We start from the raw sequence: 57,033 nt of genomic DNA on the forward strand, positions 1-57,033 counted from the left end.
CCATAGGCCAGCCCGCCACCGCTGACATCCTTGCCGCGCTTGCCCTCGGGCCGCAGGTCGGCCCTCCACAGCACCTTGCCATCGGCCGAGACCGCCGCGGCCTGGCTGCGCGCGTCGAGCGTGTAGATCACGCCACCCGCCACCACCGGCGGCGCGGTGATGCGGTAGCGGCGGCTGTTGCCGGCCCCGATCGAGGTCGACCAGATCCGCGCGGGCTGGGCCGACAGCGCGGCATGCGGGGTAAGATGTTCGGGATTGCCGCCGAGCTGAGGCATTTCGGGCACCGCCTGCGGCGCCGGCAGCGAAATCGCGCGCTCGGTTCCGGACGGGTCCGGCTGGGCGGCCTCGAGCCCCAGCGCCTCGCGTACCCCGAGGCGCTCGCCGGGCAGGATTTCCTCATCGCTGCCGCAGCCCGCAACCAGGGCGATCAGCGCGAGAACGCTCGTTACTTGGCCGAATTTCACTGTCGCTGTCCCCTTGATCCTGGGCCCGTCTTTTATGGCTGCCCGCCCCTGCCCGGCCTCAGCCTGCATCCTGCGATCCGCCAAGCGCCACAATCAACTGACTGGCGCGCCGACGCAAGTCCGCGCTGGCCTCGGCATCCTGAAGAAGCCCGCGCAAACGATCGAGCGCGGCTTCGGTCCGGCCTGCCTCGATCTCGGCATAGGCGATCTGTTCGAGCACCAGCGGACGGAACGGACGCCCCGGTCCGGCCAGCGGTTCGAGCGCCGCGATCCGCCCCTCGGGCGGCATCTCGCGACCGCGCAGCAGAACGAGCTTCAGCGCTGCGAGGTCTGACATGTAGGGCGGCAGGCCATTGTCGGAGGCGACGGCCTCGAGCCGCTCGGTGGCCGCGATCCGCGCGGCGGCATCCGGGGCCTCGGAGGCGGCAAGAAGCGCGACCAGCGCGCCCGCCTCGCCATCGGCCTCGATCCCGGCCAGCGCCTGCGCGCGGGCGGCGGCATCCTGGATGTCGAGCGCCTCGAGAATACGGTCGCCCAGCGCCTGGGCATCGGCCTGGCGCTGCGCCAGGTCCCATTCGCGCCAGCCGGCACCGCCGACCAGAATCAGGATCGCGAGCGCCGCGATCCAGCCATAGCGGCGCATCCAGGAAAACAGGCGGTCGCGACGGACCTCTTCGGTCACTTCCTGGATGAAACTGTCGGGATTGGTCATGGGCGTCTCGGCGGTCCGGCTGCTTGGGCTCTGCTGGCGCCTGTCTTAGCGCAGCACCAGGCGCTTTGCAAAGCCCTGCAACTTTGGCTGCGGGCAGGGTCCGGAGCGCTTGTACGTCCCGGCGGTTTGACAGTACGATCAGGCGCGACGGGGACGGCCGCCGGACCGGCCCGCAAAGACCCCGCCAGAGCCGCCGGCCCGAGCGGGAGCGATGATGGCGGCGATGGCCCGGCCCGGGCTCTGCCAGGACGGGCCGTCGTGCATCGGAACGAGAAAGGCAAGCCCGCCCATGCGTTGGATCTCGATGCTCACCGCCCTTCTGGTGACAGTGTCATTCTACATGCTGATGATGGAACGCCCGCATGTGATGGCGTTTGCCAGGGTCGAGCCGGCCAGCGCCGCGCCCGACCCGGCCGCGGACGACGGGGCGGCGCAGGCGGTCTCGGTCGTGGTCATCGACAGCAAGGCGCGGCCGGTGCGGGGCGGCGTAAGGCTTCGGGGCGAGACCGAGGCCGCGCGCAGCGTCGCGATGCTGGCCGAGATCGACGGCCGGGTGATTTCCGAGCCGCTCAGGAAGGGCAGCTCGGTCGCCGCGGGCGAAACGCTTTGCCGGATCGAACCGGGGACGCGGCCGGCGGCGCTGGCCCAGGCCCGCGCGCTTCTGGCTGAGGCCCGCGCCCGCCTGCCCGAGGCACGCGCCACCGTGGCCCAGGCCCGCGCGCAGCTCGACGAGGCCGAGATCAACGACCGGGCCGCGCAGCGGCTGTCGCGCGAAGGCTATGCCTCCGACACCCGGGTGGCGGGGACGGCCGCGGCCGTCTCGACCGCCGAAGCGGCCGTCGCCTCGGCCACCGCCGGGCTTGAAGCGGCCGAAACTGCCCGCCGCACCGCAGAGGCCCAGGTCAGGACCGCCGAGATCGAGATCGAGCGGCTGACCATCACCGCCCCCTTCGCGGGCGTGCTCGACGAGGATACCGCCGAATTGGGAGCCTTGCTGCAGCCCGGCTCGACCTGCGCCACGGTGATCGCGCTCGACCCGATCCGGCTGGTGGGGGCCGTGCCCGAGACCGATGTCGACAAGATCCGGCCCGGTGCGCCCGCGATCGGCCAGCTGGTCTCGGGCCGCGGGATCGAGGGAAAGGTCTCCTTCGTCGCCCGCATCAGCGATCCTGTCACCCGCACCTTCCGGGTCGAGGCCGAGGCCGCCAATGCCGAGGGCACGCTCCGGGCCGGGCAAAGCGTCGATATCCTGATCGCGGGCCCCTCGCGCGACGGCCATCTGGTGCCGCAATCGGCACTGACGCTCGACGATGACGGACGGCTTGGGCTGCGCCTGGTCGACGAGGACAGCCGCGCCCGCTTCGTCCCGGTCGAGGTGATCCGCGACACGCCCGAGGGCATCTGGGTCTCGGGGCTGCCCGACGATGCCCGGGTGATCGTGGTCGGCCAGGAATTCGTCGCCGACGGCACCCCGGTCGAGGTCCATCGCCGCGAGCCGCCGCAATGACCGGTCTCGTCGACTGGGCCGCGGCCCGCGCGCGCATGGTCGTGGCCTTCGTGCTGATGTCGCTGGTCGCGGGCGCATTGGCCTATGTCGAGCTTCCCAAGGAGGGCGAGCCCGATATCGAGATCCCGGCCCTGTTCATCTCGGTCCCCTTCCCCGGCATCTCGGCCGAGGATTCCGAGCGGCTTCTGGTCAAGCCGATGGAAACCGAGCTGTCCGATCTCGACGGGCTCGACAAGATGTGGGCCACCGCAAGCGAGAACTATGCCGGGATAGCGCTCGAATTCGAATTCGGCTGGGACAAGACCAAGATCATCGCCGATGTGCGCGACCGGATGAACAAGGCCGAGGCCGATTTTCCGACCGGCTACGAGACCTACACGATTTCCGAGATCAACTTCTCGAAATTCCCCATCCTCGTCGCCAGCCTCTCGGGCACGCTGCCGGAACGCACGCTGGTGCGCGCGGCCAAGGATCTGCAGGACCGGCTCGAGGCGCTCGATCCGGTGCTCGAGGTGTCGATGGCCGGTCAGCGCGACGAGATGCTCGAGGTGATCCTCGATCCGCTCAAGCTCGAATCCTACAACGTGACGGCGCAGGAACTGGTCAATGTCGTCACCGCCAACAACCGCCTGATCGCGGCCGACGAGATCGAGACCGCGCAGGGCGCCTTCGCGCTCAAGATCCCGGCCTCGTTCGAAAGCCCGCAGGATGTCTACGATCTGCCGGTCAAGGTAAACGGCAACCGGGTGGTGCGGCTTGGCGATCTGGCGGAGATCCGGCTGACCTTCGAGGACCGCAACTCGACCGCGCGTTTCAACGGCGAGCAGACGCTGGCGCTGCAGGTGGTCAAGCGCAAGGGCTTCAACATCATCGACACCTCGCGGCTGGTGCGCGAGGAGATCGAGAAGGCCCGCGCCGAGTGGCCGCCCGAGCTGCGGCAGGCGATCGTCGTCACCACCTCGAACGACCAGTCGAGCAATGTGGAATCGATGGTCAGCCAGCTCGAGGGCTCGGTGCTGACGGCGATCGCGCTGGTGATGGTGGTGGTTCTGGCCTTTCTCGGCACCCGCTCGGCACTGCTGGTGGGCTTCGCGATCCCGACCTCGTTCCTGTTATGCTTCGTGCTGCTGGCGATCCTCGACGTGACGGTGTCGAATATCGTCATGTTCGGGCTGATCCTCGCGGTGGGGATGCTGGTCGACGGCGCCATCGTCGTGGTCGAATATGCCGACCGCCGGATCGCCGAGGGCACCGGGCCGATGCATGCCTTCGCCGAGTCGGCCAAGCGGATGTTCTGGCCCATCGTCAGTTCGACCGCGACCACGCTCTGCGCCTTCCTGCCGATGCTGTTCTGGCCCGGCGTCGCGGGCGAGTTCATGGGGCTGCTGCCGGTCACGCTGATCTTCGTGCTGTCGGCAAGCCTTGTGGTGGCGCTGATCTACCTGCCGGTGCTGGGCGGGGTGGCGGGCCGGTTCTCGCGCGTCCTGTCGCGCATCAGCGCGAAGCTGAGACCGCAGCCCAGGCCGCTCCGGATCGGGCTGATGGTGCTGGCGCTGGCGACGGCCTTTCTCGGCCTGATGCGGATGCTGAACCCGGCCTATCCGGCGCCGGGTCCGGCCAGTTCCGGGGCGCTCGGGATGCTGCCCGGGATGGTGCTTTTCACGCTGGGTCTGATCGGCTGTTCGCTGGCGGCGAACGCGCTTCGCCGCGCGCGGCCCGAGCCGGTCGAGGCGGGCCACCGCCGCACGCTCTTCGGCCGGCTGATCCGCGCCATCGCGGGAAATCCGGTGATGCCGCTGGTGACGGTCGCCGCGGTCGGCGCCTTCGTCGCCGGGGTTTTCGTCTATTACGGCAAGCACAATAACGGGGTCGAGTTCTTCGTGAAGACCGAGCCCGAACAGGCCATCGTCTATGTCCGGGCGCGCGGCAACCTGTCGATCGGCGAGAAGGACGAGATGGTGCGGGCGGTCGAGCGCGTCGTGCTGGCCGAATCCGGGGTCGCGAACGTCTTCTCCTTCGCCGGAGAGGGCGGCCTGAGCCAGAACACGGGCGGGGCGAGCCCGCCGCTCGACACGATCGGCCAGGTCCAGATCGAATTGCAGAAATGGCGGGAGCGGGCCGGGAACCCCGAGCTGAACGGCACCCGGATCCTTGAACGGATCGGTCGCAAGCTGGACCGGATCCCCGGCATCCGCACCGAGATCCTGAACATGGCCGATGGCCCCGCTTCGGCCAAGCCGGTGCATCTGAGCCTGAGGGGCGAGAACTGGGACGATCTCCGGACCGCGACCCGGATTGCGCGCGAGCGCTTCGACCAGACCGAGGGATTGCGCGACATCGAGGATACGCGACCGCTGCCCGGGATCGACTGGAAGATCGATGTCGATACCGAGGAGGCCGGCCGTTTCGGCGCCTCGGCGGCGCTGGCGGGCCAGATGGTGCAGCTGGTCACCCGCGGCGTTCTTCTCGACACGATGCGGGTGCCCTCCTCGGACGAGGAGATCGACATCCGGGTGCGTCTGCCCGAACGCGACCGCCTGCTATCGACGCTCGACAGCCTGAAGGTGCGGACCGAGCTCGGGCTGGTGCCGCTGTCGAATTTCGTGACCATCAGTCCGGTGCGCAAGATCGGGCGGATCGACCGGGTGAACGGCAAGCGCTATTTCGATGTCAAGGCGGCGGTGGCGGACGGGCTGACCACGGCCGATGGCCAGCCGATCAATGCCAATGAGCGGATCGCGACCCTGACCGGCTGGCTCGAGACCGCGCCACTTCCGAAGGGGGTGAGCTGGGAATGGACCGGCGATCAGGAGGATCAGGCGGAAAGCACGGCCTTCCTGTCGAAGGCCTTCACCGCCGCGCTGGGGCTGATGTTCATCATCCTGCTGGCGCAGTTCAACAGTTTCTACAATTCGGTGCTGGTGCTGCTGGCGGTGGTGCTGTCCTCGGCGGGCGTGCTGATCGGGATGCTGGTGATGGGCCAGCCCTTCTCGGTGATCATGACCGGGACCGGCGTGGTGGCGCTGGCGGGGATCGTCGTGAACAACAACATCGTGCTGATCGACACCTATCAGGACTATGCCCGCTACATGCCGCGGATAGAGGCCATCGTGCGCACCTGCGAGGACCGCATCCGCCCGGTCTTCCTGACCACGGTCACGACCATGGCGGGCTTGCTGTCGATGATGCTGGGGGTCAGCTTCGACTTTGCCAATGGCGGCTATACGCAAGGCAGCCCGGCCTCGCTGTGGTGGACCCAGCTCGCGACGGCGGTGGTCTTCGGGCTGGGCGTCGCGACGGTGCTGACGCTGATCTTCACGCCCTCGCTTCTGGCCCTGCGCGAATGGGTGCGGGCGGGCGCCTATGGCTCGCTGCGCCGTCTCGCTGCGCTTAGCGCAGGCCCGGGCAACCGCGCCGCCCGCGACCTCGCGCTGAGCCGGGCAGCCGCGCGGCAGGACCCGCCCGAGATCATCTGGAGCGAGCCCCCCGGACCGACACCGCCCTCCGGGCAGGCCGCCGAGGATGGCAAGGACGGCAAGGATGGCGGCGGGAAGGGATTGCGCGCCGCCGAATAGCCCCCCCCCGGCCGCCCGTTCCTGAGGGCGGCCTCGGATCGCAGGCCGGCGCGTCATGGGTATTTGAACCAGGAAGAAGCGAGGCGCCTCCGGTCCCCGGGGGGAAGGCCGTATCCCGGGCCCGGCGCCCCGGGCTCATTCGGCGGCGATGTCGTCATCCTCGCCCGCCTGCTGGCGCTGCCACATCGCGGCATAGCGGCCGCCCTGGGCCAGAAGCCCGTCATGGGTGCCGCGCTCGACCACATGGCCGTCCTCCAGCACCACGATCTCGTCGGCATCGACGATGGTCGAGAGCCGGTGGGCGATGGCGATCACGGTGCGGCCCTCGCCCATCGCCTTGAGTTCCGACTGAATGCCCGCCTCGGTCTCGGAATCGAGCGCCGAGGTGGCCTCGTCGAGCAGCAGGATCGGCGGGTTCTTCAGAAGCGTCCGGGCGATGCCCACGCGCTGTTTCTCGCCGCCCGAAAGCTTGAGCCCACGTTCGCCGACGAGGGTCTGATAGCCCCTGGGCAGGGTTTCGACGAAGTCGTGGATCTTGGCGGCGCGGGCCGCGGCCTCGATCTCGGCGGGACTCGCCCCGGGGCGGCCATAGGCGATGTTGTAAAGGATGGTGTCGTTGAACAGCACCGTGTCCTGGGGCACCACGCCGATGGCGCGGTGCAGGCTGTCCTGGGTGATCTCGCGCAGATCCTGCCCGTCGATCGCCACCCTGCCCCCGGTCACGTCGTAGAACCGGAAGAGCAGTCGCCCGATGGTCGACTTGCCCGCGCCCGACGGCCCGACGATGGCCACCTTGCGCCCGGCCGGAACCGAGAGCGAGACGCCCTTGAGGATCGGCCGGCCGGGGTCGTAGCCGAAGTGCACGTCGCGGAACTCGACCGCGCCGCCCGTCACCTTCAGCGCGGGCGCGCCGGGCCGGTCGGTCACCTCGGCGGGCTGTTCCAGAAGGGCGAACATGTCGCCCATGTCGATCAGGCTTTGACGGATCTCGCGATAGACCGCGCCGAGGAAATTCAGGGGCGCGGTGATCTGGATCATGTAGGCGTTGACCATCACGAAATCGCCCACCGTCAGCTTGCCCGCCTGCACCCCCAGCGCCGCCATCACCATCACCGCGATCATGCCCGTCGTGATGATCAGCGCCTGGCCGAAATTCAGGAGTGACAGCGAATAGGAGGTCTTGATCGCGGCATCCTCATAGCCCGCCATCGCCCGGTCGTAACGCTCGGCCTCGCGCGCCTCGGCGCCGAAATACTTGACCGTCTCGAAGTTCAGCAGGCTATCGATGGCCTTCTGGTTGGCATCGGTATCCTGGTCGTTCATCCGGCGGCGGATCTTCACCCGCCAGTCGGTGACGACGAAGGTGAACTTGACATAGACCGCGATCACCGCCGCCACGACCGCGAGATACCAGAGATCGAAGGCCAGCGCGAAGACGATGCCGACCATGACCAGCTCGACGATCAGCGGGCCGATGCTGAAGAGCAGGAAGCGCAGCAGGAACTCGACGCCCTTCACGCCGCGCTCCATCACCCGCGACAGCCCCCCGGTCTTGCGCGAGATATGATAGCGCAGCGACAGGCGGTGGATATGGGTGAAGGTTTCCAGCGCCAGCCGCCGGAGCGCGCGTTGCCCGACCCGGGTGAAGATCGCGTCGCGCAGCTGCTGGAAGCCGGTATTCATCAGCCGCGCCATGCCATAGGCGACGGTCAGACCGACCGCGCCCACCGCCAGCAGAAGCGTGTCGTCACGGACCTCGCCGGTCAGGCTGTCGACCGCGGCCTTGTAGAGAAAGGGGGTCCCGACCGAGACCACCTTGGCCAGCAGAAGGGCGGCCATCGCCAGCACGACGCGGCGCTTGACCCAGCCCTGACCCTGCGGCCAGAGATAGGGAGCGACCTTGCGGATCGTGCGCATGCCCTGCTCGCGGTCGAATTGCGACAGGTCTGCGGTTGTGGGACGTCTGCCACGGCGCATCGAAGAACGACCTTCCTAAGGGGAGCGCGGCCGACCCTAGCGCCGAAGGCCGGAAAAGGCCAGAGATGCGGGGGCGGCACTCGGCCTCTACTCGGGGCGCGGAAGGTCGAAGATCTGGCCAGGGTAGATCAGGTCGGGATCGCTGATCTGGCCGCGATTGGCCTCGAAGATCTTCACATATTGCATGCCGCGGCCATAGGTGCGGTCGGCAATGCCCCAGAGCGTATAGCCGGGCTGAACGGTGATCACCCGGGCCCCCACCGCATCCCCGGGGCCTGCAGGCGGCGGCTGGACGGCGGCGATCTCGGCGGCGATCTCTGCGGCGGGCTCGCGCTGGAACGGGGTCTCGATCCGCGCAGCGACGCTGCCATCGGCGGCCAGAAGATCCGCCCTGAGGACATAGCGACCGGCCGCGATGCCGGGCGCGCGGAAGCTCCAGCGGCCGGCCTCGTCGATCCCGGTCTCGGCCAGCGGCGCATTGTCGATATAGAGCCGCAGCGCTGCCCCGGGCCGGCCGCGCCCGGCAAGGCGCACGGCCCCGCGGGCATCATAGGAAATCGCATCAAGCGTCACACCGGAAACCGGCGGGGTCTCCTTTGAATGCGGAGGCTCGAGCAGGCGCACGCCTTCGGCATCCGAGATCAGGATGGCGGCGGCGGGCCCGGCCGGGGGCGGCCCGATCTGCGCAGAGGACGGCGCGGGCCTTTGCGAAGACCCCGGCGCTTCGGGCGGCGCATCCCCGGACCCGGGCGCAGCGACCCGGGCAGGCCCGGCGGCGGGAGCAGAGAGGTCGGGGGCGAGGATGACCGTCGCCTCGGAAGCGGTCCGGCGCCCGTCGGGCCCCAGCATCGCAAGCGAGATCCGTCGCGCCTCGGCGCTATGGTCGAGATCGAACAGGACCGCGAAACCGCCCTCGGCATCGGCCTCGGTGCGGGCGGCCTCGCGTCCCTCGACCAGCACCGCGACGACACTGCCTGCCCCGGCCCGGCCCGAGACCAGCGCCCCGCCCTCGGGCGTGACACGCACGACATCGAAGGCAGGCGGCGCGGGGACGAGCGGCACCTGCGGCGGCACCGCCTCGGAGCGATCACCCGCGCCCGCTGCGGGGGCCTTGGCCCCGGGAATTTCAGCCTCGGGATTTCCGGAGCCGGGAGTGTCGGGCCCGGAAGTGTTTGGCTCGGGGGCATGACCGGCCGCAGCCGGTGACGTCACGGCCGCGTCGTCTTCTGCCTGCGGCCCCTCCTTCTTGCGCTCGTCGTCGCGACCGAGGAACCAGGCGGCGACCATGAGAACCAGCGCCGCCTCGCCGCCGAGGATGACCCAGCTCCAGACCGATCCCCGGCCCGATACACGGCCCGATCCCCGGACAGATTCCCTGGGCATCGCCCCTCCTCCCCCGCATGGGCCGCGCTGTGGCCCGATACCTTGCGGGACCATATCAACCCCGGTATCACGGGTCCAGAAACCCGATCTGCAGGCATGCCATGACCCTTCAAAACCACTCGATCTGTGTCTTCTGCGGCTCACGCGACGGCGGCCGCCCGGCCTATGCGGCCGAGGCCGAGGCGCTGGGCCATGCCATGGCCGAGGCGGGCTGGCGGCTGGTCTATGGCGCGGGCGATGTCGGGCTGATGGGCCGGGTCGCGCGCTCGGCACAGGCCTCGGGCGGGCAGACCTTCGGCGTGATCCCCGTGCACCTGCTTGACCGCGAGGTCGGCAAGCGCGACCTGTCCTCCTTCATCGTGACCGAGAACATGCATGAGCGGAAGAAGGTCATGTACATGAATTCGGACGCAATCGTGGTGCTGCCGGGCGGGGCCGGGTCGCTTGACGAGTTCTTCGAGGTGCTGACCTGGCGACAGCTCGGGCTGCATGCCAAGCCGATCTACCTGCTCAATACCGAAGGCTTCTGGAACCCGCTGAGCGCACTCATCCATCACTTCATCGACGAGGGCTTCGCCGAGCCGTCGCTGGCGGGCTATGTCCGCATGGTGCCCGACGTGCCCGCGCTGATGGAGGATCTGCGCGCCGCCCTGTCCAGCCGCAGGCTTTCGGCCGAGTAAAGCGCAAGCGCCGTCCAGATCAGGGCGAAGGCCAGGATGTGCCAGCCGGTGAAGGGCTCGCGGAAGACCAGCGTCGCCACCAGAACCTGCAAGGTCGGGTTCAGATACATCACGAGCCCCACGGTCGCGAAATTCACGCGCTTGGTGGCATAGCTGAACAGCATCAGCGGCACCGCCGTCAGCGGCCCGGAAAAGACCAGAAGCAGGCTGTCGCCGAGATCCTGGCCGAAGGCGCCCAGCGCCCGGCCGGTCAGCCCGGTCCAGTCCGCGACATGGACGCCCCAGAGCCAGACCAGCGCCAGCGGCAGCAGCAGCACGACCTCGGCGGTGACCGACACGACCGGCCCTGCCGGCACGCCGCGCTTGGCCAGCCCGTAAAGCACGAAGGTGACTGCAAGCGCCAGCGACATCCAGGGCGCGACGCCAAGCCCCCAGGTCAACGCGGCAACGGCCACGGAGGCAAGGCCCACCGCGCCCCATTGCAACGCCGAGGGCCGCTCGCCCAGCACCGCGAAGCCCAGCGCCACCGCAACCAGCGGGAAGATGTAATAGCCAAGGCTCGCCTCGACCGCATGGCCGATCTGGATCGCGTAGATGAAGAAGAACCAGTTGGTCGAGATCATCACCGCGGCCGCCGCCACCAGCCAGAGCGCCCGGGCCTGACCGAAGAGCCGCCACAATTCGCCGAGCCGCCCCTGCAGCATCAGCACCAGCCCGAAGAAGACCAGCGACCAGATCGTCCGGTGGCTCAGCACCTCGAGCGGCGGGACATGGGCCAGAAGCTTGTAGTACATCGACGAGAGGCCCCAGATCACCGAGGCCCCCACCATCGCCAGAACGCCCTTTGCGGCCGGGCGCAGCGGGCTCATCGAGACGCCATGAAGCGGGCGAGCCGGGCAAGGCCCTCCTCGATATCGGCGGTCGAGCGGGCATAGGAAAAGCGCAGCGTAGCCGCGCCGCGCTCGGGATCGAAATCGAGCCCCGGCGTCACCGCGACACCGGCCTTTTCAAGGATCTCGGCGGCGAAGGCGCGGCTGTCGGTCGTCAGATCCGAGACATCGGCATAGACGTAGAAGGCGCCGTCGGGCGGTGCGATCCGGGTGAAGCCTGCCTTGGGCAGCCCCTCCAGCATCAGCGCGCGGTTCTTGCGGTAGACGTCCATGTTGGCCTGAAGCTCGTCGCCGCAATCGAGCGCCGCCAGCGCCGCGACCTGGCTGGCATGGGGGGCGCAGATGAAGAGGTTCTGCACCAGACGCTCGACCCGGCGGATATGATCCTCGGGCACGACCATCCAGCCGACCCGCCAGCCGGTCATCGAGAAATATTTCGAGAAGGAGTTGATGACATAGGTCTCGTCGGTGATCTCGAGCGCACTAACGGCTTTGCGCTCGTATTCGATGCCGTGATAGATCTCGTCCGAGATGAAGGCTGCGCCGCGGGCATGGGCCGCCCCGATCAGCGCGCCCAGCGCGTCGCGGTCGAGCATCGTGCCCGAGGGGTTGGCGGGCGAGGCCACCAGAAGCCCGTCGAGGTCTTCGGGCAGATCGTCGGGCACCGGCTGCAGCCGGTGCTGGGTCTCGGTCCGGATCATCACGGGTTCCAGCCCCAGCGCCTTCAGGATCGCCTTGTATGAGGGATAGCCCGGCGCGCCGATCCCGACCCGGGCACCGACATCGAAGAGCGAGGTGAAGGCCAGCGTGAAGCCGCCCGAGGAGCCCGGTGTCACCACCACCCGCTCGGGGTTCAGATCGACCCCGTACCAGTCGCGGTAAAGCGCCGCGATCCGGGCACGCAGCGCGGGCAGGCCAAGACCAAGGGTATAGCCCAGCGGGCTTTCCTCCATCGCGCGGGCCAGCGCCTTGCGGGCCGCGGCGGGGGCGGGCGTGCCGGGCTGGCCCACCTCCATGTGGATGATTGTCCGCCCCTCTGCCTCGGCACGGGAGGCGGCCTCCATCACATCCATCACAATGAAGGGATCGACCTCGCCCCGGCTTGAAACCTTCATGCCCGCCTCCTTAGGGTGCCTGCCAGTTGCAGGCTTTCTTCCAGCCGAGGGGGACAAGGTCAATGGGAGCCATGACAGGACCGGTGCGCGGCGCGATCGGACTGGCGCTGGCGCTGATCCTGAGCTTTGCCCCGGCAGCCTCGCGGGCGCAGTCGCTGATCCGCGATGCCGAGATCGAATATGCGCTGAAACGCCTGACACAGCCGCTGGCGGTGGCCGCCGGGCTCAGCCCCGAGCGGGTCCGGGTGATGGTGCTGCAGGATTCGAGCCTGAACGCCTTCGTCCTCGACAGCCAGACGGTGATGGTGCATTCGGGCCTGCTGCTGAAACTGGACAGCGCGGCCGAGTTGCAGGCGGTGATCTCGCATGAGCTGGCCCATATCGCCAATGGCCATATCACCCGCAGGCTGGCCAACATGCGCAGCGCGGGTTCAGCGGCGGCGATGGGGATGCTGATGTCGCTGGCGGTCGCGGCGGCGGGCAATGGCAAGGCCGGCGCGGGGCTCGCGATGGGCACCTCCTCCACCGCGCAGCGGCTTTTCTTCGCCCATACGAGGGCCGAGGAGGCCTCGGCCGACCAGGCGGGCGCGCGCTACATGGCGCGGGCCGGGATCTCTCCGCAGGCCATGGTCGAGGTGCTCGAGATCTTCCGCGGGCAGGAGGCGCTGAGCCAGTCCCGGCAGGACCCGTATGTCCTCACCCACCCGCTCAATGCGGACCGGCTGCGCAATGCGCGCGGCTATGCCAGCGCCTATAGCGGGGCGGCGCAATCCGATCCCGAGGCCGATTACTGGTTTGACCGCGCCAAGGGCAAGCTGGGCGCCTTCCTGCAAAACCCGCGCTACACACTGCGCCGCGCCGAGAAGGACAAGACGACCATCGGCATGATGCGCCGCGCCGTCGCCTGGCACCGCACCCCCGATGCCAGGCGCGCGATGGCCGAGATCGCACGGCTCGAGGCGGCGCGGGGCAGCGATCCGTTCGTGCAGGAGCTGAAAGGGCAGATCCTGCTGGAATCGCGCCAGTTCGGCCCGGCCGTGCAGGCCTATGCCCGGGCCGTCCAGATGGCGCCGAAAGAGGCGCTGATCCTTGCGGGCTATGGCCGGGCGCTGCTGGCGCTCGACCGGCCGGCCGAGAACCGCAAGGCACTGGACGCGCTGGAGAAGGCGCGGGCCCGCGACCCGCATGACCCGCGGATGCTGCGCGATCTGGCTGTCGCTTATGCCCGTACCGGCAATAACGGCATGGCCTCGGTCGCGACCGCCGAGCGATATGCGGTCTCGGGCCGGATGAAGACCGCCGCGGTTCATGCCCGCCGCGCCGAAGGGCTGTTGCCGCGCGGCTCGCCGGGCTGGCTGCGGGCCGATGACATCCTGGCCGCGGCCGAAAAGATCAAGCAGCGATGAAGCTGGTGCTGGTTCTTGCCGCTGCGCTGGTGACGGCGGCCCCGGGCCTTGCCCTTCCGCTCGGCGATGCGGAACGTGCCGCCTTCCGGTCCGAACTCCGCGCTTATCTGATGGAGCATCCCGAGGTCATCCGCGAGGCGCTGGACGGCGCCGAGAAACGGCGCATGGCGCGCCATGCCAATGCCGATCTGGCCCTTATAGAGGCCAATTCAAGCGCGCTTTTCGATGCCCCGGATGACTGGACGGGCGGCGCCCCCGACGGCGACGTGACGCTGGTCAGCTTCGTCGACTACCGCGCCGACGGGTCGGACCGGGCGCTTGCAGCGGCCCGCGACGCAGCCGCCCGGGACAGCCGGTTGCGGCTTGTGGTCAAGGAGGCCCCCAGTCCCGGCGATGAGGCGGCCGAACGCGCCGCGCGCTTTGCCATGGCGGTGCTTCGACTTGCCGGCCCTACCGCCTATGAGGCGGCCCAGGCCCGGCTGTTTGCCGCAGGTGCCACGCCCGAGGCCGCCACGCTCGACCGGATATCGGCGGATCTGGGGATGGACCCGGCCGAGGTGAGGGCACGGATGGCGGGTCCGGAGATCACCGCGAAGCTATCGGAAACCCGCGCCCTGGCCGAGGCGCTGGATCTGGGTCCGGCCCCCGCGCAGGTCATGAAGCAGACCATGGTGCGCGGCGACGTGCCAGCTGTCGCGCTTCTGCGCATGGTCGAGGCGATCCGCCGCAAGAAGTGACCCCGGCCCCGGCTTTTGCCCATTGGCGCCGTCGCCCGGATATGGTGGAACAAGGTCCGACCCGCGTCACGACGAACGGAGAGAGCCGATGACCCGAATGACCGCAGCCGCGCTGATGGCCCTTGGCCTCACCGCCCCCCTCGCCGCCCCCCTCGCGGCTCAGACCGGAGCCTTCGAGTTCACCGACATGAGCGCGGCCGAGCGCGAGGCCTTCCGCGCCGAAGTGCGGTCCTATCTGATGGATAATCCCGAGGTGCTGATGGAGGCGATCGGCGTCCTCGAACAACGCCAGGCCACTGCCCAGGCGCAGAATGACGAGACGCTGGTCCGGGTCAATGCAGAGGACATCTTCGAGGACGGCGTTTCCTGGGTCGGCGGCAATCCCGAGGGCGACGTGACCCTTGTCGAATTCACCGATTACCGCTGCACCTACTGCCGAAAATCCTATTCCGAAGTGTCGGAGCTGGTCGAAAGCGACGGCAATATCCGCTTCGTGGTGAAGGAATTCCCCATCCTCGGAGAACAGTCGGTGCAGTCCTCGCGCTTTGCCATCGCGGTCAAGCAACTGGCCGGGGACGCGGCCTATGAAAAGGTCCATGACGCCCTGATCACCTTCCGCGGCAATGTCAGCGACGAGTCGCTGAAACGGCTGGCCGAGGAGAACGGGCTGGATGCCGCGGCGGTGCTGGAGCGGATGAAGTCCCCCGAGGTCGAGGCGGTGATCGCCGACAACCACGCGCTGGCGCAACGGCTGCAGATCTCGGGCACGCCGACCTTCATCCTCGGGGACCAGATGATCCGGGGCTATGTTCCGCTCGACGGCATGAGGCAACTGGTCGAGGAAGCCCGGGCGGACTGACAGCAGAGCTTCGGGAAAATTCGCGAATTTTCCCGGGGCTTTCCTGACATAGCGGCGGCTCCCGGACCAAAATTCTTCGACGAAGAATTTTCGTCCGGCGGCACCGGTCGGGCTACTCGGCCGCTTCGGCCCCGGAGACGGTCTGGGCGGTCTCGATTTCAGCGGCCTTCTTCTCGACCTCCTCGACGATATGATCGATCATCGCCTCGTTCGAGATCCTGTGGTCCTGCTTGCCCGCGAGATAGACCATGCCATTGCCGTTGCCGCCCCCGGTAAAACCGACATCGGTCATCAGCGCCTCGCCCGGCCCGTTCACCACACAGCCGATGATCGAAAGGCTCATCGGGGTCTTGATGTGTTCAAGCCGCTTCTCCAGCGCCTCGACCGTCCGGATGACGTCGAAGCCCTGCCGCGCGCAGGACGGGCAGGAGATGATGTTCACGCCCCGGTGCCGCAGCCCCAGCGCCTTGAGGATCTCGTAGCCGACCTTGATCTCCTCGACCGGATCGGCCGAGAGCGAGACCCGCAGCGTGTCGCCGATCCCCATCCAGAGCAGGTTGCCCAGACCGATCGCCGACTTGATCGTGCCCGAGACAAATCCCCCCGCCTCGGTGATGCCCAGATGGATCGGCGCCTCGGTGACCTCGGCGATGCCCTGATAGGCGGCCGCGGCCAGGAACACGTCGGAGGCCTTCACCGAGATCTTGAACTCGAAGAAGTCGTTATCCTCGAGGATGCGGATATGTTCGAGCGCCGACTCGACCATCGCTTCGGGACAGGGCTCGCCGTATTTCTCGAGCAGGTGCTTTTCCAGCGAACCGGCATTCACCCCGATCCGCATAGAGCAGCCATGATCGCGGGCGGCCTTGATGACCTCCTTCACCCGCTTCTCATCGCCGATATTGCCGGGGTTGATGCGCAGGCAGGCAGCGCCCGCCTCGGCCGCCTCGATACCGCGCTTGTAGTGGAAATGGATGTCGGCCACGATCGGCACCGGGCTTTCGGCGACGATTTCCTTCAGCGCGCGCGACGAGGCCTCGTCGGGCACCGAGACCCGGACGATATCGGCCCCCGCCTCGGCCGCCCGCAGGATCTGTCCGAGCGTACCCTTCACATCGGTCGTCACCGTATTGGTCATGGTCTGGACCGAAATCGGCGCATCGCCGCCCACGGCAACAGGGCCGACATGGATCTGACGGGATTTTCGGCGGTCGATACTGCGCCAGGGGCGCACGGAATTGAGCGACATGGGTCTACCTGTCCGAGCGTTGGTTAATCCACCTTCGGGATAGAAGATTCCCGGACCCGGCGCAACGCGCGGCCTTGCCGCGCCCCCCCTGTGTGGCTCAGCGCGACGGCCCCGCAGCCCCTGCCGACACGTCATTCTGCGCCAGCGCCACCGCCAGATCGGGATCGGCCTGGATATCGGCCAGCTGATAACGCTCGGTCAGCGCACGGGGCGAGAGCTCGATATTCTTGGCCACCTTCGCCCCCGGCGCCGACGGCCCGTAGGTATGGCCGTTGACCGAGAAATAGACGGAGCCCGAATTGCCTGCCCGCAGCCGCGGCGGCTCTTCGGTACGGGGCAGCACGTAACTTTCTCCGGCATCGAGGATCTTTTCGAGCAGCACGGTTCCGTCGGCGGCCGAAATCCGCACCCAGGCGGGCCGGACCGCGAGGATCGCGAGCTCGGGCGTCGCATCGGCGGCGACCACCTGGACAGATCCGCTATCTGCCCCGGACCTCCCGCGCATGAGGCCACGCTGCCCTCCGGCCCCCGCCTCGGCCAGCGCCGTCGTGACGGCGGCGTCGAAGGAGCGCTCGGCCGCGCGCTGCGCCCGGTCGCTGACCAGAACGCCGATCTCGCCCGGGTCGATGGTCGCGATCGGTCCGTCACGGGCAACCATCACCGGACGGTCGAGCGCCTGGGGACGATAGAGCCGGTCGAGCGCCTCGACCGAGGGCGGGGCAGAGGGCGCGTTGTCCGAGACCGGCACGTTCCCGGCCACCTGAAGCGGATCGACATCGGCCATCAGGCCCGGCTGGTCGTCGAGCGGGGCGAGCCGAACCTGCTGGATCTCCTTCAGCACCGACCAGCCGCCATAGCCGAGCACGGCGATCAGCGACAGCAGCACAAGCATCGAGCCGATGGCCCCGGGCTGGACCTGCGAGAACATCGCCGGGCCGCGGGGAACGAAAATGGCATTGGGGTCGGCCAGCGGCTCGGAAACGGGCTTGCGACGCGCCGGTTGCGGCTTGTGCGACGCGGCGGCGTCCATCGCATTTACGGTCGCGAAATCGCCCTCTTCGCAGAAGCGGCGATAGGCCCATTCCGGGTCGAGCCCGAGATAGCGCGCATAGGAGCGCACATAGCCCGCGATGAAACCGGGGGTTTCGAAGGCGGTGGGATCGGCATTCTCGATGGCGGCGATATAGGTGGCGCGGATCTTCAGCTCGCGCTGGACATCCAGCAGGGACTTGCCGAGCGTCGCCCGCTCGCCCCGCATGACATCCCCCAGACGCAACTCGAACGCATCGAACCCTCTGGGTGTGTCCTGCGAGTCATCAGCCGCGCGCGGCTGCCTGCGCCTGATCATGGAACCGCCCTGTGCCTGCCTTATTGTCCCTGCCGAGGCGGCGCGTCATGGAATCGCCGCCTCGTTTCCGAAACATTATCACAAGCGCGGGAGCGGTACACCCGCGGATGCGCCTAGGCCGTCAGTTCGGCGCGATTCAGCGCACATTGTGACCAGAGCTCGTCCATCGCACGGATCAGCGCATCCATCTGCTCGGGCGTGTGCACCGGCGAGGGCGTGAAGCGCAGCCGCTCGGTGCCGCGCGGCACGGTCGGGAAGTTGATCGGCTGCACGTAGATGCCGTAGCCTTCCAGCAGCATGTCCGAGATCCGCTTGGTGTGGACCGGATCGCCGACGATGAGCGGCACGATATGGCTGCCATGGTCGATCACCGGCATGCCGAGCCCCTTGAAGCGGGCCTTGAGCACACGGGCCCGGTCCTGATGCCTCTCGCGGAGCGTGACATCGGATTTCAGGTGGTGCACCGAGGCACAGGCCCCGGCCGCGATGGTCGGCGGCAGCGAGGTGGTGAAGATGTAGCCCGGCGCATAGGAGCGGACAGCGTCGCACATCTTGGCCGAAGCCGCGACATAGCCGCCATAGACGCCATAGGCCTTGGAGAGTGTGCCGTTGATGATGTCGATCCGGTGCATCAGATTGTCGCGCTCGGCGACACCGGCACCGCGGGGGCCGTACATGCCGACCGCATGGACCTCGTCGATATAGGTCAGCGCGCCGAATTCGTCGGCCAGGTCGCAGATCTCCTCGATCGGACCGAAATCGCCGTCCATCGAGTAGATGGATTCGAAGGCGATCAGGATCGGGCGGCCCTTCTCGATGCTTTCCAGCACCTGGCGCAGATGCGCCACGTCATTGTGGCGGAAGATGTGCTTGTCGCAACGGCCATGGCGGATGCCCTGGATCATCGAGGCATGGTTCAGCTCGTCCGAGACGATGACCAGATCCTTGAACAGCGCCGGCAGGGTCGAGAGCGTGGCATCATTGGCCATATAGGCCGAGTTGAAGACCAGCGCGGCCTCTTTCTGATGCAGGTCGGCCAGTTCGGCCTCGAGGCGGCGGTGATAGATCGTGGTGCCCGAGATGTTGCGGGTGCCACCCGACCCGGCACCGGTCGCCGAGATCGCATCCTGCATGGCGGCGATCACCGTCGGATGCTGTCCCATGCCCAGATAGTCGTTACCGCACCAGACGACGATGTCCTGGTTCTCACCGTCGGGACGGCTCCAGACCGCCTCGGGAAAGGCGCCCTTGCGCCGTTCGATATCGATGAAGGTGCGGTAGCGTCCTTCTTCATGCAGCCGGTTGATGGATGCGTCCAAAGCAGCGGTATAATCCACCGGGTCTCTCCTTTTGTGTCGGCCTCTCAAGGCCCTCGAAGATGTCCGTCACGTCCGCCCTGCGGAACCCGCCGGATCCTTCTGCGTTTCGGGGTCACCGACCGACCCCTTTGGCGTTCCGTCTGTCCCGGCCGGGACAGGGCGTAGCGCCGTTTCCGTTTCCCCGTCCGTTTCTCATATGCGAAAAACATCGGGTATCGAAGCATGATGCTGCACAATTTTCAGCCGATCCTTGCTTTTGCACCATCTTCTCCGGGCCGGGCGTTCCGATCGGAAACAGGGTTTCTGCGATCCACCGGTACCAGAGCAATATGGCGCGATTCGGCCTCAAGGCGCGTCTGCGCACAGCATACGTCCGTCAGCTTAGCGACAGTTTTGAGGTTTGAACATTGATTTCTGTCAATTCAGATGGACAGGTACACTGTAAGCTTGTCTGGACACAGTTCGCAGCGCGCAAAATGACGCCGCAGGCCCGCGCCGCGCGGCCGGAAGGCCCGGCCGCAGGCCCCGGCACCTCAGCGGTCCTCGACCGCAATCCGGCAATCCGTGGCGCCGGATTGCTCGGCGCAGGCCGACAGCGCGTCGGACGCAGCCCCCTGCCCCTTGCTCACCGCCCAGCGCCCCGTCGATGGCGAGATCGCCATCGCGCGCGGACCGCCGCGGCGTCCGTATTCGCGGCCCAGCCCTTCGGTGGCATCCGCCGACAGCTGCAATCCGCGCGGTTCCCAGCCCTTCGGCCGGATCTCGGCGGCGATCACGCAGGGCTCTCCCCGGGGCTGGCGCGCCGCGTCACAGCCCCTGAGCGCGGCGACACGGGCCGCGTCGACATCGTGGTAATTGGCCGCCGCCAGGGTGGCTTTGGACCGCAGGCCCTCGGTCGGCGCGACCGCGATGGCACCGTAATAGGGCTGCTGTGCCCCGACGACGGCGAGGGTCTTGCGGTCATTCTCCGACAGGAAGGGCAGATCGACCACCACGACTTCGGCCCCCTCGGGCTTGAACAGAAGCTTGCGCGCGCCCTTGCCATCGACCGGCGCGGCCGAGACCGCCGCCGCAGCCCCCAGCCCCAGTACCAGCCCCAGTGCGGGCCCCAGTGCGGCCCCCAGTACCGGGCCCGGCCCCTCCCCGAGCGGCAGCGCAGGCCCCGGACGCGCCCCTGTCGCGACCCGCATCTTCCGATTGGCATTCGGCTTCGCGAGCCCGTTGCTCCGCAGCATATCGTCCTCCTGTCGCTTGATCTTCCGGGACCCTAGACCGGCGCGCGGCGCTGTTCCAGCCCTTCGCTCTGGCCTCCGGACAGCCCTCTGGCCAGCCCTCTGGACAGTCCCGGCCCGCCTGATAGGGTCCGCGCACCCCCCGCACCGGAAGGATATAGCGATGAGTCTCGACCCCGTTCTCGCCCGCATCGACGCCGACCTGCCGCAGGCGCTCGACCGTCTGATGGCGCTGCTCCGCATCCCCTCGATCTCGACCGACCCGGCGCATGCCGAGGCCTGCCGCGAGGCCGCCGACTGGATGGTGCGCGACCTCGCCTCGATCGGCTTCGAGGCCCGCACCTGCCCGACCCCGAAGCACCCGATGGTCGTCGGCAAGGGCGGCGACACCGGCCCCAGCCTGCTGTTCTACGGTCATTACGACGTGCAGCCGGTCGATCCGCTGTCGCTCTGGGCACGCGATCCGTTCGATCCGGCGATCGAGGAGACGCCGAAGGGCAAGGTGATCCGCGCCCGCGGCGCGGGCGATGACAAGGGCCAGCTGATGACCTTCGTCGAGGCCTGCCGCGCCTGGAAGGCGGTGCATGGCAGCCTGCCCGCCCGGATCACGATGTTCCTCGAAGGCGAAGAGGAATCGGGCTCGCCCTCGATGGTGCCCTTCCTCAGGGAGAATGCCGAGATGCTGAAGGCCGATCTCGCGCTGATCTGCGATACCGGCATGCTGGGCGATGCGACGCCCGCCATCGTCACCATGCTGCGCGGACTCGTCGGCGAGGAGATCACCATCACCGGCCCCGACAAGGACCTGCATTCGGGCATGTATGGCGGCCCGGCGATCAACCCGATCCGGGTGCTGTCCCGGATCATTGCCGCGCTGCATGACGAGACCGGGCGGGTGACGGTGCCCGGCTTCTACGAGGGCGTGCCCGAGATGCCCGAGGAGATCCTGGCACAATGGCAGGCGACCGGTTTCGATCCGGCGCAGTTCCTGGGCGAGGTCGGGCTGTCGGTGCCTGCGGGCGAAGAAGGCCGCTCGGTGCTCGAGATGCTCTGGTCGCGCCCGACCTGCGAGATCAACGGCATCTCCGGCGGCTATGAAGGCGCGGGCTTCAAGACCGTGCTGCCCTCGAAGGCCTCGGCCAAGATCAGCTTCCGCCTCGTCGGCAGCCAGGACCCGGTCCGGATCCGCGAATCGTTCCGCGAGATGGTGCGCGGCCTGCTGCCGCCCGACTGCTCGGTCGAATTCGCGCCGCATGGCGCCTCGCCCGCCTCGCAGATGTCGATCAGCGACCCGGCCTTCGAGAAGGCGCGCCAGGCCCTCTCGGACGAATGGCCGCATCCCGCCGCCTTCGTCGGCTCGGGCGGCTCGATCCCGGTGGCGGGCTATTTCCGGACGCTGCTCGACATGGACTCGATGCTGATCGGCTTCGGCAAGGACGATGACGCGATCCACTCGCCGAATGAGAAATACGACCTCGAGAGCTTCCACAAGGGCATCCGCAGCTGGGCACGCATCCTCGCGGCCCTGTCTGCCTGATCCGCAGACCTGACCTCCGGGCCAGATCCCCGGGTCTGATCCACGGGTCTGATCCTTGCACCTGACACCATCGCTCCGGCCGTCCCGCAATGCGGCCGCAGCCTCCCCCGAGCCCCTCTGCCTGACACGCTCCCCCGAAGCGCACTGCCAGCGCCCGGATATCCGGGCGCGCCGCGCCACAGCGCGGCGCCGGGCCCAACGGGATGCGGCGGCCGCCAGGCCGCCAAAGACGGGCGGGAGCGCCCTGCCCTCTGGCCGGGCGGCAATATTTTCAATTTCAGGAATAAGTGGCGCGGTTGACGGGGCTCGAACCCGCGACCCCCGGCGTGACAGGCCGGTACTCTAACCAACTGAGCTACAACCGCGCATCGCGCAGGACAAACAGGAAGGCGGTGGCGCGGTTGACGGGGCTCGAACCCGCGACCCCCGGCGTGACAGGCCGGTACTCTAACCAACTGAGCTACAACCGCAGCGCCTTCCGGGCTCGCCCGGCGTGACGTGCCTTTTATTGACGCCCAGAGCCCCCGTCAAGCGCCTCCGGTCGCAATTCTTTCGCCTTCGGCAAGGGTTTTTTCACGCCAGCCATCCGGCCCGGGCAAAAGCGCCTGAAATGCCCCTGCGGTAGCCCCCCGCAACAGGCCTCATCCAAAGGCCCGTCCCAGGCCCGGGAGACACGCTCCCGCCCCTCATCGCCCGTCACATACCGCCGACCCTTGTGAAGCCTCCGCCGGTCTCGCAAGATGCGGGCGTCGGAATCCTCCCTGCCCCCCCGCGAAAGGCCCCTCCGTGACCGACCTTCTCGTCCGTCCGCTTCGCCCCGAAGACGCCGCCGCCTGGCGCCGCCTCTGGACCGCCTATCTCGATTTCTATGACAGCGCGGTTCCGGCCGAGACCTGCGACATCACCTTCGCCCGGCTGCTGCATGGCGGCGACCCGAACATGGGCTGCCGTCTCGCGCTGATCGGTGGCCGCCCGGTCGGGCTGGTGCATTTCATCTTCCACCGGCATTGCTGGAAGCCCGAAAACGTCTGCTATCTGCAAGACCTCTATGCCGATCCCGAGGTTCGCGGCCGCGGCGTCGGCCGGGCCCTGATCGAGGCGGTCTATGCCGTGGCCGATTCCCGCGGCACGCCCTCGGTCTACTGGCTGACACAGGAGTTCAACGACACCGCCCGACAGCTTTACGACCGCATCGGCCAGCCCACAGCCTTCGTGAAATATGTCCGTGGCTGACGCCCCCCGCCAAAGCCACCCTTGGCGGAGCGCCACCGGACGGGGGCCTGTGCCGGGACCTGCGCCGACGCCTGTCACGCGGCATGCCTCGCGGATGGCGAGCCTCGTGCTGGCCCTTGCGCTTGCAGGCTGCGCCACCGCCCCGCGCCCCGAGCTGAGCGCCCCTCCCCCGACGGCCGCAGCCGAACTGCCGCCGATGAAGACCTTCACCAGCCACCGCGTGACGCCGCCCGAGCGCCCGAATGCCGCCATCGCCCGGGACTTCCTCGATCTTGCCTTCCAGATGGAAAGCGGGCGCCCCCTGCCCTACATGACCCGCTTTGAGGAACCGATCACCCTGCGCGTCACCGGCCCTGCACCGCCGACCCTCGGGCCCGATCTGGCCGCGCTTCTGGCCCGGCTCCGCCGCGAGGCCGGCATTAGCATCCGCCGCGTCGCCTCCGATGCAGATGCCAAGGTCACCATCGAGTTCGTTGCCCGGGCCAAGCTTCAGCGGCTGGTGCCGCAGGCCGCCTGTTTCGTCGTGCCCCGGATCTCGTCCTGGGACGAATACCGCCGCAGCCGCCGCTCGGGCGAGATCGACTGGACGACGCTTGCCATCCGCGAGCGAGTGACGGTCTTCATTCCCGGCGATGTCAGCCCGCAGGAAGTGCGTGACTGCCTGCATGAGGAACTCGCCCAGGCCATCGGCCCACTGAACGATCTGTACCGACTGCCCGATTCGGTCTTCAACGACGACAATTTCCACACCGTCCTGACCGGCTTCGACATGCTGGTGCTGCGCGTCTATTACGCGCCCGAACTTCCGAACGGCACCACCCGGCAGGAGGCCGAGCGGCTGCTGCCCGGACTTCTCGCAAGGCTCAATCCGCGCGGCGAGCGACCTGGCCCGGCCCTGCCGTCCTCGCCCACGCCGCGGGCCTGGATCGACGCCATCGAGACCGCGCTCGGACCGGCAACCTCCTCCTCGCGCCGGGTGGCGGCGGCCCGCAGGGCTGTCGAGATCGCCCGCAGCCAGGGCTGGCGCGACACCCGGATGGGCTTCAGCCTGTTTGCCCTGGGGCGGCTGTCGCTCGACCGGAACGCGGCGGAGACCTCGCTTGCGGCCTTCGTCGAAGCCGGAAGGATCTATGCGGCCCAACCCGTGACGCGGGTGCAATCGGCCCATGTGGCCATGCATATCGCCGCCTTCGCGCTGTCGGGCGACCGGCCCGCAGCCGCGATTGCGCTGATCGACGCCCATCTCGACGATGTCCGGGCGGGCGAGAATGCGGCGCTGCTGGCCTCGATGCTGTTGATGAAGGCCACGGCGCTCGAGATGCTCGGCCGGGGCAACGAGGCAGGCGCAATCCGGCACGAGGCGCTTGGCTGGGCCCGCTATGGCTTCGGCTCGGCGGCGGAGGTGCGGGCCCGGATGGCCGATATCGCCAGCCTGTCCCCGGCCCGGTCCGACTAGTCCGGGCCTGCAAGCCCTTTCCGACCGGGGCCGGTGGCCCTATTCTTGCGCCATGTTCCTGCCCTTCTTCCACACCCTCCGCGCCAGCGGCATTCCGGTCTCGCTCCGCGAGTATCTGAGCTTTCTCGACGGCATGAAGGCCGGGCTCGTCACCTATGACGCCGAGGGCTTCTATTATCTCGCCCGCACCGCGCTGGTGAAGGACGAGCGCCAGCTCGACCGGTTCGACCGGGCCTTCGCGCAAAGTTTCGGCGGGCTCGAGGAGATCGATCCCGGCGAGGTGATCGAGGCGCTCGATCTGCCCGAGGAATGGCTGCGCAAGCTGGCCGAGCGCGATCTCAGCCCCGAGGAGCGGGCCGGGATCGAGGCCATGGGCGGGTTCGACAAGCTGATGGAGGCGCTCAAGGAACGGCTGAAGGAGCAGAAAGAACGCCATCAAGGCGGCAACAGGTGGATCGGCACCGCCGGAACCTCGCCCTTCGGGGCCTACGGCTACAATCCCGAGGGCGTGCGGATCGGTCAGGACGAAAGCCGCCACCGCCGCGCGGTCAAGGTCTGGGACCGGCGCGAGTTCCGCAATCTCGACGATTCGGTCGAGCTTGGCACCCGCAACATCAAGGTGGCGCTGAAACGCCTTCGCCGCTGGGCCCGCGACGGCGCCCGCGAGGAACTCGACCTCGACGGCACGATCCGCGCGACCGCCGATCGCGGCTATCTCGACGTCAAGACCCGGCCCGAACGGCGCAATGCCGTCAAGGTGCTGCTGTTTCTGGATGTCGGCGGATCGATGGACGACCATATCCGGGTGGTCGAAGAGCTGTTCTCGGCTGCGCGCGCCGAGTTCAAGCATCTCGAGCATTACTACTTCCACAACTGCCTTTACGAAGGCGTCTGGCGCGAGAACCGCCGCCGCTGGGACCGGGTCACGCCGACCTGGGAGGTGTTGCGGACCTACGGGTCCGACTACAAGTGCATCTTCGTCGGCGATGCCAGCATGTCGCCCTATGAGATCGCCTTTGCCGGCGGCGCCAACGAGCACTGGAACGCCGAGCCCGGCCAGGTCTGGCTGGAGCGCGCCCGCGCACAATGGCCGGACCATCTCTGGATCAACCCGGTCCCCGAGCGGCACTGGCCCCATACCCGGTCGATCGGCATGATTCGGGAGATATTCGAAGACCGCATGGTGCCGATGACCCTGGACGGGATCGAGCGGGGCATGAAATCGCTCGGTTAGCAGCCGAACGCAGCCCGCGTTTCGTTGGCTGGGCTGACGGGCCGCGAGCCGTGTGCCCCCGTTCCTGTCGTTTCAGGGCGGCGGCGCGACCGCAAGCCGCCGCCGGGGCTCTGCGCCACCGTCACGCGGAAGACGGGAAGCCGGTGAGAAAACGCCTCTCGCCCGACATGACCGGTCTGGGCCCTCAGGCCTGCAAGCCAACGGCGCGACCGCGCACGAGGGCATGAGGCCGAGCGACGGGAAGGCAGGTGCCGGGCACGGGCCATCATCGGTCCGGGCACGATGGCAGGGGCGACCGAAAGCCGCCGGAGGCGCGCCCCCATCGCATGTGCGGGCGCCACCGCCCGACGAGCGCATGAAACCGCCCGCCCGGCCGCAGCCGGCGGGCGCGGCTGCCCGGAGGCCCCGAGGGAGACCGCCGGCCTCTCTGGGCGAAGAAGGACGGAAGTCCCGGAACCGTCCGCCCGCCGGCACGAGCCGGAAACACGCGCGCCCACCCCCGAGCCAGGCCGACCGCCCGGAGGGCCTCCATATGAAAAAGGGTCCGCCATGGCGGACCCTTTCCGGAACGTCGAAGCTTCGGGCCTCAGGCCCGGGGCTCGAAGCCCATATGCGTACCCATCGCCACCATGTCGGCCAGCATCCTGGCCGCGGCGTCGACAACGTCGGGATGGGCGTCACGGGCGGCCGCGCGGGCCTCGGCGACCATCTCGTCGATCATCTCCTGGGTCACCTCTTCGACCGGGTGCGAGCGCTCGGCCAGCACCGTGGCCCCGTCGGCGGTGATCTCGGCGAAGCCGCCGGTGACGATATATTTCCGCGACCCGGACTCGGTGAAGACCTCCAGCAGGCCGGGGCGCAGGGTGGTGATCAGGGGCGCGTGCTGGGGCATCGCGGTCAGGTCGCCCTCGAAGCCCGGGATCACGACCGAGGTCGCCTTTTCCGAGGCCACGCGGCGTTCCGGCGCCACCAGATCGAATTGCATCGTGTCGGCCATGTTGCCTCCTTGCAAGCTGGCTCCGGGCGGCAGGACCGCCCGGAGCCGAAACCCCTATCAGGCCGCGTCGGCCGCCATCTTCTCGGCCTTGGCGACCACATCGTCGATGTCGCCCACCATGTAGAAGGCGGCTTCGGGCAAGTGATCGTATTCGCCGGCCACGACCGCCTTGAACGACGCGATGGTCTTTTCAAGCGGCACCTGGACGCCGTCCGAACCGGTGAAGACCTTCGCCACGTCGAAGGGCTGGCTGAGGAACCGCTGGATCTTCCGGGCGCGGGCCACGGTCAGCTTGTCCTCTTCCGACAGTTCGTCCATGCCAAGAATGGCGATGATGTCCTGCAGCGACTTGTAGCGTTGCAGGATGCCCTGAACGTCACGCGCCACTTGGTAATGCTCTTCGCCGACGACGGAGGGATCGAGGATCCGCGAGGTCGAGTCGAGCGGATCCACCGCCGGGTAGATGCCGAGTTCGGAAATCGCACGCGACAGCACGGTGGTGGCGTCGAGGTGGGCGAACGAGGTCGCGGGCGCCGGGTCGGTGAGGTCGTCCGCAGGCACGTAGATCGCCTGAACCGAGGTGATCGAGCCACGCTTGGTCGAGGTGATGCGTTCCTGCAGCGCGCCCATGTCGGTCGCCAGCGTCGGCTGATAGCCCACCGCCGAGGGGATCCGGCCCAGAAGCGCCGACACCTCGGAGCCCGCCTGGGTGAAGCGGAAGATGTTGTCGACGAAGAACAGCACGTCGGTGCCGGACTGGTCGCGGAACTGCTCGGCCAGGGTCAGGCCGGTCAGCGCGACGCGGGCCCGGGCTCCCGGAGGCTCGTTCATCTGGCCATAGACCAGCGCCACCTGCGACTTGGACAGATCGTCGACCTTGATGACGTTCGACTCGATCATCTCGTGATAGAGGTCGTTGCCTTCACGGGTCCGCTCGCCAACACCCGCGAACACCGAGTAGCCGGAGTGCACCTTGGCGATGTTGTTGATCAGTTCCATGATCAGAACGGTCTTGCCCACGCCGGCACCGCCGAAGAGGCCGACCTTGCCGCCCTTGGAATAGGGCGCCAGCAGGTCGATGACCTTGATGCCGGTCACGAGGATCTCGGACGAGGTCGACTGTTCGGCGAATTCGGGCGCCGGCTGGTGGATGGCGCGGGTTTCCGTGGCGTGCACCGGACCCTTTTCATCGACCGGCTCGCCGATCACGTTCAGGATGCGGCCGAGCGTGGCATCGCCCACCGGCACCGAGATCGGCTTTTCCAGATCGGTCACCTTGGCGCCGCGCACGAGACCCTCGGTCGCGTCCATGGCGATGGTGCGCACGGTGTTTTCCCCGAGGTGCTGGGCCACTTCCAGCACCAGACGCTTGCCGTTGTTCTCGGTTTCCAGCGCGTTCAGGATCTCGGGCAGGTGTTGGTCGAATTGAACGTCGACCACGGCACCAATCACCTGGGTGACCTTGCCTACAGCATTTGCCATTGTCGTTTCTCCGGTTCCGTTAGAGCGCCTCGGCGCCCGAAATGATTTCGATCAGCTCCTTGGTGATCGCAGCCTGACGCGAGCGGTTGTACTCGAGGTTCAGCTTGTCGATCATCTCGCCCGCGTTCCGGGTCGCGTTGTCCATGGCAGACATCCGCGCGCCCTGTTCGGAGGCGCCGTTCTCGAGGAGCGCGGCGAAGATCTGGGTCGCCACCCCGCGGGGCAGAAGCTCGGCCATGATCTCGCCCTCGGTGGGCTCGTAATCATACATGGTCGAGCTGTCCTCGGGTTCGTCGAAGACGGCCGGGATGATCTGCTGGGCGGTCGGTTCCTGGCTGATCACCGACTTGAAGCGGCTGAAGAAGATCGTTGCGACGTCGAACTCGCCCGCCTCGAAGCGGGAGATGATGTCCTGCGAGATCTCGCGCGCATTGCCGTAGCGGATGCGCTTGACCTCGCTCAGGTCGACATGGCCGACGAAATGGTCGCCGAGGTCGCGCTTCAGCTGCTCGCGGCCCTTGCGGCCCACGGTCAGGATCTTGACGGTCTTGCCCTCGGCGATGAGGTCCTGCGCCTTGTGGCGCGCCAGACGCACGATCGACGAGTTGAAGCCGCCGCAAAGGCCCCTCTCGGCCGTCATGACGACCAGGAGGTGCACCTTCTCGGAGCCGGTACCGACGAGGAGTTTCGGCGCATTGGCCGCCCCCGTGGCCGAGGCCGCGAGTCCGGACATGACCTTTTCCATCTGCGCGGCATAGGGGCGCGCGTTCTCGGCGGCTTCCTGGGCGCGGCGGAGCTTGGCCGCCGCGACCATCTGCATGGCCTTCGTGATCTTCCGCGTCGACTTGACGCTGGCGATCCGGTTCTTGAGGTCCTTGAGGCTAGGCATCTATCCCGATCCCATCCACGCTCAGGCGAAGTTCTTGGCGAATTCGTCCAGCGCGGCGCGGATCTTATCCTCGAGCTCGCCCTTCACCTTGCGGTCGTTGTTGGTGATGTCGTCCAGAAGATCCTGATGCCTGCTGCGCAGGAAGGTCAGCAGGTCGGTCTCGTAGCGGGTCACGTCCTTGACGGCGACCTTGTCGATATAGCCCTGGGTGCCCGCGAAGATCACGCAGACGATCTCGGCATTGGTCAGCGGCGAGTATTGCGGCTGCTTCATCAGCTCGGTCAGACGCGCGCCGCGGTTCAGCAGCTTCTGGGTCGCGGCGTCGAGGTCCGAGCCGAACTGGGCAAAGGCCGCCATCTCGCGATACTGCGCCAGTTCCAGCTTCACCGGGCCCGCAACCGATTTCATCGCGTTGGTCTGGGCCGCAGAGCCCACACGCGACACCGACAGACCGGTGTTCACGGCCGGACGGATGCCCTGATAGAACAGGTCGGTTTCAAGGAAGATCTGGCCGTCGGTGATCGAGATCACGTTGGTCGGGATATAGGCCGACACGTCGCCCGCCTGGGTCTCGATGATCGGCAGGGCGGTCAGCGAGCCCGCGCCGTGATCCTCGTTCATCTTGGCCGAACGTTCCAGCAGGCGGGAGTGCAGGTAGAACACGTCGCCCGGGTAGGCTTCACGCCCCGGCGGACGGCGCAGCAGCAGCGACATCTGACGGTAGGCGACGGCCTGTTTCGACAGATCGTCATAGACCATCAGCGCATGACGGCCATTGTCGCGGAAGAACTCGCCCATCGCAGTCGCGGTATAGGGGGCGAGATACTGCATCGGCGCCGGGTCCGAGGCGGTGGCGGCGACGATGATGGAATAGGCCATCGCGCCGGTTTCCTCGAGCTTCTTCACCAGCTGGGCCACGGTCGAGCGCTTCTGCCCGATGGCGACGTAGACGCAGTAGAGCTTCTTGCTCTCGTCGTCGCCTGCGGCTTCGTTGTAGGATTTCTGGTTCAGGATCGTGTCGAGCGCCACAGCGGTCTTGCCGGTCTGCCGGTCGCCGATGATCAGCTCGCGCTGGCCGCGGCCGATCGGGATCATGGCGTCGACCGATTTCAGGCCGGTGGCCATCGGCTCATGCACCGATTTGCGCGGGATGATGCCCGGCGCCTTGACGTCGCCGACGCGGCGCTCGGTCGCCGCGATCGGGCCCTTGCCGTCGATCGGGTTGCCCAGAGCATCGACCACGCGGCCCAGCAGCGCATCACCACAGGGCACGTCCACGATCGCGTTGGTGCGCTTGACGACATCGCCTTCCTTGATGGCACGGTCCGAGCCGAAGATCACGATGCCGACATTGTCGACCTCGAGGTTCAGCGCCATGCCCCGGATACCGCCCGGAAACTCGACCATCTCGCCCGCTTGGACGTTGTCGAGGCCATGGACACGGGCAATGCCGTCACCCACCGACAGCACGCGGCCTACCTCTGCAACTTCGGCCTCCTGACCGAAATTCTTGATCTGCTCCTTGAGGATCGCAGAGATCTCAGCTGCTTGGATACCCATTTATCCGACCTCTTTCATGGTGTTCTGGAGTGCACTGAGCCGCGCACGGATCGAGGTGTCGATCATCTTCGAGCCCAGTTTTACGATAAGGCCGCCGATGAGACTCTCATCGACGGAAGCATTTATCTTGACGTCCTTGCCGGCGTTCTGCTTGAGCGCCTCGGCCAGGGCCTTGCGCTGGGCCTCGCTCAGCGGCCGGGCCGAAACGACCTCGGCGCTGACCTCGCCCTTGGCCTCGGCGATCAGCGCGCGAAGTTCGGAAACCAGCTGCGGCAGCACGAACAGGCGCCGTTTGGAGCCCATCAGCTGCAGCGTATTGGCAAGAATTTGCCCCAGCCCCATTTTCGACGCAATCGCGCCGATGGCACGCGATTGCTGATCCCGCGAATAGACGGGCGACGAGATCAGATCCCGAAAATCCCCGCTTTCGGCAAGCGCGGCGTCGAGCGCATCGACATCGGCCTCGAGTGCGGGAATGGCATTGGCTTCCTTGGTAATCTCAAACAGCGCGGTGGCATAGCGCTTGGCAATGCCGGACGAAATCGAAGCTGGTTCGGACACGTCAACCCTTCCGATGTCTTAAGGCCCCTCGCATGCCCGTTAAAGACCCGGACGGGGCAGATCAAGCGGCGCGCCCTGACGGGCACGCTCTGAAATCGGCGTGGGTTTAGCAGAGGAGGATTGACCTAGCAACCGCCTAGAACCGCAGAATGTCACGCGCGTGCCACAGCTGTGGCACAGGGCCGGCCCCAAACCCCGGCCCCCGTCCGTGCCCGGCCCCCGCCGGACCGCCGGAGCGCCCCCGAACCGGACGCGCAACGCCATCAGGGCTGGGGTTTCAGGCCGGTTCGGCGCCGGGCTTGGGCAGCCCTTCGAGAATCCGCAAGGGGCGCGGCAGACCATCCTGCACGGGCAGCCCGGTCGGACGGTAGACCCGCTTCGTTGCCTCGACCATCAGCACTCCGCCCGCATAATAGGCAGACATGCGTTGCCCCGCATTTTCCCAAATGGCTGCGGTTTTAAGCCAGAATCGCCTTGAGGTCGGGGGCGAGAAAAGCGCCGCCCGATGCGCCTCGGGTTCGAAACCGTGCTGGCGCAATTGCGCCTCGAGCTGACCGGAACTGTAGGGACGGCCGAAGCCGAACGGCGTCCCGTCCCGCCGCGCCCAGAGCCCCGAGCGGTTCGGCACGATGAAAAGCGCCCTGCCCCCGGGCCGCAGCACCCTCAGCGATTCCTCCAGCACCGCGGCCGGATGCTCGCTGGTCTCGAGCCCGTGCAACAGGATCAGCTTGTCGACGAAGCCGTCGGGCAGCGGCCAGGCGGTCTCTTCACACAGCAGCGAGACATTCTCCTCGCCGGCCGGCCAGGGCATCACCCCCTGCTGGCCCGGCATCAGCGCCACCACCCGGCGCGCGCTGGCCCGCAAGGGCCGCAGCAGCGGCACCGCGAAGCCGAACCCCGCCACCGTCTGCCCCTTGGCCACGGGCCAGATATCGCGCACCTGTTGGCGGATTGCCCTCTGCGCCACGCGCCCCAGATTGGTACGGTAGTAGAAGTTCCTCAGGTCGAGAACATCGAGATGCATTGCCGCCTGCGCTGCCTCCGGGCTTCGGGCCTTGGAACGCAAGGATAACCAAGACGGACAAGAATGCCATGCCCCTAGACATCGTCACCGTACCCTGCCTGAACGACAACTACGCCTATCTGGTCAAGGGACCCGGCGGCGCGGTCCTGATCGATGCGCCCGAGGCCGGCCCGATCGCCGGGGCGCTCGAGACCCGCGGCTGGACGCTCGACACGATTCTGATCACCCACCACCATCACGACCATGTCGAGGGCGTTGCCGAGCTGCGCGCGCGCTTCGGGGCCAGGGTGATGGGGCCGGCGGCCGAGGCCGACCGGCTGCCGCCGCTCGACCGGGCGCTGTCAGAGGGCGACCGGATCGGCGAGGGACCCATTGCGGCCGATGTGATCGCGGTGCCGGGCCACACGCTGGGCCATGTCGCCTACCGCTTTGCCGCGGGGGATGCCGTCTTCACCGCCGACAGCCTGATGGCGCTTGGTTGCGGCAGGCTGTTCGAGGGCACGCCCGCGATGATGTGGGACAGCCTGAAAAAGCTCTCCGCGCTCCCGCCCGAGACCCTTGTATTCTCGGGCCATGAATATACATCCTCCAATGCCCGCTTCGCCCTGACTGTCGAGCCCGGCAATGCCGTGCTCCGCGACCGCTTCGCGGAAATCGACCGACTGCGCGCCGAGGGCCGTCCGACAGTTCCAGTTCCGCTTTCCGTAGAGCTCGCCACCAATCCGTTCCTGCGTGCCGACCGGCCCGAGCTCAGGCAGGCGCTCGGCATGGAAACCGAAAGCGATATCGAGGTCTTCGCCGAGATCCGCGCGCGCAAGGACAGGTTCTGAGCCACGCGTCCCGGCGGCGGGCCTGCCGAAAAACAGGGCGATCGCGGGACGGAGTCCAGGTTTTGAACAGAAAAAACTTGAAGCGGGCCAACAAAAACCAAAACTTAATCCTAAAGAGCAAAGGTAGAGGAACGGCAATGCCCACCTCTGCCACAGAAGGAAAGGAGCACGTCCCGTGCCTTCATTCTCAAACACTCTCGAGCAAGCCATTCACGCTGCGCTGGCCCAGGCCAATGCGCGCCGCCACGAACTCGCCACCCTCGAACACCTTCTCCTGGCACTGATCGACGAGCCTGACGCCTCCAAGGTGATGAAGGCCTGCTCGGTCGATCTCGAGGAGTTGCGCAAGACGCTGACCGAATTCATCGAAGATGAACTGGCAACGCTCGTGACCGATATCGAAGGCTCGGAAGCGGTGCCCACGGCGGCCTTCCAGCGCGTGATCCAGCGCGCCGCGATCCATGTCCAGAGCTCGGGCCGGACCGAGGTCACCGGGGCCAATGTTCTGGTCGCGATCTTTGCCGAGCGCGAATCGAACGCGGCCTATTTCCTGCAGGAACAGGAAATGACGCGCTATGACGCCGTCAATTTCATCGCCCATGGCGTCGCCAAGGACCCGTCCTTCGGCGAACAGCGCCCGGTCACCGGCGCCTCGGAATTCGAGGAGGAACCCCAGGCCGGTGCCGCGCAGCCCGAAGGCGGCGAGGCACGGGAATCCGCCCTGGCCAAGTATTGCGTCAATCTCAACGCCAAGTCACGCAAGGGCGATATCGACCCGCTGATCGGCCGCGACCAGGAGGTCGAGCGCTGCATCCAGGTGCTGTGCCGGCGCCGCAAGAACAACCCGCTTCTGGTGGGCGACCCGGGCGTCGGCAAGACAGCCATCGCCGAAGGGCTCGCGCGCAAGATCGTCGGCGGCGAGACACCCGAGGTGCTGTCGAAGGCCACGATCTTCTCGCTCGACATGGGGGCCCTGCTGGCTGGTACCCGCTATCGCGGCGATTTCGAGGAACGGCTGAAGGCGGTTGTGACCGAGCTTGAGGATCACCCCGACGCGATCCTCTTCATCGACGAGATCCATACCGTGATCGGCGCCGGCGCGACCTCGGGCGGGGCCATGGATGCATCGAACCTGCTGAAACCCGCGCTGCAGGGCGGCAAGCTGCGCTGCATGGGCTCGACCACCTACAAGGAGTTCCGCCAGCATTTCGAGAAGGACCGCGCGCTCAGCCGCCGGTTCCAGAAGATCGACGTGACCGAGCCCTCGGTCGAGGATGCGGTCAAGATCCTCAAGGGTCTCAAGCCCTATTTCGAAGAACACCATGAGGTCAAATACACCTCGGACGCCATCAAGTCGGCGGTGGAACTGGCCGCGCGCTATATCCATGACCGCAAGCTGCCCGACAAGGCCATCGACGTGATCGACGAGGCCGGCGCTGCCCAGCATCTGATCGCCGAAAGCAAGCGCCGCAAGACCATCGGCCCCCGCGAGATCGAGGCCGTGGTGGCCAAGATCGCCCGGATCCCGCCGAAGAACGTCTCGAAGGACGATGCCAAGCTGCTGAAGGATCTGGAAACCACCCTCAAGCGCGTGGTCTTCGGCCAGGACAAGGCGATCGAGGCGCTCTCGGCCTCGATCAAGTTGGCCCGGGCCGGTCTGCGCGAGCCTGAAAAGCCCATCGGCAACTACCTCTTCGCCGGCCCCACCGGTGTCGGCAAGACCGAGGTGGCCAAGCAGCTGGCCTCAAGCCTCGGGGTGGAACTGCTGCGCTTCGACATGTCGGAATACATGGAGAAACATGCCGTCAGCCGTCTGATCGGCGCGCCGCCCGGCTATGTCGGCTTCGACCAGGGCGGGATGCTGACCGACGGTGTCGACCAGAACCCGCATTGCGTGCTGCTGCTCGACGAGATCGAGAAGGCCCATCCGGATGTGTTCAACATCCTGCTGCAGGTCATGGATCACGGCAAACTGACCGACCATAACGGCCGGCAGGTCGATTTCCGCAACGTGATCCTGATCATGACCTCGAATGCGGGGGCCGCCGAACAGGCCAAGGCCGCCATCGGCTTCGGCCGCGACCGGCGCGAGGGAGAGGACACGGCCGCCATCGAGCGGACCTTCACGCCCGAGTTCCGCAACCGGCTGGATGCGGTGATCTCCTTCGCGCCGCTGCCGAAGGAAACCATCCTGCAGGTCGTCGAGAAATTCGTGCTGCAACTCGAAGCCCAGCTGATGGACCGCAACGTCTCGATCGAACTGACCCGCCCCGCCGCCGAATGGCTGGCCGAGAAGGGCTATGACGACAAGATGGGCGCCCGACCCTTGGGCCGCGTCATCCAGGAAACGATCAAGAAGCCGCTGGCCGAAGAGCTGCTGTTCGGCAAGCTCGCCAAAGGCGGCGTCGTGAAGGTCGGTGTCCGGGATGGAGAAATCGACCTGAGGATCGAGGAACCGGAGAAACGCCGCCTCGACTCCTCGAAGAAACCGCCTCTTCTGACGGCCGAATAGGCGCCAGAAAGGCGCGAAATCTGACAATGTTCCTGCGGCGGCCCCATACCCGCCGCAGGTTTTCATTTGCCCCAAAGCCCCCTGCCGTTCCAATCCCTGCGGCACGCCATCCGCCTGTGCCAAAGAGCGTCACAGGCCATCTTCGAGGGGCGCAGGCTTCCGGCTCCGGAAGAACCACCGCCCAGCTTAACCGTCGCTCCGACGACGCCCCTCCCCCGCATCGCGATCGATAAGGTAAAGGCGCTTCGCTCGACACCGGGCGACAAGCCCACTCCGGCCCAAAAGCGGCATTTTCCCACGCGGCTCATCGGGCTCCTCGATCCCCGCGGCCCCGTGACCTCGCGAGGTCGTCCATCGACCGCGTCATGTCTCGATCGACATCGGCCTCCCGGATCACGGTGGCGAGGGGCTTCCTCTCAGAGCGCCCCGGCTCGAGAAGGAACGGAGAAACAGGACAAGCGCCGACACTTCCGGCCCAGGCGCCATCGGTCGCGATGATGATAGCATATGGGCCGCGCCAGCCGTGCAGCGCTCGGTCCGCGTCGATCCCGGCGCAGAGTCCCCCTATCAATCGCTCTGCAGTATCCTCTTGCAAAGCGGCTCAGCACTGGGGCGCTTCTCCGCAAGCGCAGGCAGGTCCGTCATGGGGTTGGGCCTCGTGCCCATCCCCGGGATCAGTCGGGATCGGCCCACGACCTCGCCGAGAAACCCCATGACCACAGAAAGCGTCGCCTTGCGGCCCCACCAAACCGACCACGTATGGTCGCCCTCGCACCGTCCGAAGGCTGCCTCCAGTCTATCGCGACGGACGAGGGATCTTCATTTCACGACAAGGCATTTTCCGCCATTGATCCGAGGACAATGCCGGGCACCTCCGCTTCGCCGGATCGGGCGTGGGGGCATGACGGCCATTGATACGACGAGGGCCCGAACGGTTTCGCATGCCCTCAAGGATCGCGACATGGCATGCCGATATTGCGGGACAGTCGCAGGAACGGTGACGTACTCGTCGCACCGCGAAGTCCGGGCGGCAGGGGGCACGGCTCAAGATGACCTCGCCCCCACCCCGATGTCGCCGGTCTCATTATCCAGAGCGTTGCGGGCCTTCTGCCATTGCCTCCGGCTGGAGGAGCCATGCTTGCAGGCCCACCATTCATCCACATGACGGATCTCGACAGCGGTGCTGTCCGCCGACTGCTTCAGGGGCCTGCCCGCTTCACGCCTGCCGACTGAACGAGACCGAACAGTCGGCCCTCCGGATCAGGCTCTCGACCGCCCAGCCCGTTGCCCAAGAGCAAGGCCAAAGCCTCGGGACGGCTGCCGGACGACCAGCAGCGACCGGTCAAAGCGCCTCGTCCCTCGGGGACATCGGAAGATTTCACAGGCCCGGATGGGAATTGGTGCCCCCAGAGAGATTTGAACTCCCGACCTTCGGTTTACAAAACCGCTGCACTACCGCTGTGCTATAGGGGCGACGCCGCCTCTCCTATCATGGCGGGGCGCAACCGCGCAAGCGGCGGCCGCGGCTCAGCGATTGGCGCGCGCCAGAAGCCCGACTGCCACCAGCCCCACCAGACAGACCAGAAGCGCCGCCGGAGAGGCATCGGCCAGATTCTCGAGGCTGGCCTTGTCATAGACCCGCGTTGCGAGGGTGTTGTAGTTGAAGGGCCGCAGCAGCAAGGTCGCCGGAAGCTCCTTGACGCAGTCGACGAAGACCAGAAGCAGCGCGGTCCCGACCGAGGTCCGGATCAGCGGCAGATAGACCGCGGTCAGCGTGCCGCGCGCGCTGCGGCCAAGCGAGCGCGCCGCCATCGGCAGGCTCGGCGCGATCCGCCCCATTGCCGCATCGGCCGCCCCCTGCGCGATGGCGAAGAACCGCACCGCATAGGCATAGATGATGGCGAAAGCCGAGCCGGTCATCAGAAGCCCCGGATCGGTGCCGAACAGCCCGAGCCAGGTATCGGCCAGCGCATTATCGGCGGCCGCCATCGGGATCAGCAACCCCACCCCAAGCACGGCGCCCGGCGCCGCATAACCGATCGTCGTCACCGGCAAGAGCAGCCGCGGCAGCGCCCGGCCGGTCAGGCGCACGCCATAGACCAGGAAAAGTCCGGCCGCGACCGTCACGACCGCCGCGATACCGCCGACGCTGAGCGTATGGATCAGCGCCCGGAGCAGCCCCGGATCGGCCCAGCCTCCGCTATTGGCCAGAGCATGGCTGAGGATCACGCCCACGGGCAGCACGAAGCCGATGGCGACCGGCAACGCGCAGGCGGCGGTGGCGGCCCAGCCCGCAGCGCCCTCCAGCGGCACCGGCACCAGCGGACGGTGATGCCGGCCCAGATTGTGAAAGCGCAGATTGCGCCGGCTGACCTTCTCGAGCGCGACCAGCGCCAGGATCACCGCCAGGATCACCCCCGCGATCTGCGCCGCCCCCCCGGCATTGCCGCCCTCGAGCCAGACCGAGAAGATGCCGGCAGTCAGGGTCTGGACCGCAAAATACTCGACCACACCGAAATCGTTCACCGTCTCCATCATCGCGATGGCCGCTCCCGCGGCGATAGCAGGCCGCGCCAGCGGCAGTCCGACCCGCCAGAACAACGCCAGAGGCCCCGCGCCCAGCGCCCGGGCCACCTCGTAGGACGCCCCCGACTGCTCGCGGAAGGCCGCCCGCGACAGCAGGTAGACATAGGGATAAAGGGCTGCCGACAGCACCAGCACGGCCGCCCCGCGCGAGCGGATCTCGGGGAACCAGTAATCCTGCGCGTTGTTCCAGCCGAAGACCGTCCGGAGCCCGGTCTGCACCGGTCCGGCATATTCGAGGAAATCGACGAGCGCATAGGCGCCGACATAGGCCGGGATCGCCAGCGGCAGCAATAACAGCCATTCCAGCCAGCGCACCCCGGGAAAGCGGTACATCGAGACCAGCCAGGCCGCCCCCGCCCCCACCGCCGAGGCCAGCACCGCCACCCCGACCATTATCGTCACGGTGTTGCCCAGATAGCGCGGCAGCGTGGTCGAGATCAGATGCGGCCAGATATTCTCCTCTGGCGTCAGCGCCAGCACCAGGACCGACAGGATCGGCATAAGCACCAGCGCCGCGATCACAAGCGCGCCCAGCGACCAGGGGTCGGGCCGGAACCGGAGCCGGCGCGGCGGGCTTAGTTGAGAGATTTGGTCAGACATGGCGCCTTGCGTAGCGCAAAGCGCAAATCCTGTCCAGAATGCGCAACGTGGTCCTGACGCGGGCCCGCCTCCCGGATCTGGCCAGGACGGCCTTTCCCCGGCGCCGAGGCGCATTCCGGCCCCGGCCGGAGGAAAGACCGGCCGCCCGGAATGGCACCGGAAAGGCAGAGGCATCGCAGCGACTGCCGCGATGCCCGGGCGGCCTCATGGTGCCGCCATTGCAAGACAATGGGGTGTGGCCTGCGCCCGCATGCCTTCAGGCCATGCCCAGCGCTTCCTTGTAAAGTTCGAGGATCGCCTCTTCCTCGGCAATATCCTCCTTGTCGCGCTTGCGCAGTGAAATCACCTTGCGCATCACCTTGGTGTCATAGCCCCGCGCCTTGGCCTCGGCCATGACCTCCTTCTGCTGATCGGCGAGGTCCTTCTTCTCGGCCTCCAGCCGCTCGAACCGTTCGATGAACTGGCGCAGCTCGCCGGCGGTGACGCGGTAGCTGCTGTCGGCGGAACGGGTATCGTCCTGCTCGTCCTCGATCTCCATCGGGCCTGTGTCCTTCTGCTTGCTCGGGCTCCTGACGTAGCGAAGCCCCTTCTCAGCCGCAAGACCCTTGCGCGCGCCAGACGCTTGGACTAGGCGCGGGGTCGCCAATCCAGCGAGGAGGATGCAATGGAGGCTTTGATCTGGGCCGGAGCGGCCGTGTCGGTGCTGGGCCTTGCGGGCATCCTCTGGTGCATCCGCGACATGCTGGGCGCGCGCAACAGCGGCCTGCCGGAACCCGAGATGCGCGCCCGGCTGCAGAAGGCCGTGGCCAAGAACATGGCTGCGCTGGCGCTTTCTGCCATCGGCCTGATGATGGTCGTCGTCGGCATCATGCTGGGCTGAGCGCGCCCCGCCTTGGCGCGACCGCCGCTGCCAGATCGCGCCCGTTCTTGATCGCCTCGGCAATAAGCGGGTCCAGCTCCCAGATCCCGCCGCGCGGCCGCTCGGCAGCCATGTCGCGCAGGGTCTTGCGCAGCGACAGCAGCCCGGCCTCGTCCGCCGCCCGCATCGGTCCGCCACGCCAGCGTGCGACCCCGAGCCCATGGACCGCCGCCAGATCGAGCTCGGCCGCCGTGCTCACGCCCCCCCGCCCCAGCAACGCCGCCCCAGCCTGAACCATCCCGGCCAGCACCCGCGCCTGGATCTCGGCCCCGGCAAAGCTTCGCGGCGACCCGACCGCCAGGACCTCGCGCGCGGCGGCGACGATCTCGGCGACCTGGGGATCGGGCTCGGCCGTGCCACCCGCGCCGTAGCGGTAATAGCCCCGCCCGGCCAGATATCCCTCGCGCCCCTCGCGCACGAGCTGACCGGGGATCAGCACCGGCCGCAGCTCGGGATCGTCGCCCCCGGGCTGGCGACGGCGCAAGGCCAGCAGTTGCGGCAGCCCCACCCGGTCGGCCATGCGGTAGGGGCCAAGCGCCATGCCCCAGGCCTCCATCGCCGCATCGATCGCAGCCGGCGCGGCCCCGGCCTCGACCATGGCATCGGCCGCGTCCAAAGCCCCCAGCAACAGCACCAGCGACGGGCTTTCGCGCTCGGCCACCAGCACCAGCCGTTCGAGCCCCCGGGCCAGCGCGCCGAAAACCGCAACCGGGCGCGGCCCGCTGCGGGGCGAGCGGATCACCTCGGCCAGACGACAGCCCGGCACCGCCTCGGGCAAATGAAACCAGACCGTGTCGGCCTCGCGTCCGGCCGGGGCGCCGAGGGCCGAGGGGCTCGCCAGCGCGCCGGTCGCCGCCAGCACCGCCTCTGGCGCGGCCGCGCGGGCAAGGTCGGGAAACCGCGCCTGCCGCTCGTTCATCGTTCCGGATCCGGCCTCGATCACCACATCGCATCCGGTCAGCGCCGAGGGTCCGGGCCCCGCCGACAGCCGCGAGCGGTACCGCACCCGAGTCGCCTCGTCCCAGCCCACGGCAAGCCGCGCGGCGTCGAGCAGTGACTCGATCCCGGCGATGCCAGGCGCGAGCGCGGCGGCATCCGGTGCGCCCAGCCGCACCGATGGCCCGGCCGTCAGAAGCGCCGCCCCCAGCGCCGCCGCAGACGGCCCCCAGCCCCAGATCCCAATCCGGCGCGGCCCGGGTTCGGCCGGGACGCACGCGCGGGCATTCAGAACATGCTCGGCCGCAGCCAGATGGCACAGCGCGCGATGGGCCGCACTGTCGCGGCAATCCTCGACCGCCGCCTCCTCGAAGGCCAGCGCCGCCGCGGCGGGCATCATGGCCGCAGCCTCGACGCAATCGAGAACCGCCCGCCCTGCCCGGACCGCCCCATCGGGACCGGGCCCGGCGCGCAACCGCTGCAACAAGGCCTGCAGCGCCCGGAAGTCCGGCATCGGCCGCGACAGGGCCGGGCGCGGCCCGGCACGCTCGGCCAGAAGCCCCAGCACGAAGCGCAGTCCCGCGGCATCCAGATCGCCGTCGACCAGTGCATCGAGAAGCCCGGCCTGGCGCGCACTGGCAGCACTCAGCGGCCGGGCCGAAAGCATCATCTCGAGCGCCGTCAGCGGATCGGTCAGACGCGGCAGCCGCGAGGTGGTTCCGGCCTGCGGCGGCAGGCCCAGCGCGATATCCGGCAGACAAAGCGCGGCCGCGCGCGTCGCCACGCGATAATGGCAGGCAAGCGCCAGTTCGCAGCCGGCCCCCGTGGCAGGCCCCGGCAGCAAGGCAATCACCGGCACCCCGGCCGCATCTATGCGCCTGCAGATCGCCCCCAGAGAGACCTCCGCTCCGGAGGGGGCGGAAGATGTCGAGACCGCCTCTGCGGAAAACACCGCGCCGCGTGCGGCGATCATCACCGCCCGCGTCGATCGTGCCGCAAGGGCCGCGGTCAGACCGGCATCAAGCGCATCGCGCAACGGCGCGGTCAGGGCATTCTCGGGCGGCGTATCGAGCACAAGGCGCACCACCCCCGGCGCCGGATGCTCCACCGCCAAGACAGGCGCCATCATTCCTTCCCCCGTCCGGCCAGACCCGGCACGGCGCGACCGCCCGGATCCGAATTCATCGCAGGCCCATTAGGGAACGGTCGGGGCAGAAAGGCAACAGCCCGCCGCCCCGGGACAACCGCACATGGCGCCGGAGCGACAAGGTTTCAGACGGGCATGTCGTCGTAGAGATCGTCGGAATCGTCATCCTCGAGCTCCTGCTCGAGCCGCAGGATATCCTCAGGCACCGGCAGGCCAAGTGCACGCAGCTCGGCGATCTGGCCGCGCAACTCCTCCTGGAGCACGTGACGGTCCTCGGGCCGCTTCTCGATCTCTTCGAGGATCAGTGCGATCCCTGCCTTGAGCTGTTCGAACGCCATCCGTGTCTCCCCGTCATGGATGTGCAGGTTTGCGCGACCTCATGGGTCTCGTCATCCTGCTCGTCAGCCACCGCAGACGCAACGGCCCAGGGGCTGCAGCAGCCCTTGGTGCGCAAACGCCGGCCGACCTGGCTGGCCACGGTTCCGCTGGCCAGAAGGCTCTCGATCCGGGTCCTGATCAGGACGCGGGTTTCCTCGGGGACGGCGCTTTTGGAACGTGCTGGCATATGGCTGTGTCGGCTCGTTTGGCTCATCGGGCGGTTCCTATACAGCGGCCCCTATCGGACGCAGATGCGGCAAAATGGCGTTGCGGGAACCGCATCCCGCCACTCAACGGCGCCCTCCTCGCCGCAGCGCACGCAAAAACCGTAACTGCCCACCTCGATTCGCGCGAGGGCTGCACAGGTCCGACGAAAGCCGGCCCTTCCCGAACGATCCATCCCCTCAAGAAATTCACCCTCATCATACTCAACCGCAAGTTCAGCCCGGAGCCCGGCCTGACACAGGTCGCGTTCAGTCTCGATATCCTGGAGCCGTCCACACCCGCGCTGCCGGCCGCGCCAGCAACCGGCGCCTGCGCGCGCCCCGCCTCACCATGGTTCGCCCGGAGAATGCCCGGCCGGAGCCATGTGACATCATGGCGAAAAACCGGCATTGACACATGTCAAATCACGAAGGAACGCGCATTGCACCTCTGCGCAAAAGCCGCAATGCTGGGCTGGAACCATTGCACGAAAAGGGAACCGAACCACCATGGCAGAATACATGAACCGCAATGCCGCAGGGCAGGACCTGCCTCCGATGATGTGGCTGGACAAGGATTTCGCCGCAGCGCCGCAACCTGGAATTGAATATCTGGAAGCACTCGCGCAGGCAGGTTTCCGCTCAGTCATCTGCAACCGGCCCGATGAAGAGGTGGCGACAGATGAGGGCGCCGCAGCGATGGAAGCGGCAGCGCGGGCGGCGGGGCTCGGCTTTGCCGCGATCCCGGTGCACCATGCGCCGATCACGCCTGCCATGATCGAGGCGCAGGCCCGGGCGATGGCGATGCTTCCCGGCCCTGTCTTCGCCTATTGCCGGGCAGGCTTCCGGTCTTCGGTTATCTGGGCGCTGGCCCAGGCCGGGCGGCAGCCGACCGAAGACATCATGGCCGCGCTGGACCGGGCGGGTTTCGCCATGCCGGGCCTGCGCGAGCAGATCGAGGAACTGGCGCGCGGGCGCTGACCCGGCCAGGGGCTTTTGCCGTCAGGCCGACACGGAGGGGAAGTCCTCCGACAGATCGAGCGGCGCCGCGCCAAACCCGTCCCCGTCGAGGCCATTTTCAAGCGCATTCTCGAGATCGCTGTCGAGCCCTGCCGGATCGAAGGGGAATTCCTCGCCCCCCAGATCGAGCCCGTCGGCCGGGAGCCCCTCGGCCGCGAAATCGAGACCGCCCTCGTCGTCCAGACCGAACCCCGGTTCGCCCATTGGCAGCGCGGAACCAAGCTGCGGCGCCTCGAAACCCGGCACCTCGGTGCCGCCACCTTCGCTGTCGAGCTTGATCGCCCGGTCGCCATGCGCCTGGCCAAGCCGCCCGCCCGCGATCACGACACCGCCCGGCCCTTCGAGTTGCACCGCCCTCAGCGCCGCGGCGGGGAGCGGGATCAGATCGCCAGGGCGGAACCGGGCGATGGCCGCGGCCGAAACGCGGCTGCGCCAGAGCACCGCGTTGAGCGAAAGCTCGGCACCGAGAACGCCTGCGCGCAGCGCCTCGGGCCAGGGCCGCGCGACATTCCCGGCGGTCCTGGGGCGAACGACCGGCGCCGCCTCGGGCAAGGCGATGATCAGCCCGCCCGCGCGACCACGCCCGGCCACCAGCCTGAGCCGGTAAAGCCGGTAGCGTCCGGACGCCATGATCAGCGGCACATGGCGCGGATCCTCGATCCGGGCGCCCTGAGTATAGCCACTGGCCCAGTCGACGCCATCCGCCTCTTTCATGGCGCGGCCGAAACGTTCGAGCACCGGGTCGGTCAGATCGGCCAGCACCGCCGCATCGGTCGCCGTCAATGTCCGTTCCGGTGGCGCGGTTTCGGACAGGAACCCGATCAGCCGCCATTCGAGCAGCGCCAGCGCCAGTTCGGAGGAATAGACCACGAGACCGAGCCGCCCGTCGGATGTGCGCAGAAGGATCGGCAACGCGCCCGGCCCGATCTCGGCCTCGATCTCGGGCAGGCCCGCCTTTTCGGCCTTGCACTCCTCGACCAGGGCGGTCAGTCCGAAGGCATCGCGCGTGGCCCGCGCCATCTCGAGCCGGAGCGCGGCCGCACCGTTATTGCCGCCCCCCCGGGCGCCGCCCAGCGACACCCGGTCTTCGCCGAGAATGCGTCGCAGGATTGCATGATGTCCGTTTTCCGCCATGTCGCGTCCGTTCTCGATCGCCGTTCCCGATGGGTTCTCTCCGGTGATAGACCGCTCAGGGTTTAGAAAGGGTTGCCTCTAAAATGCGACCGATTTCAGGCGGCGTCGGCACAGCCAAGGGGGAGCGTCACCCGGAAGGCGGCGCCGCCCTGCCCGGGCAGATAGACGATCGCGCCCCCGAGCCGCAGCATGATCTCGCGGCAGATCGCCAGCCCCAGCCCGGCGCCGCCGGCCTTGCGCGGATCGGTCAGGCGCGAGAATTTCTCGAAGATGATCGACTGGCTGCGTTCAGGGATGCCGCTGCCATTGTCGACGAAATCGACCGCAACGGCGCCGTCTTCCTCGGCCACCGAAATCGTCAGCACCGGCTCGGCGGCATCGCAGTATTTCTGCGCATTGGTGACGAGATTGATGAAGACCTGGCTCAGCCGGTCGCCATCGGTCACGAGCGCCACCTGCTCGGCGGCCGGATCGCGCCGGATCGTCATCGACGCCCGCCCCGAGCCGCCGCCCCCGGATCCCCCTCCGGCCGCCGCGACCGAGCGGTCGAGCAGATCGGACAGGCTCACCGGTTGCGGATGCAGCGAGACCTGGCCGTTTTCCAGCACCGACAGATCCAGCAGGTCGTCGAGCAGCCGGGTGAGGCGCATGCTTTCCTGATGGATGATCCGGGAATAGTCGACCAGACGCTCGGGCGGGAGATCGTCGTTTTCCATCAAGATCTCGGAAAAAGCCCGGATCGAGGTCATCGGCGTGCGCAGCTCATGGCTGATCTGGCTGAGAAAGGCATCCTTCTGCACCGACAGCGAGGTCAGCTTCTCGTTGACCTCGCGCAGCTGGCGCGCGGTGCGGGCAAGCTCTTCGGACTTGGCCTCGAGCTGACTCGAATATTCCATCATCTGCGCGGTCTCGTCGGCGACCCTCATCAGATCCTCGACCGAGACCGAGGACCGACCGACGATCTGGCCGACCATCGCATGGGCCGTGGCCGCGCCCACCGATCCGGCCAGCTTGCGCTCCAGCCGTTGCAGGAATTCAGGGGTGGGGTCGGGCAGATAGCCCTGCTTGCCCTGATCGATGGCGGCCCGCTGGAACAGCCGCTGGGCATCGTCGGCGCCAAGGATGCGCTGCGCCATCAGCAAGAGGTCCTCGGCCTCGGCCCGCCCCTGGCTCCAGCCCTGCCCGGCCGGGGAATGATCGAAGACATTGACGAATTGCGCGGCCTGCAGCCGCTCCATCGGGCCGGGAAAATCGAGCATCGAGACCAGCGTGAAGGCCAGCGCATTGGCGCCCATCGAGAACACCACCGCATGGACCAGCGGATCGAGCCCGTCGAGCCCGAACAGCCCCTGCGGCCGCAGCCAGCCGATGCCCCAGGGGCCGTCGGCCAGCAGCCCCGCGCTCATGACGGCGCCCTCGCCGAAGCTGGGCAAAAACAGCGTATAGGCCCAGAGCGCGAAGCCAAAGGTCAGCCCGGCCAGTGCCCCGGCCCGGGTCGCGCCGCGCCACAGGATCCCGCCCAGCAGCGCCGGCAGGAACTGGGCCACCCCCGCGAAGGAAATCAGACCGATCTCGGCCAGCGCCTCGCTGCCGCCGGTCAGCCGGTAGTAGAGATAGCCCAGAAGCAGCACGCCCCCGATCGAGAGCCGCCGCGCCCGCAGGACCAGCTTGCGCACATCGCCCGACATGGTGGCCCCCGCACGCGTCCAGTGCAGGAAAAGCGGCATGACGATGTGGTTCGAGACCATGGTCGAGAGCGCGATGGCCGCGACGATGACCATCGATGTGGCCGAGGAGAACCCGCCGAGGAAGGCCAGCGTCGCCAGCCCGTCCTGACCGCGGGCAAGCGGCAGGGTCAGCACGAAGAGATCGGGATTGGCGCCGGGCGGCATCTCGGCCAGACCGACCGCGGCGATGGGCACCACGAACAGGCTCATCAGGAAGACATAGGCCGGAAAGGCCCAGGCGGCGGTGGCCAGATGACGCTCGTCCTCGTTCTCGACCACCAGCACCTGGAACATCCGGGGCAGGGTCAGGATCGCGGCCCCGGCCAGGAAGGTCAGTCCGATCCAGCGGCCGGGCGCCAGCGGCATGCCCGCCAGCGGCGAGGCCTCGATCCGCGCCAGCGTCGCCTGGGCGCCGCCGCCGATGCCCCAGACCACGAAGAGCCCGACCGCCAGAAGCGCGACCAGCTTGACCGCAGCCTCGACCGCGATGGCAGTGACGACGCCGTGATGGCGCTCGTTGGCATCGAGGTTGCGGGTGCCGAAGATCACGGTGAAGACAGCCAGCCCGGCCGCCACGCTGAAGGCCGCGGCCTTCAGATCGGTGGGCTGCCAGGGCCCGTCGGCGCCCGCCGCGGCAAAGACCGCGAAGGACAGCGTCACCGATTGCAACTGAAGCGCGATATAGGGCGTCGTGCCCACCACCGCGATCAGGGTGACGATGACCCCCAGCATGTTCGACTTGCCGTAGCGCGACGAGATCAGATCGGCGATCGAGGTGATCCGCTGGGTCTTGCCGATCCGCACCAGCTTGCGCAGCGTCCACCACCAGCCGATCAGCACCAGTGTCGGCCCGAGATAGATCGTGGCGAATTCGAGCCCCGAGCGCGCGGCATAGCCGACAGCGCCGTAGAAGGTCCAGGCGGTGCAGTAGACCGACAGCGACAGCGTGTAGATCACGGGCGAACGCAGCCAGCCATTGGTGCCGCGCGCGCCGCGGCGCTCGGCCAGGAAGGCGACGCCGAACAGAAGCGCGACATAGACGAGACAGATCGCGACCAGCATGTCGAAGGCGATCATGGCGCCTCGCCGGAAGGCTCGTCGGTCTCGCGCGGCACCGCGCGGATCAGGCGGGAGGACACGAAGGCCGAGGCGAGGATCAGCCAGAACCAGGCCGAGAACAGAAAGATCAGCATGCCCGAGCCGAGCCCCTCCTCGGCATCGAGCGCGGGGATCAGGAACAGCGCCGCCCCAAGCACCGGCAAAACCCGCGCCATGTCCGCGAGGCGACGCCGCCGGTATCCCTCGCGGGCCAGGAACAGCGGCGCGCGCGCCATCTCAGGCGCCCGTCAGTTCCCGCACCGAGGCCAGGACCTCGGTATTCGAGAACGGCTTGGCCATGAAGCGGCTCGCGCCCATCCGCTCGGCCAGGTCGCGATCCTTGACCTGCCCCTTGGCGGTCAGCATCAGCACCGGCAGCGCGCCGAGACCGGTATCCGAGCGGATGTCGCGCAGGATGTCGAAGCCCGACCGGCCCGGCAGCATCACGTCGAGGATCACGATATCGGGGCGGGTCTCGGCGACGCGGGCGAAGGCGGTGGTGCCATCGGCATGGGTGTCGACGCGCCAGCCGTCCCGGGCCAGAATGAAGCGGATCGCCTCGATGATGTTCGGTTCGTCCTCGATCAGCAGGACACGCTTGTCCATCCCCGGTCCCTTCCCTCCCCGTGCGGGCGTTCGCGCCCCGCTTGTGTCCCGACTATCATGCCAAAGCCCCGCCCTGTCAAAACCCCTGCTCAGAAGCCATCGGCCAGGATCGAGGGCTCGCGCCGGGCGACGCAGCCCCGGCGCGGGCAGATCCGGCAGGACGTGCCCACCGGCTGCGGCGCCAGGCGCGGCAGAGCGACCGTGCCCTCGGGCAGGATCAGCATCGCCGCCTCGAGCACCTGCGGCCCGTCGAACCCCGCCGCCAGTGCCGGCTGGCAGATCGCATAGGTCAGGAAACGCTGCGGCGCCGCGCCGCCCAGCTCGACCACCGCCCGCACCGGCGCCATCGGCCGCGACAATGCCTGATACAACGGCCAGAGCGGACAGGCCGCGCCGAAGCGGGGCAGCGCGAAGCCCTCGACCGGCTTGCGGAAGGTCAGCGTGCCCGAGCCGTCGCAGGCCACCAGCCCGACCGACCCGCCCGCGCGCTCTGCGGGCAGCGCGGCCAGCCGGCGAAAGGTCGCGCCCGGATCGACGCCGAAGGCCTGGGCCAACGCGCCCGGATCGAGCCCGGCGCCGCGCGCGGCCTCGGCGAAGCGCTGCAGCGGCATCAGCTCGGCATCGCGGCGGTAGCGTTTCAGATGCGCCAGTGCCAGCTCGCGCGCGGGGGCCGAGGTCAGCTCGCGCGCCTCGGCCACGATCCGCGCCGGATCGGGCGGCAGGCTGCGCTCGAGCTCTGGCAGATGCCAGTCGCGCGCCCGCAGGAAGGCCTCGACTTCCTCTTGCGGCGAGGATTGCACGCCCGGATCTTCCGTGCCCTCGTCGAGATAGGCCACCAGCGCCTGCGCCCCTTCGGCCAGACGACGGCTGTCATCGCTGAGATTGCGGTGGAAGCGGCGCTGCCACTCGGCGTCGATATCCTCGGTATCGGCCAGGATCGCCGCGGTCGAGCGGATCGAGGTCACCGCCGAGATCACCTCGTGCAGCGAGGCCGACAGGAACGGGTCATGGGTCATCCGGTCGGTCAGCATCTCGACCGTGCGCTCGAGCTCGCGCACCCGGCGGTGGCGCTCGGCGAGCAGTCCCGCCCAACCCGGGAACCGGCCCGCGAATTCCTCGATCCGGGGCAGATCGGCCTCGGCCGCATCCTGACCCGCCGCCGCCTCGCGCAGGGTCTCGATCAGCGCCGCACCGGCGCCTTCGGTCAGCGCCGAGGCCTCGACATCGAGGTTGCGGGCGATCTCGACCAGAAGCTTGCCGCCGATTCTGCGGCGATTATGCTCGATCAGATTGAGATAGGACGGGGATATTCCGGCCATTCTGGCCAGATCGGCCTGTCGCATGCCGATCATCGTCCGGCGTTCGCGAATCCTGGTCCCGGTCAGGGCGCTGCGCGGCATCCGAAAATCCTTATTTTTGCCAAGGGCTTTCTGCGACTGCACGACAATTTCTTTACGCCACCCTCTATGGACCTGTGTAATTGTTTACAAAAAAATCAAGCGCGGAAAAGCAGTTGTTGCCATGTTTTCGCAGCGCCCCCGATACTGGGGATGCTTTGTAAAGAGCCGGTCCCCGAGCAAGAGGAGGCAGGGGACCGACATTCAAGCATCACGGGAGGATGCCCATGACCAGACCGACCCTGACACGCCGTGGCGTGATCAAGACCGGGGCCTATGCCGGAGCGGGCCTTGCGCTGCCCACGATCTTCACCTCGCGGGCCCGCGCCTTCACCAATGCGCCCAGCGGCAGCACCGTCAAGTTCGGCTTCAACGTCCCGCAGACCGGCCCCTATGCCGATGAGGGCCTCGACGAGCTTCGCGCCCAGGAGCTGGCGGTCGAGCATCTGAACGGCATGGGCGATGGCGGCATGCTGAACACCTTCAGCTCGAAGGCGCTCGACGGCACCGGCATCCTTGGCAAGCAGGTCGATTACGTGACCGGCGATACCCAGACCAAGTCGGATGCCGCCCGTGCCAGCGCCAAGGCGATGATCGAGAAGGACGGCGTCGTCATGATCAATGGCGGCTCGTCCTCGGGCGTCGCGGTCGCGGTGCAGGGCCTCTGCCAGGAGGCCGGCATCATCTTCATGGCGGGCCTGACCCATTCCAACGACACCACCGGCAAGGACCGCAAGAAGAACGGCTTCCGCCACTTCTTCAACGCCTACATGTCGGGCGCGGCGCTGGCGCCGGTACTCGAGAAGGCCTATGGTACCGACCGCCGCGCCTATCACCTGACCGCCGATTACACCTGGGGCTACACCCAGCAGGAATCGATCCAGGCCTCGACCGAGGCGATCGGCTGGCAGACCGTCAACAACGTCTTGACCCCGGTCGGCGCGGGCGATTTCTCGTCCTATATCGCGCCGGTGCTGAACTCGGGCGCCGATGTGCTGGTCCTGAACCATTACGGCGGCGACATGATCAACTCGATCACCCAGGCGGTGCAGTTCGGCCTGCGCGACAAGCAGGTCAACGGCAAGAATTTCGAGATCGTGGTGCCGCTTTATTCAGAGCTGATGGCCGAGGGCGCGGGCGACAACATTAAGGGCGTCTACGGCTCGATGAACTGGAACTGGCAGCTGTCCGACCCGGGCACCAAGGCCTTCGTCAAGTCCTTCGGCGAGAAATACGGCCGGCCGCCGTCGAACTCGGCCCATACCTGCTATGTCCAGACCCTGCTTTACGCCGATGCGGTGGCCCGCGCGGGCTCGTTCGACCCCTGTGCGGTGGCCGAGGCGCTGGAAGGCTTCGAATTCGACGGCATGGGCAACGGCCCGGTCCTTTACCGTGCCGAGGACCATCAGTGCTTCAAGGACGTGCTGGTCATGAAGGGCAAGGACGACCCCTCGACCAAATACGACATCCTCGAGATCGTCGAGGTGACGCCGGTCGATCACGTCACCTATCCCCCGGATCATCCCATGTTCGGCGGCGCCGAGGCGACCCTCGGCCAGTGCAACAACGGCGCCTGAGCGCCCGCCCCCTTGCCTGACATACCGGCCGGGCCGCGCCCTTCGCGCGCGGTCCGGACCGCGCCCCGGACCCGGCGGGTCCGACGCTCCCTCAATGCACGGATGGGACCATGGACGCCATTATCCTTCAAATCCTGAACGGGCTCGACAAGGGCTCGGCCTATGCGCTGATCGCGCTGGGGCTTACGCTGATCTTCGGCACGCTGGGGGTCGTGAACTTCGCCCATGGCGCGCTGTTCATGATCGGCGCCTTCTGCGCGGTCTCGATGCAGCGCCTGCTGAGCCTGTCCTATGAAGAGATCGACCCGACCCGCACCGACTTTCTCGGCAATCCGCTGAAGGTCGAGGTGCCCTATGTCGAACACTGGTTCGGCCCCGGGATGGGCGGCGCGATCATCGACTGGTCGGTGCCCTTCGCGATCCTGCTGGCGATCCCGGTGATGATCGCGCTCGGCTTCGCGATGGAGCGCGGGCTGATCAAGCATTTCTACAAGCGCCCACATGCCGACCAGATCCTGGTGACCTTCGGTCTCGCGATCGTGCTGCAGGAGATCGTCAAGTATTTCTTCGGCGCCAACCCGATCCAGACCGGCGCGCCGCCGGCCTTCTCGGGCAGCTTCGATTTCGGCACGCTTCTGGGCTTCGACCCCAATATCATCATCTATCCCTACTGGCGGATGGTCTATTTCCTGTTCTCGCTGGCAATCATCGGCGGCGTCTTCGCCTTTTTGCAATTCACCACCTTCGGCATGGTGGTCCGCGCGGGCATGGCCGACCGCGAGACGGTGGGCCTGCTGGGCATCGACATCGACCGCCGCTTCACGCTGATGTTCGGGCTCGCGGCCGCCGTGGCGGGGCTGGCGGGCGTGATGTACACGCCGATCCTCGCGCCGAATTATCACATGGGGATGGATTTCCTCGTGCTCAGCTTCGTCGTCGTCGTCGTCGGAGGCATGGGCTCGCTGCCCGGCGCGGTGCTGGCGGGCTTCATGCTGGGCATCCTGCAAAGCTTCGCCTCGATGAACGAGGTGAAAAGCCTGATCCCCGGCATCGACCAGGTGATCATCTACCTCGTGGCAATCGTGATCCTGCTGACCCGGCCGCGCGGGCTGATGGGCCGCAAGGGCGTGATGGAGGACTGACCCAATGTTCGGACTGAGTGCCAGAGATACCCGTTTCCTGCTGATCGTGATCGCGCTGACCCTGCTGACCCCGATCCTGTTGCAACCCTTCCCCGAAGGCTCGAGCCTTGCCCAGTTCAACGCGGGCTATCCCGACCTGATGCAGAAATTCGCGATCTTCGGGATCTTCGCCATCGGCTTCAACATCCTGTTCGGGCTGACCGGCTATCTGTCCTTCGGCCATGCCGCCTTCCTGGGGGTGGGCTCCTACACGGTGGTCTGGATGTACAAGCTTCTGGGCTACAACGTGCTGCCGGGGCTTTTGCTCTCGGTGGTGATCTCGGCCGCCTTCGCGCTTCTGATCGGCTTCATCTCGCTGCGCCGCTCGGGCATCTATTTCTCGATCCTGACGCTGGCCTTTGCGCAGATGAGCTACAACCTCGCCTATTCGGTGCTGACGCCGATCACCAATGGCGAGACCGGGCTGCAGGTCTATGCCAGCGACCCGCAGATCCTGGCCACCGGCGGCGCGCCCAGCAGCCCGCATCTGTTCGGGCTGGTAATGCGGGACTCGGCACAGCTGAACCTCGGCGGCTGGGTCTTCACCTTCAATATCGGCTATTATTTCTGCGCGCTGATGGCGATCCTGGCCTTCTATATCAGCCTGAGGATCTTCCGCTCGCCCTTCGGGATGATGCTGCGTGCGATCAAGACCAACCAAACCCGGATGAACTATACCGGGCTCAATTCGCGGCCCTACACGCTGGCGGCCTTCGTGATCTCGGGCATGTATGCCGGGCTTGCGGGCGGACTGCTGGCGGCGATGGACCCGCTGGCAGGAGCCGAACGGATGCAGTGGACCGCCTCGGGCGAGGTCGTCCTGATGACCATTCTCGGCGGCGCCGGCACCCTGATGGGGCCGGTGCTGGGGGCGGGCTTCATCAAGTATTTCGAGAATATCTTCTCGAAGATCAACGATGGCGTCCTGCATTCCTGGTTCGCGGTCCTGCCCGACGGGCTCGAGGATTTCGTGGTCGCCTGTTTCCACCCCTTCGTGGGCAAGGGCTGGCACCTGACGCTGGGCATCCTGTTCATGCTGGTGGTGATCTTCCTGCCCGGCGGGCTGGTCGAGGGGATGCAGCGGCTGCGGAACCTGTTCCGGCGCCGGCACAAGACCGGCGGGCCGCGGCGGAAGGATCCCGAGCACCGCCCCCACACCTCCCCGCATGTGGCCGAATGAGGAGAACGAGCGATGGGCATTCTTGAAGTCAAGGGCGTGAACAAGCGCTTCGGGGGCTTGCAGGCTCTGGGAGACGTCAACCTCTCGGTCGCCGAGAACAGCGTGCATGCGATCATCGGGCCGAACGGGGCGGGCAAGTCGACGCTTCTGAACTGCCTCGTCGGCAAGCTGATCCCCGATACCGGATCGGTGATGTTCGACGGCCAGTCGGTGCTGGGGCGCAAGCCGCACGAAATCAACCAGATGGGCATCTCGCGGGTGTTCCAGACCCCCGAGATCTTCGGCGACCTGACGGTGCTGGAAAATGTCCTGATCCCCTGTTTCGCCAAGCGGGACGGGGCCTTCCGGATGCATGCCTTCGAGACAGTGGCGCATGAAAAGGACATCATGGCCCGGGCCGAACAGATGCTCGAGGACGTCCATATGCTCGACAAGGCGGGCATGCAGGCCGCAAGCCTCTCGCGCGGCGACAAGCGGCGGCTCGAGATGGCGATGTGCCTGGTGCAGGAACCGCGGCTCCTGCTGCTCGACGAGCCGACCGCCGGCATGGCGCGGGCCGATACCAACAACACCATCGACCTGCTGAAAGAGATCAAGGCCACCCGCAACATCACCCTGGCGATCATCGAGCATGACATGCATGTCGTGTTCAGCCTCGCCGACCGGATCACGGTTCTGGCCCAGGGCACGCCCCTGGTCGAGGATGTGCCCGAGAAGATCAAGGGCCATCCGAAAGTGCAGGAAGCCTATCTGGGCCAGGCCCATTGAGGAGGACCGGATGAACGTCAAACCCGATTTCAACAAGAACGCGAACCAGGCCGCGACGGCACCGGCCTTCCTGTCGGTCTATGACCTGCATGCCTATTACGGCGAAAGCTACATCGTGCAGGGCGTCAGCTTCAACGTCCACGAGGGCGAGATCCTGGCGCTTCTGGGCCGGAACGGCGCGGGCAAAACCTCGACCTTGCGCGCCATCGCCCGGCTGGCGAGCCCCCAGCTCACCTATGGCGAGATCTGGCTCGACCATGCGCCCCTGCACAGCATGGCCGCGCATCAGGCCAGTGCGGCGGGTCTGGGGCTGGTGCCGGAGGACCGCCGGATCATTCCCGGCCTCACCGTCGAGGAGAACCTGCAGCTTGCCCAGATCGTGCCGCCGGTGGGCTGGACGATCGAACGGCTTTACGATCTTTTTCCCCGGCTCGGCGAACGCCGCAAGCAGGAGGGCGTGACGCTCTCGGGCGGCGAACAGCAGATGCTGGCCATCGCCCGGGCCCTGGCGCGCGACATCAAGGTACTGCTGCTCGACGAGCCTTATGAGGGGCTTGCACCGGTCATTGTTGACGAAATCGAAAAAACACTCGTTCATATCAAGGAACAGGGCATCACGACCGTCATAGTTGAGCAGAACGCGATCCGGGCCTTGGAACTTTCGGATCGCGCCGTCATACTCGATACAGGCCAGATCGTTTTCGACGGATCGGCCGCCGAGGTCCTGAACAACGCCGAATTGAGGGCGGAATACCTCGCGATCTAGACCGCACGCCCCGGAAAGAAGGGCGGCGGCCCCGCTACAGGATAAAGTCAGTCAGAGGGAGTTCTGGAGATGACTGAGCATGTTTACCCGCCGGACCCGGATTTCGTGTCGGGCGCGCATATCGACTCGGCGAAATATGATGCGATGTACCGTCGCTCGGTCGAGGACCCGGAGGGGTTCTGGGACGAGCACGGGCAGCGGCTGGACTGGATCAAACCCTATACCGAGGTCAAGCGCAGCACCTTCAAGATGGGGCAGGTCGAGATCCACTGGTTCCGGGACGGGACGCTGAACGTGGCCTCGAACTGCATCGACCGCCATCTGAGAACCCGGCGCGATCAGGATGCGATCATCTTCGTGCCCGACGAGCCCGACGCGCCGGTCCGGCACATCACCTATCGCGAGCTGCACGAGAAGGTGAACCGGATGGCCAATGTCCTGCTGAGCCAGGGCGTGATGCGGGGCGACCGCGTGGTCATCTACATGCCGATGATCCCCGAAGCGGCCTATGCGATGCTGGCCTGCGCCCGGATCGGGGCGATCCATTCGGTGGTCTTCGCGGGCTTCTCGGCCGATGGTCTCGCGAACCGGATCAACGATTGCGGCGCCAAGGTCGTCATCACCGCAGATACCGCCCCCCGGGGCGGGCGCAAGACCGCGCTGAAATCGAATGCCGATGCCGCGCTGCTGCACTGCTCGGACAAGGTACGCTGCATGGTCGTCAAGCACACGGGCGACCAGACCTCCTGGATCCAGGGCCGCGATGTCGATGTGCTGCAACTGATGGAGCATGCCAGCCCCGACTGCCCGCCGCGCGAGCTGGCTGCGGAGCATCCGCTCTTCATCCTCTACACCTCGGGCTCGACCGGCAAGCCCAAGGGCGTGGTGCATTCCTCGGGCGGCTATCTCGCCTATGCCGCGATGACCCATGAATACACCTTCGACTATCACGAGGGCGACGTGTTCTGGTGCACCGCCGATGTCGGCTGGGTCACCGGCCACAGCTACATCGTCTATGGCCCGCTCGCCAATGGCGCGACCACCGTCATGTTCGAGGGCGTGCCGACCTATCCCGATGCGGGCCGGTTCTGGCAGATCTGCCAGGACCTGAAGGTCAACCAGTTCTACACCGCCCCCACCGTGATCCGGGCGCTGATGGGCCAGGGCACCGAGTGGGTCGAGAAATACGATCTCTCGAGCCTCAAGGTGCTGGGCTCGGTCGGCGAGCCGATCAACCCCGAGGCCTGGGAATGGTACAACACCCATATCGGCCAGGGCCGCTGCCCGATCGTCGACACCTGGTGGCAGACCGAGACCGGCGGCCATCTGCTGACGCCGCTGCCCGGCGCCACCCCGACCAAGCCCGGCTCGGCGACCCGGCCCTTCTTCGGGGTGCAGCCGGTGGTGCTGGAGCCGGAATCGGGCCGCGAGATCGACAGCACCGAGGCCGAGGGCGTGCTCTGCCTCAAGGACAGCTGGCCCGGGCAGATGCGCACGATCTGGGGCGATCACGACCGCTTCCAGGAGACCTATTTCAGCCATTACAAGGGCTATTACTTCTCGGGCGACGGCTGCAGGCGCGATGCCGACGGCTATTACTGGGTCACCGGCCGGGTCGATGACGTGATCAACGTCTCGGGCCACCGGATGGGCACGGCCGAGGTGGAATCGGCCCTTGTCGCCCATCAGGCGGTGGCCGAGGCCGCGGTGGTGGGCTATCCGCATGAGCTGAAGGGCCAGGGCATCTACGCCTATGTGACGCTGATGAACGGGGTCGAGGCGACCGACGCGCTCCGCAAGGAGCTCGAGAAATGGGTCCGCACCGAGATCGGCCCGATCGCCAAGCCCGACATCATCCAATGGGCGCCGGGCCTTCCCAAGACCCGCTCGGGCAAGATCATGCGCCGCATCCTCAGGAAGATCGCCGAGAACGATTTCGGCTCCCTCGGCGACATCTCGACCCTCGCCGACCCTTCCGTCGTCGAGGAGCTCATCGATAACAGGATGAACAAGGACTGACCGGATCCTCTACCCGAAGACAA

At 67.3% G+C, this 57,033-nt stretch carries 45 protein-coding genes, 3 tRNA genes and 1 pseudogene (1 of these 49 cut by a window edge); 20 read left to right on the forward strand and 29 right to left on the reverse strand.

The genetic code is table 11. From position 1 onward, the window contains the following. Together ACK8CO_RS04085 and ACK8CO_RS04090 are read right to left on the reverse strand one after the other, a co-directional pair. Positions 1 to 464, reverse strand: the 5' portion of a protein-coding gene (locus ACK8CO_RS04085) for a PQQ-binding-like beta-propeller repeat protein (RefSeq protein WP_414898251.1). 853 nt of this gene lie to the left of the window's left edge; 464 of the gene's 1,317 nt are visible here — the first part of the coding sequence; it begins with the start codon at positions 462 to 464; its stop codon lies off the left edge, out of view. 58 nt (positions 465 to 522) lie between these two features. Further along, complete coding sequence (locus tag ACK8CO_RS04090) at positions 523 to 1,176, reverse strand: tetratricopeptide repeat protein (RefSeq protein WP_414898252.1); 654 nt, start codon at positions 1,174 to 1,176, stop codon at positions 523 to 525. A 289-nt stretch (positions 1,177 to 1,465) separates the two neighbouring features. On the opposite strand from ACK8CO_RS04090, the gene ACK8CO_RS04095 reads away from it, so the two are divergent. Continuing rightward, positions 1,466 to 2,683, forward strand: coding sequence for an efflux RND transporter periplasmic adaptor subunit (locus ACK8CO_RS04095; protein WP_414898253.1), 1,218 nt, complete (start codon positions 1,466 to 1,468; stop codon positions 2,681 to 2,683). Beyond that, the gene (locus ACK8CO_RS04100; protein ID WP_414898254.1) at positions 2,680 to 6,258 is read left to right on the forward strand and encodes an efflux RND transporter permease subunit; all 3,579 of its coding nucleotides are present in this window, start codon (positions 2,680 to 2,682) and stop codon (positions 6,256 to 6,258) included. The genes ACK8CO_RS04095 and ACK8CO_RS04100 overlap by 4 nt, the downstream gene beginning before the upstream one ends. A 135-nt stretch (positions 6,259 to 6,393) precedes the next feature. Here the strand turns inward: ACK8CO_RS04100 and ACK8CO_RS04105 are convergent, their stop codons facing one another. Together ACK8CO_RS04105 and ACK8CO_RS04110 are read right to left on the reverse strand one after the other, a co-directional pair. Continuing rightward, positions 6,394 to 8,175, reverse strand: coding sequence for an ABCB family ABC transporter ATP-binding protein/permease (locus ACK8CO_RS04105; RefSeq protein WP_231119288.1), 1,782 nt, complete (start codon positions 8,173 to 8,175; stop codon positions 6,394 to 6,396). A 147-nt stretch (positions 8,176 to 8,322) separates the two neighbouring features. Further along, entirely contained in the window at positions 8,323 to 9,618 is a 1,296-nt protein-coding gene (locus ACK8CO_RS04110) for a LysM peptidoglycan-binding domain-containing protein (protein WP_414898255.1), read from the reverse strand. 101 nt (positions 9,619 to 9,719) lie between these two features. Between ACK8CO_RS04110 and ACK8CO_RS04115 the strand changes: the two genes are divergently transcribed. Further along, a complete protein-coding gene (locus tag ACK8CO_RS04115) occupies positions 9,720 to 10,298 on the forward strand; it encodes a TIGR00730 family Rossman fold protein (protein ID WP_080615658.1) in 579 nt (192 codons plus the stop codon). On the opposite strand, the gene rarD is transcribed toward ACK8CO_RS04115, so the two are convergent. Together rarD and ACK8CO_RS04125 are read right to left on the reverse strand one after the other, a co-directional pair. Continuing rightward, positions 10,214 to 11,167 carry an EamA family transporter RarD gene (gene rarD / locus ACK8CO_RS04120; RefSeq protein WP_080615657.1) on the reverse strand — a complete coding sequence of 318 codons (954 nt, stop codon included), beginning with the start codon at positions 11,165 to 11,167 and terminating at the stop codon, positions 10,214 to 10,216. The genes ACK8CO_RS04115 and rarD overlap by 85 nt on opposite strands. Then, positions 11,164 to 12,303, reverse strand: coding sequence for a pyridoxal phosphate-dependent aminotransferase (locus ACK8CO_RS04125; protein ID WP_080615656.1), 1,140 nt, complete (start codon positions 12,301 to 12,303; stop codon positions 11,164 to 11,166). Before ACK8CO_RS04125 ends, rarD begins: the two co-directional genes overlap by 4 nt. Positions 12,304 to 12,374: 71 nt before the next feature. Between ACK8CO_RS04125 and ACK8CO_RS04130 the strand changes: the two genes are divergently transcribed. From ACK8CO_RS04130 to ACK8CO_RS04140, 3 genes are all read left to right on the forward strand, one after another. Continuing rightward, entirely contained in the window at positions 12,375 to 13,709 is a 1,335-nt protein-coding gene (locus ACK8CO_RS04130; protein WP_414898256.1) for a M48 family metalloprotease, read from the forward strand. After that, complete coding sequence (locus ACK8CO_RS04135) at positions 13,706 to 14,446, forward strand: DsbA family protein (protein WP_414898257.1); 741 nt, start codon at positions 13,706 to 13,708, stop codon at positions 14,444 to 14,446. The genes ACK8CO_RS04130 and ACK8CO_RS04135 overlap by 4 nt, the downstream gene beginning before the upstream one ends. 88 nt (positions 14,447 to 14,534) lie before the next feature. After that, positions 14,535 to 15,305 carry a DsbA family protein gene (locus tag ACK8CO_RS04140; RefSeq protein WP_414898258.1) on the forward strand — a complete coding sequence of 257 codons (771 nt, stop codon included), beginning with the start codon at positions 14,535 to 14,537 and terminating at the stop codon, positions 15,303 to 15,305. Positions 15,306 to 15,417: 112 nt separating this feature from the next. On the opposite strand, the gene ispG is transcribed toward ACK8CO_RS04140, so the two are convergent. The 4 genes from ispG to ACK8CO_RS04160 form a co-directional block, all read right to left on the reverse strand. Continuing rightward, positions 15,418 to 16,554: a flavodoxin-dependent (E)-4-hydroxy-3-methylbut-2-enyl-diphosphate synthase gene (gene ispG / locus ACK8CO_RS04145; RefSeq protein ID WP_080615652.1), complete on the reverse strand. Its 1,137-nt coding sequence runs from the start codon at positions 16,552 to 16,554 to the stop codon at positions 15,418 to 15,420. Between the two features lie 97 nt (positions 16,555 to 16,651). Continuing rightward, positions 16,652 to 17,902, reverse strand: coding sequence for a helix-turn-helix domain-containing protein (locus tag ACK8CO_RS04150; RefSeq protein ID WP_414898259.1), 1,251 nt, complete (start codon positions 17,900 to 17,902; stop codon positions 16,652 to 16,654). 113 nt (positions 17,903 to 18,015) lie between these two features. After that, entirely contained in the window at positions 18,016 to 19,239 is a 1,224-nt protein-coding gene (hemA, locus tag ACK8CO_RS04155) for a 5-aminolevulinate synthase (RefSeq protein WP_080615650.1), read from the reverse strand. A gap of 515 nt (positions 19,240 to 19,754) precedes the next feature. Then, positions 19,755 to 20,456 (reverse strand): 5-aminolevulic acid synthase, encoded by a 702-nt coding sequence (locus ACK8CO_RS04160; protein WP_414898260.1) that lies wholly within the window; start codon positions 20,454 to 20,456, stop codon positions 19,755 to 19,757. A 160-nt stretch (positions 20,457 to 20,616) separates the two neighbouring features. On the opposite strand from ACK8CO_RS04160, the gene ACK8CO_RS04165 reads away from it, so the two are divergent. Continuing rightward, on the forward strand, positions 20,617 to 21,990 hold the full coding sequence (locus ACK8CO_RS04165) for a M20/M25/M40 family metallo-hydrolase (RefSeq protein WP_080615649.1): 1,374 nt from the start codon (positions 20,617 to 20,619) through the stop codon (positions 21,988 to 21,990). Positions 21,991 to 22,278: 288 nt separating this feature from the next. Here the strand turns inward: ACK8CO_RS04165 and ACK8CO_RS04170 are convergent. Together ACK8CO_RS04170 and ACK8CO_RS04175 are read right to left on the reverse strand one after the other, a co-directional pair. Further along, positions 22,279 to 22,355 (reverse strand) — tRNA-Asp (locus ACK8CO_RS04170). A 28-nt stretch (positions 22,356 to 22,383) separates the two neighbouring features. After that, positions 22,384 to 22,460 (reverse strand) — tRNA-Asp (locus ACK8CO_RS04175). Between the two features lie 316 nt (positions 22,461 to 22,776). On the opposite strand from ACK8CO_RS04175, the gene ACK8CO_RS04180 reads away from it, so the two are divergent. The 3 genes from ACK8CO_RS04180 to ACK8CO_RS04190 all read left to right on the forward strand — a co-directional run bounded on the left by ACK8CO_RS04180 (position 22,777) and on the right by ACK8CO_RS04190 (position 25,913). After that, on the forward strand, positions 22,777 to 23,223 hold the full coding sequence (locus tag ACK8CO_RS04180) for a GNAT family N-acetyltransferase (RefSeq protein ID WP_080615648.1): 447 nt from the start codon (positions 22,777 to 22,779) through the stop codon (positions 23,221 to 23,223). A 94-nt stretch (positions 23,224 to 23,317) separates the two neighbouring features. Continuing rightward, the gene (locus tag ACK8CO_RS04185; RefSeq protein ID WP_414898986.1) at positions 23,318 to 24,679 is read left to right on the forward strand and encodes a DUF2927 domain-containing protein; all 1,362 of its coding nucleotides are present in this window, start codon (positions 23,318 to 23,320) and stop codon (positions 24,677 to 24,679) included. Positions 24,680 to 24,731: 52 nt separating this feature from the next. Then, positions 24,732 to 25,913: a vWA domain-containing protein gene (locus ACK8CO_RS04190; RefSeq protein WP_414898261.1), complete on the forward strand. Its 1,182-nt coding sequence runs from the start codon at positions 24,732 to 24,734 to the stop codon at positions 25,911 to 25,913. Between the two features lie 586 nt (positions 25,914 to 26,499). On the opposite strand, the gene ACK8CO_RS04195 is transcribed toward ACK8CO_RS04190, so the two are convergent. The 6 genes from ACK8CO_RS04195 to ACK8CO_RS04220 all read right to left on the reverse strand — a co-directional run bounded on the left by ACK8CO_RS04195 (position 26,500) and on the right by ACK8CO_RS04220 (position 32,426). Next, complete coding sequence (locus tag ACK8CO_RS04195) at positions 26,500 to 26,910, reverse strand: F0F1 ATP synthase subunit epsilon (RefSeq protein WP_080615645.1); 411 nt, start codon at positions 26,908 to 26,910, stop codon at positions 26,500 to 26,502. A 57-nt stretch (positions 26,911 to 26,967) separates the two neighbouring features. Next, entirely contained in the window at positions 26,968 to 28,392 is a 1,425-nt protein-coding gene (gene atpD, locus ACK8CO_RS04200; protein WP_414898262.1) for a F0F1 ATP synthase subunit beta, read from the reverse strand. Between the two features lie 19 nt (positions 28,393 to 28,411). Further along, on the reverse strand, positions 28,412 to 29,281 hold the full coding sequence (locus ACK8CO_RS04205; protein ID WP_080615643.1) for a F0F1 ATP synthase subunit gamma: 870 nt from the start codon (positions 29,279 to 29,281) through the stop codon (positions 28,412 to 28,414). A 21-nt stretch (positions 29,282 to 29,302) separates the two neighbouring features. Beyond that, a complete protein-coding gene (gene atpA, locus ACK8CO_RS04210; RefSeq protein ID WP_080615642.1) occupies positions 29,303 to 30,841 on the reverse strand; it encodes a F0F1 ATP synthase subunit alpha in 1,539 nt (512 codons plus the stop codon). Next, on the reverse strand, positions 30,842 to 31,402 hold the full coding sequence (locus tag ACK8CO_RS04215; RefSeq protein ID WP_414898263.1) for a F0F1 ATP synthase subunit delta: 561 nt from the start codon (positions 31,400 to 31,402) through the stop codon (positions 30,842 to 30,844). Between the two features lie 277 nt (positions 31,403 to 31,679). After that, entirely contained in the window at positions 31,680 to 32,426 is a 747-nt protein-coding gene (locus ACK8CO_RS04220; RefSeq protein ID WP_080615640.1) for a class I SAM-dependent methyltransferase, read from the reverse strand. Positions 32,427 to 32,494: 68 nt separating this feature from the next. Here ACK8CO_RS04220 and gloB point away from each other — a divergent pair, with 68 nt between their 5' ends. Further along, complete coding sequence (gene gloB, locus ACK8CO_RS04225; RefSeq protein WP_414898264.1) at positions 32,495 to 33,256, forward strand: hydroxyacylglutathione hydrolase; 762 nt, start codon at positions 32,495 to 32,497, stop codon at positions 33,254 to 33,256. A 175-nt stretch (positions 33,257 to 33,431) separates the two neighbouring features. Continuing rightward, on the forward strand, positions 33,432 to 35,768 hold the full coding sequence (gene clpA, locus ACK8CO_RS04230) for an ATP-dependent Clp protease ATP-binding subunit ClpA (RefSeq protein WP_080615638.1): 2,337 nt from the start codon (positions 33,432 to 33,434) through the stop codon (positions 35,766 to 35,768). 1,398 nt (positions 35,769 to 37,166) lie between these two features. Here the strand turns inward: clpA and ACK8CO_RS04235 are convergent. The 3 genes from ACK8CO_RS04235 to ACK8CO_RS04245 form a co-directional block, all read right to left on the reverse strand. Further along, positions 37,167 to 37,241, reverse strand: a tRNA-Thr gene (locus ACK8CO_RS04235). Between the two features lie 54 nt (positions 37,242 to 37,295). Next, complete coding sequence (locus ACK8CO_RS04240; protein ID WP_080615637.1) at positions 37,296 to 38,954, reverse strand: ABC transporter permease; 1,659 nt, start codon at positions 38,952 to 38,954, stop codon at positions 37,296 to 37,298. A gap of 256 nt (positions 38,955 to 39,210) precedes the next feature. After that, entirely contained in the window at positions 39,211 to 39,492 is a 282-nt protein-coding gene (locus ACK8CO_RS04245) for a DUF2312 domain-containing protein (RefSeq protein WP_042460048.1), read from the reverse strand. Between the two features lie 126 nt (positions 39,493 to 39,618). On the opposite strand from ACK8CO_RS04245, the gene ACK8CO_RS04250 reads away from it, so the two are divergent. Continuing rightward, positions 39,619 to 39,834, forward strand: coding sequence for a hypothetical protein (locus tag ACK8CO_RS04250; RefSeq protein ID WP_080615636.1), 216 nt, complete (start codon positions 39,619 to 39,621; stop codon positions 39,832 to 39,834). Here ACK8CO_RS04250 and ACK8CO_RS04255 read toward each other — a convergent pair. Next, positions 39,821 to 41,935 carry an enoyl-CoA hydratase-related protein gene (locus tag ACK8CO_RS04255; RefSeq protein WP_414898265.1) on the reverse strand — a complete coding sequence of 705 codons (2,115 nt, stop codon included), beginning with the start codon at positions 41,933 to 41,935 and terminating at the stop codon, positions 39,821 to 39,823. The two genes, ACK8CO_RS04250 and ACK8CO_RS04255, sit on opposite strands and share 14 nt — an antisense overlap. A gap of 146 nt (positions 41,936 to 42,081) precedes the next feature. Continuing rightward, complete coding sequence (locus ACK8CO_RS04260; RefSeq protein WP_414898266.1) at positions 42,082 to 42,294, reverse strand: hypothetical protein; 213 nt, start codon at positions 42,292 to 42,294, stop codon at positions 42,082 to 42,084. Between the two features lie 753 nt (positions 42,295 to 43,047). On the opposite strand from ACK8CO_RS04260, the gene ACK8CO_RS04265 reads away from it, so the two are divergent. Beyond that, positions 43,048 to 43,518 (forward strand): TIGR01244 family sulfur transferase, encoded by a 471-nt coding sequence (locus tag ACK8CO_RS04265; RefSeq protein WP_414898267.1) that lies wholly within the window; start codon positions 43,048 to 43,050, stop codon positions 43,516 to 43,518. Positions 43,519 to 43,539: 21 nt separating this feature from the next. Here the strand turns inward: ACK8CO_RS04265 and ACK8CO_RS04270 are convergent, their stop codons facing one another. The 6 genes and pseudogenes from ACK8CO_RS04270 to ACK8CO_RS04295 all read right to left on the reverse strand — a co-directional run. Continuing rightward, the gene (locus tag ACK8CO_RS04270) at positions 43,540 to 44,691 is read right to left on the reverse strand and encodes a FliM/FliN family flagellar motor switch protein (RefSeq protein WP_414898268.1); all 1,152 of its coding nucleotides are present in this window, start codon (positions 44,689 to 44,691) and stop codon (positions 43,540 to 43,542) included. A gap of 95 nt (positions 44,692 to 44,786) precedes the next feature. After that, a complete protein-coding gene (locus tag ACK8CO_RS04275) occupies positions 44,787 to 47,495 on the reverse strand; it encodes an ATP-binding protein (protein WP_414898269.1) in 2,709 nt (902 codons plus the stop codon). Next, positions 47,492 to 47,752, reverse strand: coding sequence for a hypothetical protein (locus tag ACK8CO_RS04280; RefSeq protein WP_414898270.1), 261 nt, complete (start codon positions 47,750 to 47,752; stop codon positions 47,492 to 47,494). The genes ACK8CO_RS04275 and ACK8CO_RS04280 overlap by 4 nt, the downstream gene beginning before the upstream one ends. 1 nt (position 47,753) lies before the next feature. Continuing rightward, positions 47,754 to 48,122: a response regulator transcription factor gene (locus ACK8CO_RS04285; protein ID WP_080615631.1), complete on the reverse strand. Its 369-nt coding sequence runs from the start codon at positions 48,120 to 48,122 to the stop codon at positions 47,754 to 47,756. Between the two features lie 89 nt (positions 48,123 to 48,211). Then, positions 48,212 to 49,153: a short-chain fatty acyl-CoA regulator family protein gene (locus tag ACK8CO_RS04290; RefSeq protein WP_414898987.1), complete on the reverse strand. Its 942-nt coding sequence runs from the start codon at positions 49,151 to 49,153 to the stop codon at positions 48,212 to 48,214. A 195-nt stretch (positions 49,154 to 49,348) separates the two neighbouring features. Continuing rightward, positions 49,349 to 49,522, reverse strand: a pseudogene (locus ACK8CO_RS04295) (helix-turn-helix domain-containing protein); the annotation flags it as partial. Between the two features lie 224 nt (positions 49,523 to 49,746). Here ACK8CO_RS04295 and ACK8CO_RS04300 point away from each other — a divergent pair. From ACK8CO_RS04300 to acs, 6 genes are all read left to right on the forward strand, one after another. Next, complete coding sequence (locus tag ACK8CO_RS04300; protein WP_080617960.1) at positions 49,747 to 51,096, forward strand: substrate-binding protein; 1,350 nt, start codon at positions 49,747 to 49,749, stop codon at positions 51,094 to 51,096. Positions 51,097 to 51,206: 110 nt separating this feature from the next. Beyond that, a complete protein-coding gene (locus ACK8CO_RS04305; RefSeq protein ID WP_080615629.1) occupies positions 51,207 to 52,238 on the forward strand; it encodes a branched-chain amino acid ABC transporter permease in 1,032 nt (343 codons plus the stop codon). Positions 52,239 to 52,242: 4 nt separating this feature from the next. Next, on the forward strand, positions 52,243 to 53,457 hold the full coding sequence (locus ACK8CO_RS04310; RefSeq protein WP_414898271.1) for a branched-chain amino acid ABC transporter permease: 1,215 nt from the start codon (positions 52,243 to 52,245) through the stop codon (positions 53,455 to 53,457). 12 nt (positions 53,458 to 53,469) lie between these two features. Continuing rightward, positions 53,470 to 54,225 (forward strand): ABC transporter ATP-binding protein, encoded by a 756-nt coding sequence (locus tag ACK8CO_RS04315; protein WP_414898272.1) that lies wholly within the window; start codon positions 53,470 to 53,472, stop codon positions 54,223 to 54,225. Between the two features lie 10 nt (positions 54,226 to 54,235). Then, entirely contained in the window at positions 54,236 to 54,991 is a 756-nt protein-coding gene (locus ACK8CO_RS04320) for an ABC transporter ATP-binding protein (protein ID WP_080615626.1), read from the forward strand. 69 nt (positions 54,992 to 55,060) lie between these two features. Continuing rightward, positions 55,061 to 57,010: an acetate--CoA ligase gene (acs, locus tag ACK8CO_RS04325; RefSeq protein WP_414898273.1), complete on the forward strand. Its 1,950-nt coding sequence runs from the start codon at positions 55,061 to 55,063 to the stop codon at positions 57,008 to 57,010. Positions 57,011 to 57,033 lie beyond the last annotated feature (23 nt).

It is taken from the genome of Rhodovulum sp. HP10, from assembly GCF_047553435.1.
Lineage (GTDB): Bacteria > Pseudomonadota > Alphaproteobacteria > Rhodobacterales > Rhodobacteraceae > Rhodovulum.

Excerpts from the sequence above, each read along its gene's own strand:
- ACK8CO_RS04150 (WP_414898259.1), bottom strand. The coding sequence starts at position 17,902 with ATGATCAGGCGCAGGCAGCCGCGCGCGGCTGATGACTCGCAGGACACA.
- ACK8CO_RS04310 (WP_414898271.1), top strand. The coding sequence starts at position 52,243 with ATGTTCGGACTGAGTGCCAGAGATACCCGTTTCCTGCTGATCGTGATC.
- ACK8CO_RS04125 (WP_080615656.1), bottom strand. The coding sequence starts at position 12,303 with ATGAAGGTTTCAAGCCGGGGCGAGGTCGATCCCTTCATTGTGATGGAT.
- ACK8CO_RS04110 (WP_414898255.1), bottom strand. The coding sequence starts at position 9,618 with ATGCCCAGGGAATCTGTCCGGGGATCGGGCCGTGTATCGGGCCGGGGA.
- ACK8CO_RS04300 (WP_080617960.1), top strand. The coding sequence starts at position 49,747 with ATGACCAGACCGACCCTGACACGCCGTGGCGTGATCAAGACCGGGGCC.
- ACK8CO_RS04250 (WP_080615636.1), top strand. The coding sequence starts at position 39,619 with ATGGAGGCTTTGATCTGGGCCGGAGCGGCCGTGTCGGTGCTGGGCCTT.
- ACK8CO_RS04305 (WP_080615629.1), top strand. The coding sequence starts at position 51,207 with ATGGACGCCATTATCCTTCAAATCCTGAACGGGCTCGACAAGGGCTCG.
- ACK8CO_RS04220 (WP_080615640.1), bottom strand. The coding sequence starts at position 32,426 with ATGCATCTCGATGTTCTCGACCTGAGGAACTTCTACTACCGTACCAAT.
- ACK8CO_RS04105 (WP_231119288.1), bottom strand. The coding sequence starts at position 8,175 with ATGCGCACGATCCGCAAGGTCGCTCCCTATCTCTGGCCGCAGGGTCAG.
- ACK8CO_RS04265 (WP_414898267.1), top strand. The coding sequence starts at position 43,048 with ATGGCAGAATACATGAACCGCAATGCCGCAGGGCAGGACCTGCCTCCG.
- ACK8CO_RS04275 (WP_414898269.1), bottom strand. The coding sequence starts at position 47,495 with ATGATCGCCTTCGACATGCTGGTCGCGATCTGTCTCGTCTATGTCGCG.
- ACK8CO_RS04160 (WP_414898260.1), bottom strand. The coding sequence starts at position 20,456 with ATGCTGCGGAGCAACGGGCTCGCGAAGCCGAATGCCAATCGGAAGATG.
- ACK8CO_RS04240 (WP_080615637.1), bottom strand. The coding sequence starts at position 38,954 with ATGTCTGACCAAATCTCTCAACTAAGCCCGCCGCGCCGGCTCCGGTTC.
- ACK8CO_RS04095 (WP_414898253.1), top strand. The coding sequence starts at position 1,466 with ATGCGTTGGATCTCGATGCTCACCGCCCTTCTGGTGACAGTGTCATTC.
- ACK8CO_RS04195 (WP_080615645.1), bottom strand. The coding sequence starts at position 26,910 with ATGGCCGACACGATGCAATTCGATCTGGTGGCGCCGGAACGCCGCGTG.
- atpA (WP_080615642.1), bottom strand. The coding sequence starts at position 30,841 with ATGGGTATCCAAGCAGCTGAGATCTCTGCGATCCTCAAGGAGCAGATC.
- atpD (WP_414898262.1), bottom strand. The coding sequence starts at position 28,392 with ATGGCAAATGCTGTAGGCAAGGTCACCCAGGTGATTGGTGCCGTGGTC.
- ACK8CO_RS04320 (WP_080615626.1), top strand. The coding sequence starts at position 54,236 with ATGAACGTCAAACCCGATTTCAACAAGAACGCGAACCAGGCCGCGACG.
- ACK8CO_RS04245 (WP_042460048.1), bottom strand. The coding sequence starts at position 39,492 with ATGGAGATCGAGGACGAGCAGGACGATACCCGTTCCGCCGACAGCAGC.
- acs (WP_414898273.1), top strand. The coding sequence starts at position 55,061 with ATGACTGAGCATGTTTACCCGCCGGACCCGGATTTCGTGTCGGGCGCG.
- ACK8CO_RS04190 (WP_414898261.1), top strand. The coding sequence starts at position 24,732 with ATGTTCCTGCCCTTCTTCCACACCCTCCGCGCCAGCGGCATTCCGGTC.
- rarD (WP_080615657.1), bottom strand. The coding sequence starts at position 11,167 with ATGAGCCCGCTGCGCCCGGCCGCAAAGGGCGTTCTGGCGATGGTGGGG.
- ACK8CO_RS04290 (WP_414898987.1), bottom strand. The coding sequence starts at position 49,153 with ATGCTGACCGACCGGATGACCCATGACCCGTTCCTGTCGGCCTCGCTG.
- ACK8CO_RS04165 (WP_080615649.1), top strand. The coding sequence starts at position 20,617 with ATGAGTCTCGACCCCGTTCTCGCCCGCATCGACGCCGACCTGCCGCAG.
- ACK8CO_RS04185 (WP_414898986.1), top strand. The coding sequence starts at position 23,318 with ATGGCGAGCCTCGTGCTGGCCCTTGCGCTTGCAGGCTGCGCCACCGCC.
- ACK8CO_RS04285 (WP_080615631.1), bottom strand. The coding sequence starts at position 48,122 with ATGGACAAGCGTGTCCTGCTGATCGAGGACGAACCGAACATCATCGAG.
- ACK8CO_RS04100 (WP_414898254.1), top strand. The coding sequence starts at position 2,680 with ATGACCGGTCTCGTCGACTGGGCCGCGGCCCGCGCGCGCATGGTCGTG.
- ACK8CO_RS04140 (WP_414898258.1), top strand. The coding sequence starts at position 14,535 with ATGACCCGAATGACCGCAGCCGCGCTGATGGCCCTTGGCCTCACCGCC.
- ACK8CO_RS04260 (WP_414898266.1), bottom strand. The coding sequence starts at position 42,294 with ATGGCGTTCGAACAGCTCAAGGCAGGGATCGCACTGATCCTCGAAGAG.
- ACK8CO_RS04135 (WP_414898257.1), top strand. The coding sequence starts at position 13,706 with ATGAAGCTGGTGCTGGTTCTTGCCGCTGCGCTGGTGACGGCGGCCCCG.
- ispG (WP_080615652.1), bottom strand. The coding sequence starts at position 16,554 with ATGTCGCTCAATTCCGTGCGCCCCTGGCGCAGTATCGACCGCCGAAAA.
- ACK8CO_RS04130 (WP_414898256.1), top strand. The coding sequence starts at position 12,375 with ATGACAGGACCGGTGCGCGGCGCGATCGGACTGGCGCTGGCGCTGATC.
- gloB (WP_414898264.1), top strand. The coding sequence starts at position 32,495 with ATGCCCCTAGACATCGTCACCGTACCCTGCCTGAACGACAACTACGCC.
- ACK8CO_RS04270 (WP_414898268.1), bottom strand. The coding sequence starts at position 44,691 with ATGGCGGAAAACGGACATCATGCAATCCTGCGACGCATTCTCGGCGAA.
- ACK8CO_RS04255 (WP_414898265.1), bottom strand. The coding sequence starts at position 41,935 with ATGGCGCCTGTCTTGGCGGTGGAGCATCCGGCGCCGGGGGTGGTGCGC.
- ACK8CO_RS04315 (WP_414898272.1), top strand. The coding sequence starts at position 53,470 with ATGGGCATTCTTGAAGTCAAGGGCGTGAACAAGCGCTTCGGGGGCTTG.
- ACK8CO_RS04205 (WP_080615643.1), bottom strand. The coding sequence starts at position 29,281 with ATGCCTAGCCTCAAGGACCTCAAGAACCGGATCGCCAGCGTCAAGTCG.
- ACK8CO_RS04280 (WP_414898270.1), bottom strand. The coding sequence starts at position 47,752 with ATGGCGCGCGCGCCGCTGTTCCTGGCCCGCGAGGGATACCGGCGGCGT.
- ACK8CO_RS04090 (WP_414898252.1), bottom strand. The coding sequence starts at position 1,176 with ATGACCAATCCCGACAGTTTCATCCAGGAAGTGACCGAAGAGGTCCGT.
- ACK8CO_RS04115 (WP_080615658.1), top strand. The coding sequence starts at position 9,720 with ATGACCCTTCAAAACCACTCGATCTGTGTCTTCTGCGGCTCACGCGAC.